The 57,671-nt window shown below is 36.2% G+C and carries 61 protein-coding genes, 3 pseudogenes, 1 riboswitch and 1 other annotated feature (1 of these 66 running past the window's edge); of the genes and pseudogenes, 53 read left to right on the forward strand and 11 right to left on the reverse strand.

The window, feature by feature from the left end; translation table 11 throughout:
- Window positions 1-78: 78 nt before the first annotated feature.
- Window positions 79-822, forward strand: a complete 744-nt coding sequence (locus SFC47_RS06775) for a hypothetical protein (protein ID WP_411253476.1) — start codon at window positions 79-81, stop codon at window positions 820-822.
- A gap of 117 nt (window positions 823-939) precedes the next feature.
- Here SFC47_RS06775 and SFC47_RS06780 read toward each other — a convergent pair whose 3' ends face one another.
- Window positions 940-1,779, reverse strand: a complete 840-nt coding sequence (locus SFC47_RS06780) for a tyrosine-type recombinase/integrase (RefSeq protein ID WP_411253477.1) — start codon at window positions 1,777-1,779, stop codon at window positions 940-942.
- A gap of 170 nt (window positions 1,780-1,949) precedes the next feature.
- Here SFC47_RS06780 and SFC47_RS06785 point away from each other — a divergent pair, with 170 nt between their 5' ends.
- The 6 genes from SFC47_RS06785 to SFC47_RS06810 all read left to right on the forward strand — a co-directional run bounded on the left by SFC47_RS06785 (window position 1,950) and on the right by SFC47_RS06810 (window position 6,068).
- The gene (locus SFC47_RS06785; protein ID WP_411253478.1) at window positions 1,950-2,273 is read left to right on the forward strand and encodes a hypothetical protein; all 324 of its coding nucleotides are present in this window, start codon (window positions 1,950-1,952) and stop codon (window positions 2,271-2,273) included.
- Window positions 2,274-2,375: 102 nt separating this feature from the next.
- Entirely contained in the window at window positions 2,376-2,750 is a 375-nt protein-coding gene (locus SFC47_RS06790) for a hypothetical protein (protein ID WP_411253479.1), read from the forward strand.
- Window positions 2,751-3,056: 306 nt separating this feature from the next.
- Entirely contained in the window at window positions 3,057-3,467 is a 411-nt protein-coding gene (locus SFC47_RS06795; protein WP_411253635.1) for an SMI1/KNR4 family protein, read from the forward strand.
- 185 nt (window positions 3,468-3,652) lie between these two features.
- Window positions 3,653-4,456, forward strand: a complete 804-nt coding sequence (locus SFC47_RS06800) for a hypothetical protein (protein WP_411253480.1) — start codon at window positions 3,653-3,655, stop codon at window positions 4,454-4,456.
- A gap of 187 nt (window positions 4,457-4,643) precedes the next feature.
- Complete coding sequence (locus SFC47_RS06805; protein WP_411253481.1) at window positions 4,644-4,964, forward strand: hypothetical protein; 321 nt, start codon at window positions 4,644-4,646, stop codon at window positions 4,962-4,964.
- Window positions 4,965-5,132: 168 nt separating this feature from the next.
- On the forward strand, window positions 5,133-6,068 hold the full coding sequence (locus SFC47_RS06810) for a tetratricopeptide repeat protein (protein WP_411253482.1): 936 nt from the start codon (window positions 5,133-5,135) through the stop codon (window positions 6,066-6,068).
- 477 nt (window positions 6,069-6,545) lie between these two features.
- On the opposite strand, the gene SFC47_RS06815 is transcribed toward SFC47_RS06810, so the two are convergent.
- The gene (locus tag SFC47_RS06815; protein ID WP_411253483.1) at window positions 6,546-7,091 is read right to left on the reverse strand and encodes a phosphatase PAP2 family protein; all 546 of its coding nucleotides are present in this window, start codon (window positions 7,089-7,091) and stop codon (window positions 6,546-6,548) included.
- 570 nt (window positions 7,092-7,661) lie between these two features.
- Between SFC47_RS06815 and SFC47_RS06820 the strand changes: the two are divergent.
- The 3 genes and pseudogenes from SFC47_RS06820 to SFC47_RS06830 form a co-directional block, all read left to right on the forward strand.
- Window positions 7,662-8,150, forward strand: a pseudogene (locus tag SFC47_RS06820) (phosphatase PAP2 family protein); the annotation flags it as partial.
- A gap of 174 nt (window positions 8,151-8,324) precedes the next feature.
- The gene (locus SFC47_RS06825) at window positions 8,325-8,891 is read left to right on the forward strand and encodes an MOSC domain-containing protein (RefSeq protein WP_411253484.1); all 567 of its coding nucleotides are present in this window, start codon (window positions 8,325-8,327) and stop codon (window positions 8,889-8,891) included.
- 36 nt (window positions 8,892-8,927) lie between these two features.
- On the forward strand, window positions 8,928-9,131 hold the full coding sequence (locus tag SFC47_RS06830; RefSeq protein ID WP_411253485.1) for a hypothetical protein: 204 nt from the start codon (window positions 8,928-8,930) through the stop codon (window positions 9,129-9,131).
- Between the two features lie 59 nt (window positions 9,132-9,190).
- On the opposite strand, the gene SFC47_RS06835 is transcribed toward SFC47_RS06830, so the two are convergent.
- Complete coding sequence (locus SFC47_RS06835) at window positions 9,191-9,670, reverse strand: DUF2975 domain-containing protein (protein ID WP_411253486.1); 480 nt, start codon at window positions 9,668-9,670, stop codon at window positions 9,191-9,193.
- 203 nt (window positions 9,671-9,873) lie between these two features.
- Between SFC47_RS06835 and SFC47_RS06840 the strand changes: the two genes are divergently transcribed.
- The 5 genes from SFC47_RS06840 (at window position 9,874) to metG (ending at window position 14,867) form a co-directional block, all read left to right on the forward strand.
- Window positions 9,874-10,410 (forward strand): GNAT family N-acetyltransferase, encoded by a 537-nt coding sequence (locus tag SFC47_RS06840; protein WP_411253487.1) that lies wholly within the window; start codon window positions 9,874-9,876, stop codon window positions 10,408-10,410.
- A gap of 237 nt (window positions 10,411-10,647) precedes the next feature.
- Entirely contained in the window at window positions 10,648-10,863 is a 216-nt protein-coding gene (locus SFC47_RS06845) for a DUF6366 family protein (RefSeq protein ID WP_411253488.1), read from the forward strand.
- 258 nt (window positions 10,864-11,121) lie between these two features.
- Window positions 11,122-11,352, forward strand: coding sequence for a hypothetical protein (locus SFC47_RS06850; RefSeq protein ID WP_411253489.1), 231 nt, complete (start codon window positions 11,122-11,124; stop codon window positions 11,350-11,352).
- A gap of 126 nt (window positions 11,353-11,478) precedes the next feature.
- A complete protein-coding gene (locus SFC47_RS06855) occupies window positions 11,479-12,810 on the forward strand; it encodes a CoA-disulfide reductase (protein WP_411253490.1) in 1,332 nt (443 codons plus the stop codon).
- Window positions 12,811-12,891: 81 nt separating this feature from the next.
- Window positions 12,892-13,171, forward strand: a binding site (T-box leader).
- A gap of 61 nt (window positions 13,172-13,232) precedes the next feature.
- Window positions 13,233-14,867 (forward strand): methionine--tRNA ligase, encoded by a 1,635-nt coding sequence (gene metG / locus SFC47_RS06860; RefSeq protein ID WP_411253491.1) that lies wholly within the window; start codon window positions 13,233-13,235, stop codon window positions 14,865-14,867.
- 183 nt (window positions 14,868-15,050) lie between these two features.
- On the opposite strand, the gene SFC47_RS06865 is transcribed toward metG, so the two are convergent.
- Both SFC47_RS06865 and SFC47_RS06870 read right to left on the reverse strand, forming a co-directional pair.
- Window positions 15,051-15,437 (reverse strand): GtrA family protein, encoded by a 387-nt coding sequence (locus SFC47_RS06865; RefSeq protein ID WP_411253492.1) that lies wholly within the window; start codon window positions 15,435-15,437, stop codon window positions 15,051-15,053.
- Between the two features lie 18 nt (window positions 15,438-15,455).
- Window positions 15,456-16,556 carry a phosphatidylglycerol lysyltransferase domain-containing protein gene (locus tag SFC47_RS06870; protein ID WP_411253493.1) on the reverse strand — a complete coding sequence of 367 codons (1,101 nt, stop codon included), beginning with the start codon at window positions 16,554-16,556 and terminating at the stop codon, window positions 15,456-15,458.
- Between the two features lie 282 nt (window positions 16,557-16,838).
- Between SFC47_RS06870 and SFC47_RS06875 the strand changes: the two genes are divergently transcribed.
- From SFC47_RS06875 to SFC47_RS06895, 5 genes are all read left to right on the forward strand, one after another.
- A complete protein-coding gene (locus SFC47_RS06875) occupies window positions 16,839-16,973 on the forward strand; it encodes a DUF6933 domain-containing protein (RefSeq protein WP_411253636.1) in 135 nt (44 codons plus the stop codon).
- A 426-nt stretch (window positions 16,974-17,399) separates the two neighbouring features.
- Window positions 17,400-17,705: a hypothetical protein gene (locus tag SFC47_RS06880; RefSeq protein WP_411253494.1), complete on the forward strand. Its 306-nt coding sequence runs from the start codon at window positions 17,400-17,402 to the stop codon at window positions 17,703-17,705.
- A gap of 270 nt (window positions 17,706-17,975) precedes the next feature.
- The gene (locus SFC47_RS06885; RefSeq protein ID WP_411253495.1) at window positions 17,976-18,359 is read left to right on the forward strand and encodes a hypothetical protein; all 384 of its coding nucleotides are present in this window, start codon (window positions 17,976-17,978) and stop codon (window positions 18,357-18,359) included.
- A gap of 141 nt (window positions 18,360-18,500) precedes the next feature.
- Entirely contained in the window at window positions 18,501-19,010 is a 510-nt protein-coding gene (locus SFC47_RS06890) for a DinB family protein (protein ID WP_411253496.1), read from the forward strand.
- Between the two features lie 169 nt (window positions 19,011-19,179).
- Window positions 19,180-19,917, forward strand: coding sequence for an AAC(3) family N-acetyltransferase (locus SFC47_RS06895; RefSeq protein WP_411253497.1), 738 nt, complete (start codon window positions 19,180-19,182; stop codon window positions 19,915-19,917).
- A 168-nt stretch (window positions 19,918-20,085) separates the two neighbouring features.
- Here the strand turns inward: SFC47_RS06895 and SFC47_RS06900 are convergent, their stop codons facing one another.
- Window positions 20,086-20,634 carry a hypothetical protein gene (locus SFC47_RS06900; RefSeq protein WP_411253498.1) on the reverse strand — a complete coding sequence of 183 codons (549 nt, stop codon included), beginning with the start codon at window positions 20,632-20,634 and terminating at the stop codon, window positions 20,086-20,088.
- Between the two features lie 134 nt (window positions 20,635-20,768).
- On the opposite strand from SFC47_RS06900, the gene SFC47_RS06905 reads away from it, so the two are divergent.
- The 5 genes and pseudogenes from SFC47_RS06905 to SFC47_RS06925 all read left to right on the forward strand — a co-directional run.
- Window positions 20,769-21,389 carry an NAD(P)-dependent oxidoreductase gene (locus tag SFC47_RS06905; protein WP_411253499.1) on the forward strand — a complete coding sequence of 207 codons (621 nt, stop codon included), beginning with the start codon at window positions 20,769-20,771 and terminating at the stop codon, window positions 21,387-21,389.
- A gap of 324 nt (window positions 21,390-21,713) precedes the next feature.
- Window positions 21,714-21,878 (forward strand): annotated as a pseudogene (locus SFC47_RS06910) (2-thiouracil desulfurase family protein); the annotation flags it as partial.
- A 676-nt stretch (window positions 21,879-22,554) separates the two neighbouring features.
- Entirely contained in the window at window positions 22,555-22,908 is a 354-nt protein-coding gene (locus tag SFC47_RS06915) for an ion channel (protein WP_411253500.1), read from the forward strand.
- 164 nt (window positions 22,909-23,072) lie between these two features.
- A complete protein-coding gene (locus SFC47_RS06920; protein WP_411253501.1) occupies window positions 23,073-23,591 on the forward strand; it encodes an NUDIX hydrolase in 519 nt (172 codons plus the stop codon).
- A 505-nt stretch (window positions 23,592-24,096) separates the two neighbouring features.
- Window positions 24,097-24,171 (forward strand): annotated as a pseudogene (locus SFC47_RS06925) (YjcZ family sporulation protein); the annotation flags it as partial.
- A 367-nt stretch (window positions 24,172-24,538) separates the two neighbouring features.
- Here SFC47_RS06925 and SFC47_RS06930 read toward each other — a convergent pair.
- The 3 genes from SFC47_RS06930 to SFC47_RS06940 all read right to left on the reverse strand — a co-directional run bounded on the left by SFC47_RS06930 (window position 24,539) and on the right by SFC47_RS06940 (window position 27,473).
- Window positions 24,539-25,222 carry a DUF421 domain-containing protein gene (locus SFC47_RS06930; RefSeq protein WP_411253502.1) on the reverse strand — a complete coding sequence of 228 codons (684 nt, stop codon included), beginning with the start codon at window positions 25,220-25,222 and terminating at the stop codon, window positions 24,539-24,541.
- A 23-nt stretch (window positions 25,223-25,245) separates the two neighbouring features.
- Window positions 25,246-25,824 (reverse strand): CBO0543 family protein, encoded by a 579-nt coding sequence (locus tag SFC47_RS06935; protein WP_411253503.1) that lies wholly within the window; start codon window positions 25,822-25,824, stop codon window positions 25,246-25,248.
- A 131-nt stretch (window positions 25,825-25,955) separates the two neighbouring features.
- Window positions 25,956-27,473, reverse strand: a complete 1,518-nt coding sequence (locus tag SFC47_RS06940) for a phospholipase D-like domain-containing protein (protein WP_411253504.1) — start codon at window positions 27,471-27,473, stop codon at window positions 25,956-25,958.
- A gap of 117 nt (window positions 27,474-27,590) precedes the next feature.
- On the opposite strand from SFC47_RS06940, the gene SFC47_RS06945 reads away from it, so the two are divergent.
- The 16 genes from SFC47_RS06945 to SFC47_RS07020 all read left to right on the forward strand — a co-directional run bounded on the left by SFC47_RS06945 (window position 27,591) and on the right by SFC47_RS07020 (window position 40,064).
- The gene (locus SFC47_RS06945) at window positions 27,591-28,034 is read left to right on the forward strand and encodes a cell wall hydrolase (RefSeq protein WP_411253505.1); all 444 of its coding nucleotides are present in this window, start codon (window positions 27,591-27,593) and stop codon (window positions 28,032-28,034) included.
- A 228-nt stretch (window positions 28,035-28,262) separates the two neighbouring features.
- Window positions 28,263-28,598, forward strand: coding sequence for a PadR family transcriptional regulator (locus tag SFC47_RS06950; protein ID WP_411253506.1), 336 nt, complete (start codon window positions 28,263-28,265; stop codon window positions 28,596-28,598).
- The gene (locus tag SFC47_RS06955) at window positions 28,595-28,942 is read left to right on the forward strand and encodes a DUF1048 domain-containing protein (RefSeq protein WP_411253507.1); all 348 of its coding nucleotides are present in this window, start codon (window positions 28,595-28,597) and stop codon (window positions 28,940-28,942) included. Before SFC47_RS06950 ends, SFC47_RS06955 begins: the two co-directional genes overlap by 4 nt.
- 188 nt (window positions 28,943-29,130) lie before the next feature.
- Window positions 29,131-29,895, forward strand: a complete 765-nt coding sequence (locus SFC47_RS06960) for an ABC transporter ATP-binding protein (protein WP_411253508.1) — start codon at window positions 29,131-29,133, stop codon at window positions 29,893-29,895.
- Window positions 29,892-30,641, forward strand: a complete 750-nt coding sequence (locus SFC47_RS06965) for an ABC transporter permease (protein WP_411253509.1) — start codon at window positions 29,892-29,894, stop codon at window positions 30,639-30,641. Before SFC47_RS06960 ends, SFC47_RS06965 begins: the two co-directional genes overlap by 4 nt.
- A gap of 260 nt (window positions 30,642-30,901) precedes the next feature.
- Window positions 30,902-31,708, forward strand: coding sequence for an aldo/keto reductase (locus tag SFC47_RS06970; protein ID WP_411253510.1), 807 nt, complete (start codon window positions 30,902-30,904; stop codon window positions 31,706-31,708).
- A gap of 220 nt (window positions 31,709-31,928) precedes the next feature.
- Window positions 31,929-32,390 carry a hypothetical protein gene (locus tag SFC47_RS06975; protein ID WP_411253511.1) on the forward strand — a complete coding sequence of 154 codons (462 nt, stop codon included), beginning with the start codon at window positions 31,929-31,931 and terminating at the stop codon, window positions 32,388-32,390.
- Window positions 32,391-32,802: 412 nt separating this feature from the next.
- The gene (locus tag SFC47_RS06980; RefSeq protein WP_411253512.1) at window positions 32,803-33,561 is read left to right on the forward strand and encodes a sugar isomerase domain-containing protein; all 759 of its coding nucleotides are present in this window, start codon (window positions 32,803-32,805) and stop codon (window positions 33,559-33,561) included.
- A 27-nt stretch (window positions 33,562-33,588) separates the two neighbouring features.
- On the forward strand, window positions 33,589-34,323 hold the full coding sequence (locus tag SFC47_RS06985; RefSeq protein WP_411253513.1) for a GntR family transcriptional regulator: 735 nt from the start codon (window positions 33,589-33,591) through the stop codon (window positions 34,321-34,323).
- A gap of 21 nt (window positions 34,324-34,344) precedes the next feature.
- Entirely contained in the window at window positions 34,345-35,682 is a 1,338-nt protein-coding gene (locus tag SFC47_RS06990; RefSeq protein WP_411253514.1) for an ABC transporter substrate-binding protein, read from the forward strand.
- A 60-nt stretch (window positions 35,683-35,742) separates the two neighbouring features.
- Window positions 35,743-36,615, forward strand: coding sequence for a carbohydrate ABC transporter permease (locus tag SFC47_RS06995; RefSeq protein WP_411253515.1), 873 nt, complete (start codon window positions 35,743-35,745; stop codon window positions 36,613-36,615).
- 16 nt (window positions 36,616-36,631) lie between these two features.
- On the forward strand, window positions 36,632-37,534 hold the full coding sequence (locus tag SFC47_RS07000) for a carbohydrate ABC transporter permease (RefSeq protein ID WP_411253516.1): 903 nt from the start codon (window positions 36,632-36,634) through the stop codon (window positions 37,532-37,534).
- A gap of 13 nt (window positions 37,535-37,547) precedes the next feature.
- On the forward strand, window positions 37,548-38,435 hold the full coding sequence (locus SFC47_RS07005; protein WP_411253517.1) for an ROK family protein: 888 nt from the start codon (window positions 37,548-37,550) through the stop codon (window positions 38,433-38,435).
- Window positions 38,436-38,718: 283 nt separating this feature from the next.
- Window positions 38,719-39,093, forward strand: a complete 375-nt coding sequence (locus tag SFC47_RS07010; RefSeq protein ID WP_411253518.1) for a VOC family protein — start codon at window positions 38,719-38,721, stop codon at window positions 39,091-39,093.
- A 49-nt stretch (window positions 39,094-39,142) separates the two neighbouring features.
- Window positions 39,143-39,640 carry a kinase gene (locus tag SFC47_RS07015; protein ID WP_411253519.1) on the forward strand — a complete coding sequence of 166 codons (498 nt, stop codon included), beginning with the start codon at window positions 39,143-39,145 and terminating at the stop codon, window positions 39,638-39,640.
- A 214-nt stretch (window positions 39,641-39,854) separates the two neighbouring features.
- Window positions 39,855-40,064 (forward strand): hypothetical protein, encoded by a 210-nt coding sequence (locus SFC47_RS07020; protein ID WP_411253520.1) that lies wholly within the window; start codon window positions 39,855-39,857, stop codon window positions 40,062-40,064.
- A 46-nt stretch (window positions 40,065-40,110) separates the two neighbouring features.
- Here the strand turns inward: SFC47_RS07020 and SFC47_RS07025 are convergent, their stop codons facing one another.
- Window positions 40,111-40,560, reverse strand: a complete 450-nt coding sequence (locus SFC47_RS07025; RefSeq protein WP_411253521.1) for a hypothetical protein — start codon at window positions 40,558-40,560, stop codon at window positions 40,111-40,113.
- Between the two features lie 373 nt (window positions 40,561-40,933).
- Window positions 40,934-41,042: riboswitch (TPP riboswitch) on the forward strand.
- A 162-nt stretch (window positions 41,043-41,204) separates the two neighbouring features.
- Here SFC47_RS07025 and SFC47_RS07030 point away from each other — a divergent pair.
- From SFC47_RS07030 to SFC47_RS07055, 6 genes are all read left to right on the forward strand, one after another.
- On the forward strand, window positions 41,205-41,777 hold the full coding sequence (locus SFC47_RS07030; protein WP_486348373.1) for a thiamine phosphate synthase: 573 nt from the start codon (window positions 41,205-41,207) through the stop codon (window positions 41,775-41,777).
- 1 nt (window position 41,778) lies between these two features.
- Window positions 41,779-42,924 (forward strand): glycine oxidase ThiO, encoded by a 1,146-nt coding sequence (thiO, locus tag SFC47_RS07035; protein ID WP_411253522.1) that lies wholly within the window; start codon window positions 41,779-41,781, stop codon window positions 42,922-42,924.
- On the forward strand, window positions 42,921-43,124 hold the full coding sequence (thiS, locus tag SFC47_RS07040) for a sulfur carrier protein ThiS (protein ID WP_411253523.1): 204 nt from the start codon (window positions 42,921-42,923) through the stop codon (window positions 43,122-43,124). Before thiO ends, thiS begins: the two co-directional genes overlap by 4 nt.
- A 1-nt stretch (window position 43,125) precedes the next feature.
- The gene (locus tag SFC47_RS07045; RefSeq protein ID WP_411253524.1) at window positions 43,126-43,893 is read left to right on the forward strand and encodes a thiazole synthase; all 768 of its coding nucleotides are present in this window, start codon (window positions 43,126-43,128) and stop codon (window positions 43,891-43,893) included.
- Window positions 43,890-44,909, forward strand: coding sequence for a thiazole biosynthesis adenylyltransferase ThiF (locus SFC47_RS07050; RefSeq protein WP_411253525.1), 1,020 nt, complete (start codon window positions 43,890-43,892; stop codon window positions 44,907-44,909). Before SFC47_RS07045 ends, SFC47_RS07050 begins: the two co-directional genes overlap by 4 nt.
- Before the next feature lie 288 nt (window positions 44,910-45,197).
- On the forward strand, window positions 45,198-46,994 hold the full coding sequence (locus SFC47_RS07055) for a M3 family oligoendopeptidase (protein ID WP_411253526.1): 1,797 nt from the start codon (window positions 45,198-45,200) through the stop codon (window positions 46,992-46,994).
- Between the two features lie 188 nt (window positions 46,995-47,182).
- Here the strand turns inward: SFC47_RS07055 and SFC47_RS07060 are convergent, their stop codons facing one another.
- Window positions 47,183-47,812 (reverse strand): homoserine/threonine efflux transporter, encoded by a 630-nt coding sequence (locus tag SFC47_RS07060; RefSeq protein WP_411253527.1) that lies wholly within the window; start codon window positions 47,810-47,812, stop codon window positions 47,183-47,185.
- A gap of 139 nt (window positions 47,813-47,951) precedes the next feature.
- Here SFC47_RS07060 and SFC47_RS07065 point away from each other — a divergent pair, with 139 nt between their 5' ends.
- From SFC47_RS07065 to SFC47_RS07090, 6 genes are all read left to right on the forward strand, one after another.
- Window positions 47,952-48,779, forward strand: a complete 828-nt coding sequence (locus SFC47_RS07065; protein WP_411253528.1) for a TrmB family transcriptional regulator — start codon at window positions 47,952-47,954, stop codon at window positions 48,777-48,779.
- 728 nt (window positions 48,780-49,507) lie between these two features.
- The gene (locus SFC47_RS07070) at window positions 49,508-50,494 is read left to right on the forward strand and encodes a DnaD domain protein (RefSeq protein WP_411253529.1); all 987 of its coding nucleotides are present in this window, start codon (window positions 49,508-49,510) and stop codon (window positions 50,492-50,494) included.
- Window positions 50,491-51,786, forward strand: a complete 1,296-nt coding sequence (locus SFC47_RS07075) for a replicative DNA helicase (protein WP_411253530.1) — start codon at window positions 50,491-50,493, stop codon at window positions 51,784-51,786. The genes SFC47_RS07070 and SFC47_RS07075 overlap by 4 nt, the downstream gene beginning before the upstream one ends.
- Window positions 51,761-52,180, forward strand: coding sequence for a hypothetical protein (locus SFC47_RS07080; protein WP_411253531.1), 420 nt, complete (start codon window positions 51,761-51,763; stop codon window positions 52,178-52,180). Before SFC47_RS07075 ends, SFC47_RS07080 begins: the two co-directional genes overlap by 26 nt.
- A gap of 616 nt (window positions 52,181-52,796) precedes the next feature.
- Window positions 52,797-56,291, forward strand: a complete 3,495-nt coding sequence (locus tag SFC47_RS07085) for a hypothetical protein (RefSeq protein WP_411253532.1) — start codon at window positions 52,797-52,799, stop codon at window positions 56,289-56,291.
- Window positions 56,282-57,671: the start of a DEAD/DEAH box helicase gene (locus SFC47_RS07090; protein ID WP_411253533.1), read on the forward strand. The gene runs 3,422 nt beyond the window's last position; only the first 1,390 of its 4,812 coding nucleotides appear in the window; the start codon lies at window positions 56,282-56,284; its stop codon lies beyond the right edge, outside the window. Before SFC47_RS07085 ends, SFC47_RS07090 begins: the two co-directional genes overlap by 10 nt.

The following is a 57,671-nucleotide window of genomic DNA, read 5'->3' on the forward strand; positions in this document are numbered from 1 at the left end:
TTATTGTGTTAACGAGGAAGGATAGTTAAAGAAGGGTTTATGATAATAATGATGTAAAATAGTCTAGAGGTGGATTGTGTGGAGAAAATTACATTAGGCTTGATTAATATTTATTTTCCAGATACAACATTATCAAACTTTTATATATCCCAGGATTTTGTTGATCTTTTTGTAGTGGAAACAAATGATGAGGCTGCACGTCTAATAAGGAAAACATTAAGAGAGAAATTAGAACGAAAGTTATATAACCGTATCGATTTTGATGTTGAAGGGGATGCTGTTATAATCTCTATCTCTAAAGCCGAATTAATGTTTGAAGTGGCTAAAATCCTTAACCATATTGCTTCTATTCCTCTATCTCGTGAGGAGGAAGACATAGTAGAACAGCATTTACGGACATATAAAAGACCTAAAAAACAGAAGTGGAAACAAGGCGATATTTTTATTGTCCCTTTGGATGAACAAACATTCGCACTTGCTCAAGTATTAGAGAAGGTTGATAGATATACTGTATTGTGTGCCCTATTTGAAAGTGAGTATACAGTAATTCCTGATTTAGACAAAGAACCTTCAGTTAAACAATTAAAAGTCGTAATATCTATTCTTTCTACTAATTTAGATAACCATTTTTATAAAGTAATTGGACAAAAACAACCGCTTATTTGTGTCCCAGATACAGAAGAGTATGATGAAATTAGATACGGTGCACGTTATAGTTCCGTCCTTGAAGATATAGCCAAAGAAACTAAGACTCCATCCGGTGTAGCTGATGTAGTAAACGAAATCCTAGAGTTACAACAAAAAATTCAAAATTTACTCTAATTTTTATTTATCCTTTTTAAGCCTTTTTGGTGTACACTTTTTAATAATTCTTCTTCAACTAACGGGGGCAAGAGTAGAAAGGCAGCGGAATTTTCCGATGCCTTTTGCCATTCATCACTAAAAATATTTTCTATAAAATTCTCTTCTAAGGCTACCACTTAACTGAGCGTAAATCTTAGTGGTTTCGCTTTTTTCGTGTCCTAGTAAACTTTGAATAACATCAATAGGAGCTCCGTTGTTCAATAGGTGGGTGGCATAGCTGTGGCGTAGTTGGTGTGGATGTATTTCTTTGTTGATTCCTGCACGGCTTGATATTCGCTTTATGATGTACCTCATCTGACCAATACTCATTCGGTGAGGGTGTCGTTCTGTAACAAAAATAGCTGGGTCATTATCTTGGCGAAGATCTAAATATCGCTTTAGCCAGATTTCACACCGTATATTAAAGTAAACCTCCCTTTCCTTATCACCCTTTCCAAGTACAATTGCAGAGCGATTTGACCAATTAACACTGTTTTTATTAAGAGAAACAATTTCACCTATTCTACAACCTGTTGAAAACATAAATTCAAATATTGCTTTTTCCATTGGTGTAAAACACGCTTCCCTCAAATGTTCAATTTCTCTCTCCGTTAAAAATTTCGGAATACGTTTTCCTTGTTTAGGTTCTTTAATTTTTGCAGCTGGATTTTTATGAATATGCCCTTCCTCGTGTGACCAACGAAATAGTGATTTAATAAATCGAATCCGATGAGCTAAACTTGATGGCTTTAAGTGCTCGCTGGATTTTGCTAAGTATTCCTTCAACTGATTGGTTGTTACTGATCCAATACTTACATCATTAAAGTGATGGATGAGTAACTTAGATTGGAGTCTATACGCTTTTAATGTCTGTGGAGAGAATCCTTCAATCCTTTTATCCGACTCATAAAGTTCCCAGGCTTTTGTTAATTGCAATATCAATTCCTCCTTAAAAATAGTGATAGAGGAATTATTGCCTTGAATATAGAAATAAACACGTTAGTATTGAAGCAACGGGTGAGGTAACTGTAAAGAAGGATATGTTTTGATTTTTGTTGAATTAATCAAGAATAGTAATAGGACAACGATAACTCTTGGAGGACATTATGAGCGTTTATTTAATTTTGATAGAGGCAACCCCCCAAATCGATAACCCTGAAAGTAATGAATGTGTAGGTGCGATTGTAAACTGTTGGGTTAAATCGAAGAATATAAAATCAGCGTTAAATACAGCAAAAAAATTTGTCATCAATCAAGGTTGGGAAGTAATAGGCATCGAGGACCAATTTGTAGTCATCCGAGATATGTATTTGGGGGATTCAGAAGAAGATGAGGAATTACTTGAATGCTTTGATGAAGCAATGAGAGAAGGATTTTCAGCAATTTTTTATACATACGGGGATTCTGAAGATGAAGGCTTTATTCATTAAGAGGATTGTACAGCTTGTTGAAAAAAGGCACCCGTTATTGCATTAACGAGGAAGATTAGCTTAATAAGATGCTAAAATAGAAGTTAAAAAGGTGATGTGTAAATGCCGATATTTCCAGATGAAATCGCCCTTCTCTCATTATTTAAAACGGAACCAATATTATTAGATTCAACATCAAATGACTTACCATTTTATTATAATGAAGCAACCTACCGTTTCTCTAATGGAAAAGAGGACTTTATTGTTAATCTGTCTCCATCATATGGTGAAGCTAAGATACAAGTGAATGAGCATACTTCCAAAAGATTGTTGTCACTATTGGATTTAAAGCGGGTTAAGAAGTTTGAAATAACGGCAGATGGAAAGGAACGGGCAAGTGTACAAATTAAGGTAGATAACGAGGACTCACAACAAATGATTGAGATTGATTTTAAACCCCACTTTAAACAGATATTTAAGGAACATCTTACTCGATAAGCTGAGAAGGGGCGATGAATCCTTTAATAAGGTCTTATTGAACAAACGAAGCAGTTTAGTTGAAGAAGGAATATTGGAATGTTGATATAATTAAGATAATCAACCTATCTTTATACAAGACTTTGGCGAGGGAACAAAATGATAATTAACTTTAAAGAAATAATAAAACCACTATTTCAATGGAAACAGGAAGGAGAACGACTTCTAGAAAACGGAACAAAATTAATATGCAAGGTACCACATATAGCACCCGAAGCGTGGTTTCACATTATTTATCCTAAGATCGAAATTACATCATAAAATGAAATAGAAAAGGAACTTTCAATTCATTTACCTGATGATTTCAAAGAATTTTTGTTAACAACAAATGGAATAAATATATTTTCAGACAGTTTAAGTATTTATGGCAAAAGGAACTCTTATGTGAGAAAAGGAGACGATGCAATTCAGCCTTATGACTTATCAATGCACCATAGCGAGGTAGAACGTTTTTTTCCTGACAAATACTTAGTTATAGGCAGTTATAATTGGGACGGTTCTCACATCGTTTATGATTTGGAGACCACTCAAATTCATCGCTGTAAGAGTTATTCTAGTAATGTATTAAATAGTTGGGCTAATCTAAAAACATTTCTTAGCGATGAAATAAAAAGGTTAACCACGTTCTTTGATGAAAACGGTATTGAGTATGATGAGGATTTACCAACAACACCGTAAAAAATTCCTTCCTCAACTAATAGGTGCAAGAGTGAAAGATGGGGTTGCTGCGGCAATTCCCTTTTTGTTATTGAACTATTGAAGTAGGTTAGTTGTAGAAGGAAATCAACAACGGGTTATAGAAAATACAATAGGAAAAGCGAGTTTATAGAAAAATTAGTCGTCAAAATAAGGGTGGTGGACAAATGCCATATTTAAAATGGTTTTCTTTAGATTGTAGTATTAATTCCGTGAAAAATGATGGTAGTAACTCAAACGATAATGAAAAAGAGGCATTTATACCTTTCGATTTTAATAAGGATAGAGATATTATCAATGATTTTCTAAAAGGGGACATTACATCATACGTTCAAAGGTTTACAACAACTGACGCATTTAATCAACCTCCTTCTGAAATTGTACAATTTCGACAAGAGACACGTTGCGTTACAGCCTTGTATGAAGCGTTTTTTAATAAACTAAAAACCGATAGATGCAGTGGAGTAATTGTGCGTTGTGTTGAGAAAATTACCAATAATCATATACCCGTATTTGGCGGGTCGGCGGAAGTACAAGTATTATTTGATTTCAATCAATATTTTCAATCTACTGATAAAGAGAAAAAGAGATTAGCTTTAGAGGCTTTGCACACTGGGGTAGAGCAGGCTGCAAAGGAGTTTGGCTGGGATCTAAAACCTTTCTTTGTTGCCTACGAAGGAGTTAAATCCCGTAATTACAGATTTGCTTATGTTTATCATAAGCCGAAGTACAGTCCAAATCGCAAGCATGTAGCAGAAGTAGTTTGTACGCATGATGTTAGTAGTTTTAAGATTGACATTGTAATCATAGATAAAAGTGGAAATCAAATTAACAAAAAGCACATCATAACCGAAGATCCAATAGAGTTTTTGTATGAACGACATTTAGGAAACTTAAGATGGATTTCAAATGATGAAGTCGAGTTTACAAATCAATTAGGCACTGAAAAATGGAATTTGAAATTATCTTAGTTTTAAGCAACGTAAGTGTAATTTTCTTATTGAACTAACGTGTGCAAGAGCTTAAGATGGGATCGCTGCGGCGGTCTCTTTTTTCTTGTTGAACTAACGAAGCAGATTAGTTGAAGAAGGATTTCGAATTTACTTATTGAATTTAATAATAAAAACAAGACATATATAAATGCTTGGAGGTGGGTTTTTGTCGGAAATTGAATCAGCATTATCTATATGCTTTTACGATGAAAACAATAACGAGGTTTTACTCGCAGAGATAAGTGAGGGACTACATTATCATATATTCGAGGGGAATGTACATCCAGGAAAATGGGGCATCCTCAGTAAGATAAGAGACAGATATGGAAAGGATGTATCTTTTAATAGACCTCAAATTGAAGAGTTTATAAAAAAACTTCACAAAATTAAAGAGTTTATACCTCAAGTTTACGAAAAGGAAATAGATGAAATAATAAAAGTCTTAAACAATGAACAAATTGTGAACATCATTATTTATGGTGATTAAGCTATTCAACTAACGGGGTGCTTATATTGAAGAAGGTCCAGCTTTTATCACAGAGAAAGAAATGTTGGTAGATAAAATCCATGAAAAACTAATTGATTATTATAAAAAATCTTTATTGAACTGACGAGTGTTTCTCCAATATTTATATAGTTTAGGAAGTGAACATTTTTGAATATAAATCAGAGGGCGGTTGAATTACTAGAAGAAAATAAATATGATGAGTCTTTGAAACTGTTTAAAGAAGCTGTGAGATTATCAAGGGATATACAATCTTTAACCAATCTTGCCTGGATATATTGTCATGAAGAAGACGATTATACAAAAGCTCTTGGTTTGTTAGAAGAAGCGATTCAAATGAACCCCTCTTCCCATTTTCCGTATAACTTATTGGGGGAAGTTTATTTACGATTGGAAAAATGGGGAAATGCCAGAGTCATATTACAAAAAGCCATTGCTATTAATCCTACAAAAACTGCTTATAATAATTTGGCTGTCGCAGATTATCATCTTGGCAATAAAGAAGAAGCAGAGCAATATTTTTTGCTTGGAGCAGATTATTCTGATTGGGCGATGTATAGCCATGTAAAATCTTTGATTGAGTTGGGAAGGATAAATGAAGCAAAAAGTCAGCTTAATACATTCTCTGAAGAAGCTGATGAATTTGTCGGTGAGGTGGATTTAGCAGACTTATTTGTAGAGGTGGGACTTTATGAAGAGGCTGTAAAATGGTTCGACAAGGGTTGGGAGATTTATTGGAAACAACCGAACTGGATTAGTCGATATGTATATTCTTTAATTAAATTAAATGAATTAACTCGTGCTACTGAAATTTTGTATGAAGCAATTAATGAAAAAGTAGAGGAAATCCAGGAAGCTTATAAAGAGGATTGTAAAGAGGATTGGTCGGAAAGCGATAAACAAGAACACATTGAAGAGTTACTTGATGAAAAGAAGCAGTATGAGCAGCTATTAGAAAGAATCTCTTCTGGTTATGTTCCAATTATGAAGTTTGAAACTTCAATCAAGACGGAGTGCTACCTATTTGGGTGTAAACGGCATAATCACCCTAAATATCAAGGGAAAAATAATTTTACTGTGGAATAATAATGTCGGTTAATAGATGAATGGAATCTGAAAAAAGCTAAAAGTATTGGATTTTGTAAGCGTCTCGAAACTAACAAGGTCTTGAGTTTGTAATGTATTTAGAATAAAAATATAAATTAGGGCTTTTCTTCAATAAGCAGGGAATAGCCTTTTTTTTCGAAGAAAATCAAGGTTTGTGAAGAAATCTACTTAAAGTAAAGGGTGCAATAGTTAAAGATAATTATTGCTGGTGCGGTCGTTTTTTCTTGTCGAACTAACAAAGCAGTTTAGTTGAACAAGAGTAACGAAAAGTCTTACTTTTTTTATGTCGATGTTTGAACCATATTTCGACAAAAAAAGGAAGCGTCACTTAGACGCTTCTAAAGAAGGAGAGCAACATATGAAAATCTATTGGCCTAGATATATTATCAAAAATTTCAACTAAAACAGGTAATACTTTTAAAAACTAAGGAAAGATTTACATTTATGATTGATTCTTCATCCTTTAGCAGTAGCTTTTATTACCCGTTCAATGATTGGATTCCAAATCCATCCTGTCATCTTAACTACTATGCTTGTTAAACTTCCAAGTATCGAACTGCCTAAAATATCCGAAGGGTAATGTTGTCCCATCCAAATTCGTGAGAAACCTGTTAGAATAGCGGCAAGGTACATCATACTACCTAAGAAACGCTTATAAAAAAAGACAGAAGTTGCCGCTGTAAATGCTAGAGTGGTGTGTTTACTTGGAAATGAAGAGCTCTTTTTTGATGGGAATGGGGGTAATAAATGGACCCGAAGATTCAAAAAAGGGCGAGGTTTAAAATAAAACAGTTTAATCAATTTATTTAAAACCAACGATAATCCAATGGAAATGATAGTATATAAAGTGATTTTTTTTTGTGAGTTATTACGAAACCACATGAAGATTAATATAAATAGAAACAAAAAACGACCTTTTTGAGAGATGTTGATCACCAATGTATCCAAAAGCTGATAACGACCAGCATATTCATTAATCCTTTTAAATATCCTGTAGTCCATATAAATGCCTCCTTTGTCCCCATTTTTATATCAAGTGTAGTTTAGCTGTTTAAAAACGATTAGCTCTTATATAGATTGTGTAATCATAATGTTTTTTAACATATATCCATACAAAAAATTATGTAGTTCATCCATCTGTGTAGCTTTCCTAATAATATTAGAGCCCCGTCTTCAACAGATACAAAAAGAAGGGCCTCAATACTTTACCAGATAAATTTGCTGAAGACTGGATATCTAAAGTTAAAAATTCTATGGTTAATAAGGTCAGTTTCCATTTTGCTATATTTAATGAACAAGACAATTTTATTGGGTGTATATATATTTTCATAAAAAAAAACACTGCTTCTTTAAAAGTAATGGAAAAATTAGGTCTTAAATATGAAGGAACTTTTAAACAAAGTTGCTAATACAGAGGTGTCTATGAAGATACTGTAATATATGGAATCACAAAGTGTGATTATTATAGTTTATAGATTTACTTGTTTGTTCAACTCTAGACTGTAATAGTAGAAGATCAAGGCTATCAAATTGATGGTCTTTTCTTATGCTACTAACTGGCAGGATAGTACAATCATGATTTTGATTGCCGAATATGTTCAATATGCTCTTATTTTATTGATTTTGCTGTTGTGGCTATTAAACAAAAACAATTTTCGTGTTATAGCTTTCCAAGCTATGTTTGCATTTACCTTAGCTTATTCAATAAACAGAATTATTGAGCTATTCATTTATAGGGAGAGACCTTTTGTAACACATGAGATTATTCAACTCGTAAAGCATTCTGCAAATTCTTCTTTTCCAAGTGACCATGCTACATCTGCAATAGTAATTGCTTTTACATTGTGGTTATCATCTCATCGTTATAAGCATATATGGCTTTTTCTAGCAATAGGCATAGCGTTTTCAAGAATATGGGTCGGGGTACACTATCCTTTTGATGTAGTCGCAGGGATTTTACATGGTACAATAATAGCACTATTTACACATTACTTTTTATTTAAGCTAAAACCTATAACCTCACTAATTAAAAGACCAATTTTCCAAGGACAACTAGAATAAGGATTGTAGTGATAAATTATTTATTCATGTTAGCTAATGAAGTTCTGGGCTGTCAATGTGGCAGCTTTTTTCTTGTTTTATTAACGAAGCAGGTTAGTAGAAGAAGGAATAATTGTACCTTAATTGAATATGAACAAACAGGGAGTTTAAAAAAAGGAAGGCTGTGAGGATTGAATGTTTGATGAAAAAAAAGAGAGTTCAATTTTAGGAACAGTCATAGCGGTTAGTATAAGTAAGAAGCATACGTTTAGTAAAGAAAATCAAGAGATTATAAGATTAGTGAAGGGTTTGGGAGTCGAAGGCGATGCACACTTTGGTTCAACGGTTAAACATCGCTCGAGAGTGGCACAAAATCCAAACCAACCGAACCTAAGACAAGTGCATTTAATTCACAATGAGTTATTCGAAGAGTTAGAAGACCGTTTTAAAATTAAACCTGGACAAATGGGTGAAAATATTACAACTGTCGGAATAAATCTTCTAGAATTACCTACTAACACGATATTATCTATAGGTGAGTCTGCAATTATTAAAGTAACAGGCTTACGGAATCCTTGTGCTCAAATTGATAATTTTAAACCGGGTCTTTTAAAGGCTGTTTTGGATAAGGATTCAGACGGAAATCTAATAAGAAAAGCAGGAATAATGGGAGTTATATTGCAGAGTGGAGAAGTGAAACCAGGTGATACTATCCGTGTTGAATTTCCTCAAAGACCATTTAAAAAGCTTGAACGTGTTTAAACTAGCTGGGTCGTATTTGCACCTTAGTTTGATGAAATGGCAAGTGAAGAACTAAAGTCTTATGACGCAGTATTTATCAGGGAAAATAATTTTTCAGAGGCTGCCAAAAGCCAATATGCAGACGTATACATAAATTCAACAATTCCATTTTACTTTATTGGTACGGATAATTATATTCCTTTTATTGAGAAGGATTTAGAGTATAACAAAAATTATAAATGGACTGCTGGTACTAGTTGACTGTGATTTACTGTTTTGCACATCACAAGTAAACCCATTAATATACATCTTGGGTTTCTCTATTTTTTTGGCTGTGAGTCCAAGAAATTCTTTATAGGTTTTTGAAGTACGTCCACAATGGCTGCGATGATACTTGTTGCCAAGATGCCCATTAGACCTAGAGATATTGGGCCTGCTGCATCATCACCTGTGAAGTGAACAAGTACCCTTAAATATACTATTGCTAAAAAAATGAAGAAAATGACAGTAAAAGTGCATTTTTTAATTACCTTTAAAGATTGAAGCGATAACTCAGAAAAAGCATTATTCTTTTCGATATAGGTTAAAAGTATAAATATCTGATATAACGCCACAGAAAACGTAATACATATTCCATATGCACATACCAAAAGTGGATATAACGAATAATCACCTGGTCGTTCTATTGCATCTCTTCTGGCTGATTCAGGCAAAAAATATATGCACATGGCAAGAACTGCAATTCCAGCCAGAATAAAAATGACCTTCAAGAAAGTGGAAGAACCTCGTTTAACATTCATTTATGACACCTCACTTAATTAATAATAATACGAATTTAACATATAATTTATCGTCTTTCAATAAAACATTATTGTTTTGTATATAATATTTTTTAAAAATATTAATTTAATTTTAAACAAACGAAATATAAAATTTATAATTAGCAGTAATGTGATGTTTGGTTATGGGCGCATTTCAAATTTGATTGTGAAGGGGATAAAATATGAAGTTTGATATGGAAAGTAAACGGTTAACGTTTACGAAATTAAATGAAAGAGATTGGGATCTATTTAGATCAATCCATACCAACCCAGGGCTAATGCAGCATATTAGAACCCTGCGGAGTGAAGAGGCAATTCGAAACGCATTCGAAAAGGAACTGGACCCGTGGAGCTTAGAATCTTCACATTGGTTGACCTGGATAATCCGTGAAAAGACATCTAGCAAACAAGTGGGGCTGATTAGCATTTGTTCCTGCAAGAGAGCGAAACGGATTGCTGAAGTGGGCTTTATTCTGCTAGAGGCGTACCAAGGAAAAGGGTACGCAACGGAAGCGGTTAAATGTGTAATTAAGTTCGCGGTTGATGCGTTCTCCTTTGAAAGATTTATTGCTGTCTGCTCGGAAGAACATCTAGCGTCAAGAAGAGTGTTAGAAAAGGTTGGAATGATGTTGGATGAGATTGTGCCTGAGAACACAGAGATTAATGGAAGGTTGGTAAATGACTGCTTTTACTCGTTGGAGATAGCAGTCAAAAATTAAGACAAACAAAGAGATTAAATCCCAAAACACTAAAATAATTTTAAAAAGATTATTCCTGGTAATAAAGCATATGTGAACTAATTATACTTGAATCTAATTCAACAAACGGGTGCGATGCTTGAAGAAGGGCATCGCTTTTCATATTCGACTAACGGAGCAGAATAGTTCATCAAGGTTAATGGTTATTTGTGGTAAAATATGTAAAGAATGATTGTTTAATTCATAGGGGGTCTTTAAGTGCAAGAAAACAATGAAACTCCTGAACAAAAAAGAGAGAGAGTAAGACAACAAGAATTTAAAGGCAATCCAACGGGCAATCTGAACGATGCCTTTAACAGGGCAAACACAGGTAGTCTTGTTGATTTAGTAGGCAGTTTAGGTTGGAAAGGTACAGGTATCCTTATTTTTGTAATCATAATTGGAGTTATAATTGCTTCAATCTTCTTAAAATAAAATAACGGGTCCTATACTTTAGACATAAAGATTGATTGTTGCTATTTACCTATATTGTTTATTTCAGATATAGTAGACGAAAGTTCAATAATCCGTAGTAAGGAGGTAGAGGATGAAAAAATACATAAAATGGATTATTTTAATAGTTGGAGTTTTATTCGGAGCAGTAGCGTGGAATTCCAATAAAAAAGATGAACAAAAATGAAGTAAATTCGTACATTTTTGTATCCATTTTAGTAAATAAGAGGGGGCCAAACTTTGAATGGTTCAGACAATAACAAAAAATTCTTTATTTTATTCTTTATTGTTTCAGTCATTATTCTTATGTTAAATTCAGCAGGTCCGTTTGAAGGTCAGTTTAGAACGGTTGGCTTTATCTTATTCACTTTACTCTGTTTGGCGATTGCCATTATTAGCAGAAAATCGGCATGGAAGGTCATTGGCATTACAGCATATTGGGTTGTATTTGGTCTTGTTCAAATGGTTTAACTATTTATCGACTAGACTAATAGTTTGTAAATCTGCATTTTTCTACCGCTGCCCCTATATGGGGATCAATCTTTCTCATGTTTAAAAATCAGAAATAAATGGAAAATAAAGAAAGGAGGGATGAGTATGAAAGTACTTATTATTGGTGGAGATGCAGCAGGGATGAGTGCTGCAATGCAAATTGTACGAAACAGTTCTGGACATGAAATCACTGTTTTAGAAAAAGGTGGAGTGTTTTCGTACGGACAATGCGGACTGCCTTATGTGATAAGTGGGAAGATTGAGTCAACAGATAAGTTAATAGCACGTACACAATCTACTTTTAAAGAGAAATATGGCATTGATGCACGAGTATATCATGAAGTCCAAAAGGTAGACACGGAAAATAAACTGGTAAGTGGAATAAACCATAGTAATGGTGAAACGTTTAGCCTTTCATATGACCGCCTTCTTATTGCAACTGGCGTTGGCCCGGTCATTCCAAAATGGGAGGGTGTTAAACTTCCAGGTGTTTTCACATTAAAGACAATTCCTGATGCAAAGACAATCATGGATTATCTTCAGAAAGATATTAAAAATGTGACAGTTATTGGTGGCGGATACATTGGACTCGAAATGGCTGAAAGTTTTGCGGAGCTCGGCAAGAAGGTAACGATCATTGAAAGAAATGAGCAATTAGCAAAAATATTTGATAAAGAAATGGCAGAACTTATCCATGAAGAAGCAGTGAAGCAAAACATTGTGCTAAAAATGGGTGAATCTGTTGAAGCATTCCATGGTAGTGAGCAGGTTGAATATGTGAAAACCGATAAAGGGGAGTATGAGACAGATTTAGTATTAGTCGCTATAGGTGTAAAGCCAATTATTACATTTTTAGAAGGGACAGGAATCAAAACAAGTGTTAATGGTGCTATTCAAGTAAATGCGTATATGCAAACAAGTATTAAAGATGTCTATGCTGCCGGAGATTGTGCAACCCAATATCATCGAGTAAAAGAAATGGATGATCATATCCCATTGGGAACACATGCCAATAAGCAAGGTCAAATTGCTGGATTAAACATGGTTAATATACATAAAACATTTAAAGGTGTTGTAGGCACATCAATCATAAAATTTTTTGAATTAACGCTAGGAAGAACAGGAATAACAGAAAGAGAGGCAAAAATGCTGAACATCCCATGTGGTTCTGTAACAATTAAATCAACAGATATCGCTGGATATTATCCTAATAATAAAAAAATGAATTTGAAACTTGTCTATCATAAAGAAACTTATAAAGTACTTGGCGGGCAAATTATTGGGGAACATGGGATCGACAAACGAATCGATGTTCTAGCAACTGCAATATTCCATTCGATGACAACCGATGAGCTGCTTGATTTAGATCTTGCGTACGCACCTCCATATAATGGAGTATGGGATCCTATTCAGCAGGCAGCTAGAAGAGTAAGGTAGTACATGATAATTAAAAATCAGAAAACAAAAATCAAAGTTGACTTCAGGATAAATATTGAATAAACTATTGGTAATTATCAAACAAAAGCAATGAAGAGAAAAAGTAAAATGATATTGTTTTTTCTAAAGAGAGCTTCGGCAGCTGAAAAGAAGCAAAAACATTCATTTGAACAATGGTCTCTGAGCTTCGTACTGAACGTACTTTTTGTATTAGTAGGATACGGCGAGATTTGGCACTCGTTATCAATGTCACAGTATAAGAGTAGCATTTTGTAATACTCCGTACTTGCTCGAGGCGAATAGTGTGAGCTATTTGCAAATTAAGGTGGTACCACGTGGAAATTCAAACCTCGTCCTTAACTATTACAGTTAAGGCGAGGTTTTTTTGTTTTCAAAATTAAAATATTGGGAGGTTTCTATTAATGAGTATTTTTATTGGCGGAGCTTGGGCTTATGCAAACGGCTCATTACATTTAGGACATATTTCAAGTTTGTTACCTGGTGATATTCTTGCGAGATATTACCGTTTAAAGGGAGAAAAAGTTTTATATGTCTCTGGAAGCGATTGTAATGGAACTCCTATTACAATTAGGGCAAAGCAAGAAGGTGTAACTCCAAAAGAGATTGCGGATCGTTATCACCAAGAATTTGAAGATTGTTTTGCAAGATTAGGATTCACATATGATACATATACCAGAACAGACACAACACATCACCATGAAATCGTACAAGAAATTTTTTTAGAGTTGCTTGACAAAGGATACATCTATAAAAAGGAAATTGAACAAACCTATTGTGAATATGATCAGCAATTTTTACCTGATCGTTATGTTGAGGGGATTTGTCCTCATTGCGGTGCAAATGCTCGCGGCGACCAATGTGATGCTTGTTCAAGTGTGTTAGAACCACTTGAATTGCTTGATAGAAGATGTAAAATTTGCGGTAATCCGCCTACAACAAGGTTTACAGAGCATTTTTACTTTTCATTAAGCTCTCTCCAAAATGTCTTGGAAAACTATACTCAAGAAGCAGAAGATAAGAACCTATGGAGGGAAAATGCTGTTTCTCTTACGAAACGCTATTTAAAGGAAGGATTGCAAGATAGAGCCGTTTCGAGGGATTTGCCTATTGGGGTAAGTGTTCCGGTTGCTGGATATGAAGATAAGAAAATCTATGTTTGGATTGAGGCAGTATCTGGATACTATACAGCAAGTAAACTATGGGCAAAGAAAACAAATAATGATGACTCATCGTTTTGGAATACCGCGGCTCGATCTTATTATGTTCACGGGAAAGATAATATCCCTTTCCACTCGATTATATGGCCTGGAATTCTTGCCGGTCTTGGAAAAGAACCATTGCCAACACATATAGTTTCAAACGAGTATTTAACTTTGGAAAAGAAAAAATTATCTACAAGTAAAAATTGGGCTGTATTGGTTCCAGATATTTTAGATAGATATGAACCAGATTCCATTAGATATTTCTTAACCATCAACGCACCAGAGAACCGAGATGCTGATTTTTCTTGGAAAGAGTTCATTTATAGCCATAATAGCGAGTTATTAGGGGCTTATGGAAACTTCGTTAATCGGACTTTGAAGTTTCTTGAAAAGTCATTCGATGGGGGAATTCCTGAAAAAGAAATAAATATAAATATCCAGGATAAAGTAAATACGTTATATAAAGAAGTGGGTTATTGTATTGAAACTACATCATTCAAACAAGGTTTGGAAAAAGTATTTGAGCTTGCTAGATTCTCGAACAAATACTTTGATGAACAACAACCATGGAAACAAATAAAGGATGATCCCGAATCTTGTAAACAGACTTTGGCTGATTGTGTTTATCTAATTGCAAATTTAGCTCATGTCCTTACACCATTCCTTCCTTTTTCAAGCAATAAGGTAAAGGAAATGATAAACACAACCAAAACCGATTGGAATGCGTTTTTTGTTAAACCACAGCAATTGTCAAACGTAGAACCATTGTTTGAACGAATAGACCCAGTAAGAATTGAAGAAGAGCTTGAAAGATTGATCAACCAGACTTTTTAGGATAAGGATAATATTTATTTTACATTGTTGGACACTGAAATAAGTAAAGCCCTTTGATCAAGGCATTGGATGGAAGGGTTAGTTTGAATAGAGCGATTGGAAAAAGTGTCCATAGGTGTCCATAGGGACGGTTCTCATGACACATGGTAGACAAAAGGACCGCTAGAACTGTCCCTGCGGTCACTATTTAAATGTCCAATAGTTATTCAATATGAAGTTGATGACGGGAATGATCAATGTTGTGATTAGTTCACCGATAACATAGTGAAGTGAAAGTATATTTACAACTAGATACATGATACCAAAATTTAAGGTGAAGCCAATGGCAGAAACAACTAGAAAACGCAACAATTGATTGTAGGAGAAGTCGCTGCCAAAGGTATATTTCTTGTTTAATAGAAATGAGATGTAAGTCATGATGATAAAGGAAAGTGTTGATGCGAAAATAGGATCTTTGTCAAAAAGTTCAACCAAGACGAAAACGGAAAGAAAATAAATGAGCACGCTTATGCAGCCCACAACACTGTATTTAATAAATTTAAGAAATAGTTCTTTACTTACGAGCATCATAACAGCCTCTCATTATGGTCATTCAAAACGCCATTTTGTGATAGCATTTTTAATAAATTTATTTTTTCTTTCCTTATTTTCTATTGAACTACGCTTATAGTTGATCAGAAAAAGTAGTTGTAAAAAAGTAACCGGAAGTAAGGTTTTTTTGTAAGCTATATATTTTGGTTCCCAATCGGTAGTAAATTTACTTTTAAATTCTTTTAGACCTTTAAAATTGTATAAGGAATTCCCGTAAAGGTAGGCTAGACGAATTAGTTTTTCACATGTAAAGGAATGTTTGCAGTTTCCTACATTAGATAAGGGTGACATACCTAAACTGCAGCTTTGATATCCATTGTTTTTTGCCCACTGAAATATTTGAATAAATAATACATCCATTGTTCCATGGGGGCAATCTGAATATTTTCTCATCAGGTCAATGGTAACCGTATTTTGAAAATCGCTTGCTAATGTTGCAAAAGCAATAACTTTTCCTGCTGGATTGTGCAATAGTGCGACAGGGAACCGCGAAACATATTCTTTGCTAAAAGAGACGACTGAAAACCCTTTTTCATTCTGACTGCCTAACCAGGAATCGGAAATATGCTTTAGTTCGGAAAGCAGGTGATTTGAATAAGGGGGGTGGACTACGCTAAATGTATAAGAATTTCGCGTAAATTTATTCAATCTTGTTCGTAATTTTGCCCCTTGTTTTCCTTCTAAAGAAAATTGTTGGAGATTCACTAACCCCACTTCGCCTACCTTGAGGAAGCGAAAACCTGAATCATGATAATAGTGCATATAATGTGGGCTTATTTGATAGAAAACAGGTTTAAAGCCTCTGCTTTTGCTATAATCACAGAAATCTTTTATGGCTTCTTGAATTTTTGCTTCTTCTCCAATTGGATCACCTAAGACCATTAATTTATTTGCAATGCGTTTATATAGAATTAGTACATCTCGCTTTTTTGACCAAAAAATCTCTTTATCTTTTAAGAAGATCAAATGAGAAGCATGATTTCCTCCATTTTCCTGTAAAAAAGAAGAAAATTCATCATATTGTAGATCGATGTTACTTTTGGGAGTCTTCATCTTCTCCCCTTGGTTTTTATTAAAGGATGTATTCACATCAAGCATGAAAGGTTTCCTCCTGAAAAAAATCAACTATTAAATAATAACATAGGAAGGGGTAATTGACAGTGTAGAATTTATTGTAAATTTCAAGTTGCTTTTACTTAATGGAGATAGAGAAAGTAAAATGATGGTGATGGTTCAAAAGTAGATTGTGAGGTATATCAAATGAAATTTTTAGAGAAACTTAAACCGCACATAATTTGTAAAGATGTTTTTATTTAGGAAGTAGATCTGCATGGGATTCATGATTATGCACTTGTCCCTGAAGATTGAACGAATGTATTACTGAAGGAATCATTTACGGCATTAAAAATGGAAGGTGTCCGTAAAGAAGTCATCGAAGCATATATGGAAAAAGCGGGTGACTTAACCTTTTCGAAAACGGCAAGTAGAGCTAAGATGAATAATATTGAATTTTAGGTTTTTTCCTAAGACCCTTTAATGTTGGAAAGTCAATTCGCGAATAAGTTACAACTTTTCTAATCAACTTAAGCAATATACAAATTAGTAGAAGGTGTATTATGGCGAAAAATTCTTATCGGTCGTTCACCATCATTACTTTAAGCATGGCAATAATACTAATGTCATCCTGTAGACGGGTACAAAGTAAAGAAATGACACTAAGAATAAAACTCCCCGGGAAGTTTTAAGTTTCTACACAGAAAAGGAAGGAACATTTCCATGGTCACAACCTACATTTGACTCGCAATACAACCATTTAACCATAATTGCACCTTTTTGGTATAAGCTTGATGATAAGAGTCCAGGCATTCTTATAGAATCTGTTTCACCAGATCATAAAAAAACGGTTATTCAGAGTGCCCATGAAAAAAACTGAAGGTATATATGGTTAGGAGGTTTTTATATGATCTATCAATTGGTTTTCCAAAGGACCTGCAAAGTACAAAGGTATTTACACAAACTGAACAATCAAAAGTAATAGTTGAACAAACTGCTGCTAATAACGGAGATGAATACAGAGTTATATCAGTAGAAGAGCAAAATCAAAGAGAAGGTAATGTAGCTAGAGAAAAAAATGTTACCACACTTATATCAATGGAAGAGCAAAATATGGTGGAAAATAGTGCAACTCAACAAGGGTTTGTTCCGCAAGAAAATGGGTCAGGTTTCTTTTTTGCAAGAGTAAAATAAAAATATCATTAACTGGTGCAATAATTAAAGATGAGATCGCCGCGTCGGTCTTATTTCTTGTTGAATTAACGGAGCAGAATAGTTCACCAAGGTTAATGGTTATTTGTGGTAAAATATATAAAGAATGATTGTTTAATTCATAATTGTTTGAACGAATAGACCCAGTAAGAATTGAAAAAGAGCTTGAAAGATTGATCAACCAAACTTATTAAGGAAATTAAGATTTTTACCTATTGGGTGCTTGATTGAAACTATTAAAGGGGTAATTAGATGAAAAAGTTTGGTTTTATAATAGGTACTGTAATAGTTATTATTGGTGTGTTCATATTTGTAAATAAGTTGTACTATCCCTCTCTTCCAATAGAGAATGTATCAGCAAAAGAAGCAATTGATAAACTAAAAGAATCGGATAGTAAAATAGCTGAAATTGCAGTAGTAGGTGATTTTATTTGGTATCTCACTAGTAGTGAGGATAAAGGTAGTTTGATTGCTGACGAAAATATAAAACAAATAGTTGTATCAAATGGATGGGAATTTAAAGAAAAAGATGGTGCTGGTCTGTTCTTTGAAAAAGACGGAAAAAGATTAATTGCTACCACTCAAATGTGGACTAAAAATTATGTTCTCGTTAAAATTCCGAGTAATTTTAAATAATCTTGAGAGGTTCTATATGTAGCTATCGGGAAAACACATACAATGCAGTACAAATTAGGGCAGGATAGGATTCATTTAGGAAGTAAATAAAGAGGAATAGTTAATCAGTAGAATGGCAGTAATGAAAAGGAGGATGAATTATTGGATAAAAAATCATTAGTTGTATCTTCATTATCAGGATATGAGGAAGAAATTGGCCGATGGTTGTGGTGTTTAGAAGATGTTCGTCGTACTCTTATAACTGAATTAACCGGTATTCGGCAAGATTTACTAGACAAGAAATTAGGTGAAAGACATACAATTGGTACACTTTTGTATCACATTGCATTGATCGAGGCAGATTGGTTATATGAGGAGGTGCTTGGAACCGATTGGGATCCTGAAATTAGCTCGTTATTTCCGGTAGAATGTCGAACTGACGGTAAGTTAACTCATTTTGAGGGCGAAAGTTTAGAACAACATTTTTACCGTTTAACAAAAGTACGCGAAGTATTTCTTTCCTATTTTCGTTCAATGGACTTAACCGATTGGCGAAAACCACGGGTACTTGAACAATATGAAGTAACCCCTGAATGGGTTGTTTATCATTTGGTGGAGCACGAATCACATCATAGGGGACAGATATTCCAATTACTAAAGGAATTAAGTTAATTAATAAAGAATACAAAAAATGCCAATGCTGAGGGGCGAATATGGATGCTGCGGCTAACGAGTTTTGTACCTAACTTAAAACATATCACGCAAATCCCAGTGATTCATAGACAAATAATCCTATTATGGTATTCTTTTGGTGTATGTAAAGAGTGAAAGGTTGAATGTAATGTACAAGAAGCAGGATTTAGTAGCGCATCTTAAAGAGTTGGGAATCGACGAAAATGGAACATTGCTTGTTCATTCATCTATGAAAAGTATCGGAGATGTAGAGGGTGGCGGTGATACTGTCCTTGATGCTCTATCTGAATATATGAAAAATGGTCTTTTGGTTTTGCCTACCCATACATGGTCATATATTAAAAGTGAGAATCCACGATTTGATGTTAATGACTCACCATCCTGTGTTGGAGTATTAACGGAATTGTTTCGAAAACGTCCGGGTGTGGTTCGCTCCTGGCATCCAACGCATTCGGTAGCTGCCCTGGGAAGAGGAGCACATGAATTTATTGCGGGAAATGAACAATTCGACACACCTTGTGCACGGAAATCGAGTTGGGGAAAATTACTCGATCAGAAGGCAGCAATTCTTTTAATAGGAGTCGACTTACGTAGATGTACCTATATTCATGGTGTCGAAGAATGGCTTGATATACCAGGTCGATTGACCGAAAATCACGAAATGCTTTACACCATATTACCGGATAAAACGGAAATTTCCACACCGCAAAGAAGACATTATGGTCATACCTCTGAAAAGTACGATCGTGTTGAAGATATTTTTCTGGAAAATAACGTGATGTACAAAGGACAATTTGGCGATGCAACCGTAAGGGTATGTGACACAGTAAAAATGACAGACGTGCTAGAACATTTACTAAAAGAGAAACCTGATTTATTTTCTTGATGAATGGAGGAACAGGCGTGGAAATGTAAAGGACTAACCGAAACGAGGTTAGTCCTTTATACTACCTAGCAGAATTAACGTTTCTTGTTATTGTATCTTATTGAAGTAACGGGGCAGTTTAGTTGAAGAAGAAAAAAGCATCGGCTTTAATAAGCAGTGATGCTTTTTTTAACTTTTCGGTATAGAATCTGCAATTTGAACTAATAATTCGGGCGTAACTTTATCAGAAATTCTTTTATCTACACTCAAAATATACTGGAATTCATTTTTATTGAAGACTAAGAGGTTAAAACCTCTTACGGCTTTCGTGCTGTATAGTGCTTCAGTGCCGTCATTTGTTTTTAGCCTTTGATCGATAAGATCCTCTTTGAATACAAGACGATATTTAACAGGTTGAACAAAAATCTTATAGTGGTTCTGTGGTACATCCTTATTCAAGTAGTCGATTTCTAATTTATCATTCGACTCACCATCAAGATTACTAAATCTGCCGAAACCGTGGGTAAAAGCAATTGGTGGTAATTGAACTGGTAACGCAATATCTTGTTTAAAATGGATATTATTTTCATCTAATGCCTCATGAATACCTTTAAAGCCGATTTCAAAAAACGATTGTTGAAATTCTTCACTTGTATAGTTTGCTTTAGCTGTAAATGAAAAAGAAAAGGTTAGAACAATACATATAACTGATATTTTTATTGTTTTGATAATATCCACGTCCTTAATTGATTTGATATATATTATTTGTAATTATTCGCTTCACTATTAACTGTCTGCCTAAGTTAAAAAAGACAAAATAATATTTTATAGTGTAGTGTATATTTGAATTCGTAAAAGGGAGGATACTACTTTTGAATATTTTAATTTTAGGTGCCACTGGACGTGTTGGAAGTCAAATCGTAACTTATACCCTTCATGATAACCATCATGTTACTGTATTTGTTCGCACTCCAGAGAAGATTCAAATAAATAGTGAGAATTTAACCATTGTTCAAGGGAATGTTTTAAATAAAAATGATATAGTACGCGCAATGCATGGGATTGATGTAGTTATTAGTGCACTAAATACTGATGGCACAACCACTCTATCAGAAAGTATGCCACTAATTATCAAAGCAATGGAAAACGAAGGTATACAACGAATTATCACGATAGGAACTGCAGGGATCTTACAAAGTAGAACTACGCCATCCATACTCCGGTATCAGTCAAGTGAATCAAAACGTAAATCAACCCGTGCAGCAGAAGAACACCATAAAGTTTACGATATGCTTAAACAATCACCACTTGAATGGACCATTGTATGTCCTACGTATTTACCCGATGGAGAAAGTATAGGTGAATATCGTGAGGAACGTGATTTTTTGCCAGAGGGTGGAGAAAAAATACACGTATCGGATACAGCAGAATTTGCATATAAGCAGATTGAGTGTAACCAATATATAAAATCACGTGTAGGTATCGCCTACTAATAATATTCTCTTACATTATTACTTACTGTCACAGGGGAAAATTTATTGTACGTTAAAAATTGTACTAATCAAATGGGGAGCAATACTTTAATATAGAAATTAAAGTAGCAGTTTAGTTTAATCTTTGTACATAAATATACATGTCCAGAGGGACGGTTCTCATGGACACAAGTAGATAAATTAAAGACCGCTAGAACCGTCCCCATGGACACCAATGGACACCGTAAACACATTAACAAAGAGTTTATGTATTAAGCAAACTGGGCAGTTTTGTACAAGAAGGATGACAGCGTATAAATTTATTTGTGAGGTGCAGTGTATTTTATGTTTTTGGTCAGTTCTTGTTTAGCTGGATTAGAAGTAAGGTATAACGGTACACATAGCTTAAATAATAGGTTAAGTAAATTAGTAGAAGAGAATAAAGCTGTTACTATCTGTCCTGAACTGCTTGGTGGATTTTCAACCCCAAGGGAACCTGCTGGAATCATCAATTTCGTCAGGTTTTTTTTGTACTTAATGAGTAAGGAAATGATCAAAATGATAACTAAGTTGTTCTCGGATATCCATGATGCAACTTTTTCTTTAAAGTCCTGGGCTGAACTATCTACGGGGAATTGAAATATTCTCATTGGAGTTGGTTTCTTACTGCTTATTGGCAGTGCGAATTTTGCCGATGTTGAAAATGGGGCATGACGACGAAAGAAGAAATAAAATCTTTTGAAAAGCTCTTACTGTATGTTGTGGGCAATTATTCTATGTGACATAATTTTACCTAAAGACGTCATATTCAGTTTCTCTAAGACCTTAGCAATAGAAGTATTAATGTTAGTGATAACTTTATAAGCATCTTTTATTATTTGAATTCAATTATATATACTTCAAAATAGAAGATGTTGTAAAGGTTTGTACTTTAACTAAAATTTCATGGGAAAACAATGGTGAATGACAAGGATTTAGAGACAAAATCCTAGTATATTATAAAACTGACAAATTAAATGTCTTTGGCTGATTAATAATAATACTTTTAGGTATTTGTATGTTTTTTTAAACAGCAGTCTTTTTCTTATTTGAGTAACGAAGCAGGTTTGTTTAACAAGCCTGATAAGAATATAATTATGATAGAAATTAAGGAACAACTTAAGTGGGTAAAGTGAGGGTATGTAAGATGATCTCGTTTTTTTTAACGTTAAAAAGATTACTGGTAGCTGTTTTTCGAATCTTGAAAGAACGATTATTTAGATCTCTTCTTGCAACTTTAGCACTCATAATACTTTCAGGCACAATGTTTTATAAAGGAGTAGAAGGCTGGACTTTATTTAATTCGTTTTACTTTGCTTTTACTAGTTTGATACCAACTAGTGTAAGCACAGGTTTGATACCGCAAACGGATTTAAGTAAGTGGTTTACTATGATTTATCTAGTTGTTGGAATGGGTGTTATGCTAATGGTGTTAATTAGGGTTGGTCTTGCAGTTGCAGATTTTGAAAGGTTGGAAGAAAAAAGAGGGAATAAAAAGTAAAAGGTGTATATGTAATTTTATCCGAAGATTAGATTTCAGTTATTAATTTGTTTTCCACCGTTGTTGGGAGTATAAGTAAAGATTGATTGTAATCATTATTAAAGATATTGAAGTAAGCAGTTTAGATTAACCTTGTTCCATAAATATACATAAGGAGTTTAGCAATGGAAAAGTGGGATTTATATGATCTGCATCGTAATAAAATAGAGAAACAAATAACACGTGGAGATGAAATGACATCAGACGAGTTTCATTTAGTAGTACATGTATGTATATTTAATTCAAAAGGAGAGATGCTCATACAGCAGCGTCAGCCCTTTAAGCAAGGATGGCCGAACCTTTGGGATATCACTTGTGGCGGCAGTGCGGTTGCAGGTGATACAAGTCAGCAGGCTGCTTCAAGAGAATTATTCGAGGAATTGGGGATTCATTATAACTTTGAAAAGATACGTCCACAATTTACTATTAATTTTGAACGTGGCTTTGATGATTATTATTTAATTGAATATGACATTGATTTGAATGAATTGACGTTACAGACTGAAGAGGTACAAGCAGCCAAATGGGCTTCTAAAGATGAAATCTTAAGTCTAATCGAACGAAATAAATTTATACCTTATTATGAGAGTATCGTTGCGTTTCTATTTGAGGGTCGACATCATTATGGATCTATTCGTCTTTAATGAAACGTGCAAGAAATCAAATATATTCAGGCAGTGTGCTTTATTCTGAGTGAATAAGTTATTATTAAACCGCCAAGCCAATATAACTACCTCACAAGAGGCGTTTGCATTGTATTGCAGACGCTTTTTTTAATTTTTACTCTGTTATTATTCATTGTTGATTTTCGCGTGGGTTGAGTATTCATAAGCGGAGAATTTCCGGTTAAATCCTTTAAATAAGGCCAAATCCAAGGATTTGGGAACAATAAGCGGAAAAACTCCGCTTATTGTAAAGGAAAAATGGGTATTTTCCAAAATAAACGGGAAACTTCCGCTTATTTTCTAAACACATGAAAATCAACATTTGGCTTTAACACAGCCTTATTTTTAGAAATTGTTTTGTTCTAACCATAAAGATAGATGTCCAATCAAACCTTGTCTTTAAAAATATACATAAGGTGAAATAGCTTTTGTACGATTGGTGGTGAAAAATATGAGTTGGTTCGGCGGATACGGTTTCGGCGGTGGCTATGGCGGCAGCAGCTTTGTATTAATCGTTGTGTTGTTCATTCTTCTAATCATTGTAGGGGCTTCATTTTGATAAATTGTAAGATCAAAAGGCTGGACTCTGAAATGAAAGGAGAATCAATACACATGGGATTTTTTCGTAACGATTTTAGAAGAAGAGTGTTTTTCCCCTTTGAATTCTTATTTTTCCCCTTTGTATTTATAAGAGAAAGAAGACGAAGACGGAGATTCTAATGAACAGATGAATTAATCGTATTTTCATGGGCCTACGGGCCTTCTTTTCTTCTATGGGATCTATCACATACATATTAACAAGAATGATAGAAATGTTTGTACATTTGTCACAACCCGAAGGAAGAATAAAGCTCCTATTAATCAAGAATAAACTTTAAGGTTAAAGTTACCAGTTTAACAATATAAGGTAGGTCTTCTAACAATTTTTATTTAGGACTTACATGGATGCCTTCACTCTCTCGCCAATCTGCGTAAAGTATACGCTTTACATTATCATATCCATTAGTAGTTAATTGGTTATCTAACCACTGTTGATTGAATCCGAGTTCATGTAAATTATCCCATAAAATTTCCCCATCTATAATTAACGATGTTGGGAGGTCTACTGGACTTTCTGGAAGATTGAAATCCTGCTTGTCGGGTTTTTGATACTTCGATTGTAATAATATACTTATTTGACCATTAGCTTCCAATATACCGTATTTGACTTCGCGAACAGAAAAAACCTGATTTTGTCGAAGTATACATAAAACTTGATTTACATCCAATTTGTTCTTTTTAAGTAACTTTCTATCCATTACACCATCCCGAATAATGATGTTAGGATCGCCTAATAAGAGTGAACGTATCGCTTTATTTTTTAGAGTCAAGAACTCTATCCCCAACATGAGAAGTGTCCACAATCCGATGGCATATAAAAAGTGAAAAATCCCTACTTTATTTTGATAAATGGTATTTCCTAAAAAATCTCCAAGCACTAATACATAAACTAAGTGAAACGGGGTTAACTGAGAGATAGATGTTCTACCTGTTATGATAATGATAAAAAATAAGGTGACAAAACCAACAATGGTTTTGATCGTCAGTAAACCAATATTAACTTCTTCCAAAATTTTCCCCTCCCGTTTAAATTTTACTTAATTGTAAGATCTTGAGGCTTAGATAAAGAGACTAGCTTTAGTATTAAAGCCCGAGTTACAATTCCAACAATGATGTAATATAAGAATGAATATCTGTATCTCCACTCTAAATAATTAACAAGTTTGACCCACTCGCAAAAGGGTTCACCAATATAGGCATATGTTAGTGCCATAATGATCTGGGCTAAAATAAATGATTTCCATGTTCTAAAATATTGATATAACAACATGTAAGCTACCGGTACCATTGCAAAATCAAAAGGAAAGGCCCGAGGAATAATAGGTAGGAAGGCAATGGGGTAATCCCAAAAACTATATTGTGCACCAACCACATCTATTAAGGTTGTTGTCAAGATAATGATGGTACCAAATAACAAAATTTCTAAAATAATGTCTCGTTTAACAAGTTTAGCCCAGATAACCCAAGGGCCAACTAAAAAAACGACTAGTATCCACCATTCCCAAGTTAAAAATTCATTTTTTAGCCAACCATTTAATTCTAAATGATACAGCTTATCTTCTAATAAACGTATTTCCTTAAGATTTTCAAATTTATTATCTATTGATATCACCCTATAGTTAAATTCAAACTCTTTGATGCCTTTTTAGTATTACCTTTTTTTAGTAATGAATTTCCATCGTAAAAAGAAAAAAACCAATGTTGAAAGTTCTTCTAACACGGGTTTTCGACTTTTTTATCAACTTATAATAATGGAGAGAGAAGGCGAGAACCCTGTTCAACAATACGCTCGGTCAGGGATCGTTGCAACAAGTCTTCAATTCTTAATGGTACAGAATCAGTAAGATCCCTCTCGAACTGCTCTGTGAGTTCCCTTGCCACATTAACACTGTACATGACTTGACAAACTTCATAATTCAGGCGAAAACTTCTCAAATCATAGTTTGCTGCGCCTACTTCTGCAATTTCCTCATCAATGGTCATCAGTTTCGCATGTAAAATTCCTTTATCGTACTGGTAGATTTGAACCCCAGCTTCTATAAGTTCCCCGTAATAGGTACGACTTGCAAATCCAACGATTTTTTGATCAATATGGCGAGGAACAAGTAATCTTACGCGTACACCACGAGCCACAGCTGTCTTTAATGCCATAATAATATCTGTTTCTGGTATAAAGTAGGGCGTTGTGATATCAATGGTTCTGGTCGCTTGTGTTATCAAGATAAAGTAAGTTTGACGAATAACTGGTGTAGGAATTCCAGGGTTTCCCTCCAACGTATGGATGTATGCTTTTTGCAATTCTCCTGTCTTTGTTATGGTATTGTCTGTTTTACCTTCTTTAGGACATAACTCAGATCCTAATTCGGCAGACCATCTTGAAAGATCTATGCTGCCGGTTGGATTGATTTCCTTTGAATGATATTTTGGGATTTTAGTGGGCTTTTTCGTTGCCTTAGAATTTGTTTTTGACTTTATCCGTTCTCGTACAGCAATATTCCAATGAACGTCGAAGATCGTCTGCAAGTCGCCTGTTGCTTCCCAAATAATTTGCAAATGAGTGTCCCTCCAAAATCCAACGTCTGGCTTTAATCCTGTATATTCATACCCAATGTTCATACCGCCAGTAAAGGATTCCTTGCTGTCAATCGTGACAATCTTACAATGATCCCGATAATTCCAATTGGACAAAATCCAGGGAAAGCGTAAAGGAAATATTGTCCGACATTCTATCCCTGCTTCCAGCATCTGAAGAATTTTTTGACGCGGAAATTTTTTACTCCCCCAACCATCTCTAATAAAACGAACCCGCACACCATTTACTGCTTTTTCGATCAGCAGTTCTGTGATGCTATTACCAATTTGGTCGTTCCGATAGATGAAATATTCCAGATCAATAGTTTTTTGGGCTTTTTGTAGGGATCCGATAAGTTGTTCATATTTTGCTATTCCATTGTTAAGTACTTGGACTTTGCCGACTCGAAGCCCGCCTACAGTAAAATATCTTAAAGCATTGGCGATTTTCGATGCTGAATCACTATATGTATCAGGTAACTTAACAGACTCATTATGAGAAGAGGTCAATCTTTTACGTTGAATAAGCTTGGGATTTGATATGCTCAAATATAGTAAGAAACCAATGACAGGCAAAACAATGACGATTACGATCCAATTCAAAGCTTTAGCTGGCCGACGAACTTCCCAAGTTGCTATAAATAACAAAAAGAACGTATTTAACAGGTATAGATAAAAAATCCATTCCAACTAAAATTCCCCCCTTAGTTTTTCACTTAACATTTACAAACTATTTAGTGAGTATACGTTTGGAATACGAAGGAATTGTTTTGGCTTTTTTTCATATTATATTTTTGGGGTGATATAATGCCAAGAGTAAATTATCGAAGTCATGAAGTAGACGAAATGGCAAGGATGATGAGAGCAGAGGCAGAAGGTGAAGGAAAACAAGGTATGTTATATGTTGGAAATGTAATCGTGAATCGTGCAGTAGCAGACTGTTTAGACTTCAAATCAGTAAGATCGATTCATGATGTAATATTTCAAGTTCAAGGAGGAAATTTTTCTTTTGAAGCCGTTCAAAAAGGAAATGTTTTTTATCAAAGAGCAAGAACATCTGAAAGAAGATTAGCAACCCAAAATTTGGATTATTGGAGAGATCACCCAGCGAAATATGCACTATGGTATTTTAATCCAACGGCGCCTGCGTGTCCTCCTACATGGTACGATCAACCTTTTTCTGGTCAATTTAAAGAACATTGTTTTTATGAACCAAAACCTGGAACATGTGATAGTGTTTATAGAGGTTAAGCTTACACTTTGTGTAAGCTTTTTTACATATTTAGAATGTTAAATAAATCTTTGATAGAAAGGTTTATTTTAATTATCGCATTTTTTGACAAAATGTTTTATTGACAAGTGACGCTATTTGGTAATACTATATACTGGTAGTAAGTAATACTGAATATCAGTAACACAAAATACATGTGTTACAGAGTACTGAAAAAAATATAAGTTAAGTATAAATGGAGGTAAAGAATGGAAAACATCACGGAAATGCTGAAAGGGGTGCTTGAAGGTTGTGTGCTTGAAATCATCAGCCGTGGCGAAACGTATGGCTATGAAATCACTCAACAGCTGCGAGAACTTGGCTTCACAGATGTGGTTGAAGGAACCGTTTATACGATTACAATGAGGCTTGAGAAAAACAATCTAGTGGACATCGAGAAAAAGCCCTCCACTATGGGACCGCCGAGAAAATTTTACACACTCAACGCAGCTGGCCAAGAGCAGCTTAAGGTTTTTTGGAAAAAATGGGATTTCATCTCCAGTAAAATGAACGAACTTAAGACTAAAAGGAGAGAAGTAAAATGAATATTTTTGAAAAAATTATTGGAAGTCTGGATGACAAGCGGGAATGGAGGGAGCTGGAGGCACGTGCGAAGGCACTTCCAAGTGAGTACCGTAACGCTTACAAAGCTATCCAAAAATATATGTGGACTGCTGGTGGTGGTCCCACTGACTGGAAGGACAGCAGCCGTATTTTTGTCGGCATTCTCGACCTTTTTGAGGAAGGAGCTGCAGAAGGCAAAAAAGTCACTGATCTAACAGGAAAAGACGTAGCAGCTTTCTGCGACGACTTGGTCAAGGATGAGCAAACTTGGAAGGACAAATATCGCAAGAAGTTAAACGATACGATTGGGCGTGGCGAAAAGTAAACGCCAAGTGTAAGGAAATTCAATAGATCATAATGACTGAATAGTTGGTTACAAAGGAAATGTGTTACCTTCACTATTCAGTTATATTTTTAACTCAGTAGTAAGTAATACAGAATATCAGTCAGACAGAATAGTGGATAACAGCCAATCTAGTGCATCAAAGTGCTTATTATAAGGAGGAAAAAAGTATGAGCAGTGCAGCGATTTCTGTAAAAGGGTTAAAAAAATCCTTTAAAAATAAGGAGGTCTTAAAGGGGGTGGATTTTGAAGTCCAGCGCGGTGAAATTTTCGCTCTGTTGGGTTCAAATGGAGCGGGCAAGACAACGACGGTCAATATCCTCTCGACGCTGATGAAGGCCGATGACGGCGAAGTCGATATTTGCGGCTTTGACGTCCAGAGTCAACCAGATCATGTTCGCCAGAGCATCAGCCTGACAGGACAGTTCGCAGCCTTAGACGGCATGCTCACAGGAAGGGAAAACCTATTGATGATCGCTAAATTGCGAGGAGTTTCCAATCCTGCTCAAGTTGCTGACAATTTGCTCCAAAGATTCAGCCTGATTGATGCGGCCAACCGCCGTGCGGATAAGTATTCCGGCGGGATGAAGCGCCGGCTTGACATCGCCATGAGCCTGATTGGGAGCCCAGATGTCATTTTTCTCGACGAACCGACGACAGGGCTTGACCCCGAAGCGCGGATAGAGGTCTGGGATACCGTCAAGGAGCTTGCCCGCTGTGGAACGACCATCTTGCTGACAACCCAGTATCTGGAGGAAGCAGAACAGCTTGCAGATCAAATTGCTATCCTGCATGGCGGAAAAATCATTTCAACCGGTACCCTTAAAGAACTCAAAGAGATGTTCCCGCCAGCAAAAGTAGAGTATATCGAGAAGCAGCCAACATTGGAGGAAATTTTCCTTGCAATCATCGGCAAAAAGGAGAGATGTAAATGAAAAGCAACACTCTGGTAATTTTAGGACGATTAATGCGAAACATCATGCGCAGCCCGGATACAATTATTACAGTAGCGATAACACCAATTATGATGATGCTCCTATTTGTCTATGTATTTGGTGGCGCAATAGAGACAGGAAGTGAAAACTACGTCAATTATTTATTGCCGGGAATCCTTTTGATGGCTATCGCTTCGGGTGTCGCATACACTTCCTTGCGTCTGTTTAACGATGTAAAGAGCGGACTGATGGCGCGTTTTATTACCATGCCCATCAAGCGCTCATCAATATTGTGGGCTCACGTATTGACTTCGCTAATTTCCAATGCGCTTACTGTCGTGGTGGTTATCCTCATCGCGCTTTTGATAGGTTTCCGTTCCAGTGCTGGAATCCTGGATTGGCTCGCGGTAGTTATGATACTTGGGCTCTTTACTCTTGGGCTGACATGGCTCTCGGTCATTGCCGGATTGACCGCAGGGTCTATGGAAGGGGCGACAGCCTACTCGTATCCACTGATTTTCCTGCCGTTTATAAGTTCGGCCTTTGTCCCTACCGAAACCATGCCTAAATTTGTCCGTGCGTTCGCTGAGAACCAGCCGGTGACATCAATCGTGAATGGTATTCGAGCCCTCTTGTATGAAGGGTCTGTTGGCAACGATATCTGGATCGCGCTTGCCTGGTGCGTTGGAATCATGGTTATTGCTTACTTCTTCGCCAGTAAAGCATTTAAACGGCAGTTAGGGTAATTACACCATTAAAAAATTTGTACCTATCAATTCTGAACGATTTCAATAATCTTCAACTAACACGGAGGCGATTCTTCATCAACGAAGGATCGCTTTTCTTATTAAATCATTTTAAACATCACACATCAATCCCTTGAATAGGAAGGTTTCAGTTTTGACTGTGGCATTGGTCTAATATTACTTTTTGAAAATTCTATAATTTGTTATTATGTACTTTGTAAGTAAAGTAATTAGATTAGACAGAGGGAGTGCATAAGAATATGGAATACATAACACTTAATAATGGCTTGAAAATGCCAATTGTAGGTACAGGTACAAATACTTATGGAAAAGTAAATAACGAATATAACGGGGCGGTAACAAATGAAGTTCCGGAACTGCTATCAGCACTTGAGTTGGGTTACCGTTCAATCGACGCAGCCATCATGTATCGAAACGAAGAACTTGTCGGAAGAGTTTTAGCAGAAAGCACAGTGCCTCGAGAAGAGTTATTCATTACGACAAAAGTTCCAGCCAACGAAGAATATACTTCTTCAAAGGAAGCTACTCGAGCAGCTATTGATAACAGTCTAAAAAACTTCCAAACAGACTATCTCGACCTGCTGCTTATTCATTTCCCTATCGAAGACAAAGTACAGCTTAAAAACACTTGGGAAGTCTTTGAAGAATATTACGAAAACGGCAAATTAAAAGCAATCGGCGTTTCAAACTTTGGAAAAAATCATCTTGATGAATTGAAAGAATTCGCTAAAGTGAAGCCAGCTGTTAATCAAATACAAATTAACTTAAAAGAATCTAACAAAGATCTCCTTGACGTGTTAAAAGACGAAGGCATTACACCTGTTGCTTGGGGGCCTATGAAAGCTGAAGTCCATCAAAAAGAAGTTTTGGATGAAATTGGTATAGCCTATAAAAAATCTGGTGCACAAATCTTATTAAAATACCAAATCCAACGCGGTGTGATCGTTATTCCTAAATCACACAACCGTGAAAATCAAGCATCTAATATAGATCTTTTCGATTTTGTATTATCTGCAGAAGATATAGAAAAAATTGAAAACTTATAATTAGTTAGTCCATCACCCTAGTGATATGAATAATATCGCTAGGATTTTGATTTTTTAAAAAACAATGAGATTTGAGTACTACCTTTCTTTATTGAACTAACGAAGCAGGGGTGTTTAATATGCTATGGGGACTTTTCCCTTTTGAATACATTATGCATCGAATATTTTTCCTATAATTGGGAAGGTTATTTTTAATGGTCACAGCAGGGGGAACTCTTAAATGAAGTATTCAAAATTCTTATTAATAATAATGTTTATTATTCCGTGGTTAACACTTCCCTTGTTAGGAAGGAAATCTTTGAAAAGATTTTTGCCAGCAGGTATCTTTATTTCTTTAGTAGTTACTTTTGAAAGTATCTTGGCTAAGAGAAGAAAATGGTGGTGGTGGTATGAAAGAATTCACCCAAAATTACAAGGGGGGTTTCCTTTAACTTGGGGACCATTTTTTATTGGTTCAATGTGGATATTAAAATTAACTTATGGTAAGTTTTTTATCTATTTAATTACAAACTTGATTGTTGATACTATATTTACTTATCCCTTCGTTTTATTCTTAAAAAAACAAGGTATAGCATCTCTAGTTCGATTGAAGAAGTATCAATTATCAGTATTATCCTTTTTCAAATCATTACTTTTGTATGGGTTTCAGTACATAAAAGAAAGATTAAATTTAAGGAATTAACGAGTGCAATCGTTCCATAAGGATCTAAGCTTATTAGCCGATAATATGCTAGGTTTTATTACTTGTATAAGAATGTTATTGAAAAAATCAAAGAAAAGATTTAATAGACTTAATCTTCAGATGCGATAGCTGTACAAGGCTATCGCTTTTTCCATTACATTTTGAGACAAATAGGTTAAGGAGTTAAACTTACTTGTATCAAGGGGAGCACCTTTTAATTTATCGAATATTAAGTGTCGAGAACACCAGAAAAATGCTGTAATAACACTAGTTTTGTAACAATTAAGAATATTCTAATAATTAATTGACAGTCAATATTTGAGGGTGTTATGATGGCATTAAATTTGATATGTCAACATGTCGTAATTGATATATCGAATGAATCAACTACATATTCTAGGGGGAGTTTAGGATGGCTGATGTGCGATTTTTAAATGAAGTACAGGCTTTAGCTGAGAATCTTCAACGAAACAATGAATCTATTTTGCTGGCAGCAAAGAAGGCTGCGGAAACCATTAAAGCAGGAAATTGGGTTCAGCTTTTTGGCAGCGGACATTCCGTCATTCCAACCATGGACTGCTTCCCGCGATACGGAGGCTTCGTTGGATTCCATCCCATCATGGATCCACGATTAATGTGGACAACAGTGAGCGGCCCTGGAGGTGCGGAAGAGGTCATTTGGCTGGAAAGACAAGAAGGATATATAGAATTATTCCTAAGGCATCATACGTGGAATAAAAATGATATTTTCATCGTGATTTCTCATGGCGGACAGAATGCTGCTCCCGTTGAGATTGCACTGGCAGCGAAGAAAGCTGGGTTATATGTCATTGCGATTACTTCAGAAGAAAATCATCTAAATAAACCAGCCACCCATTCGAGTGGTAAGAAAATCGGTGATATTGCCGACCTTGTGATTTATAACGGTGTCTCTCCAGAAGATGCAGTCGTGGATGTACCGGGTGTCAGCGGAAAAGTCGGAGGCTTGTCTACCTTATCAGCGATTACAATTATTCAATCATTGGTATCTGAGACAGCGTTAGAATTAGCTAGACTTGGCTACAAGGTAAAACCATTTGCTTCCCCAAATGTGGAGGGAATTACGAAAACTCATAATGATGAAGTATATGTGGAATATCGAAATCGATTAAAAGAGACGGTAAAAATCTAATACCGTGATCAGGCAGGAGTGTGGACCATGAAAGTGACCAAAAAAGGCAATCAACCGCTCTATAAACAAATAGCAGATTATATACGTCAAAAGGTTGATGATGGTGAATGGTCAGTAGGTTATCAAATTCCTCCAGAGATTCGACTTTGTGAGCAATTTAATGTTAGTAGAATTACAATTGTAAAGGCTTTGGAAAGATTAGTAGAGGAAGGGCTGCTTGTCAGGGAGCAAGGAAAAGGCACTTTTGTTGCCTTGCCGGCGCTATCAACAGAATCGGTGGAACTTATGAGCTTCACCGAAGAAATGAAGCGAAAGGGAAAAAATCCCGGCTCCAAAGTTTTGTCGAAGAGCTGGTCGAAGCCGAATATTGGGATTCGAGAGAGGCTGAAGCTGGGTCCAAGCGAGAGGGTATTGTCCATAAAGCGCTTAATGATGGCGGATGATCTTCCACTTGGCATCCAAACAAGCTATCTTCCAGAGAAGCATTTTCCTGAATTAATGAATCATGTGACCGATAATGTCTCCCTGTATTCTGTTTTGCAGGAGCATTACGGAACGATTATTACCCAAGCGATTGAAACCTACCGTGCCGTTCAATTAGATGAGGAAGAAAAGGAGTTATTAGAGGTTGAACATACTGAAACCGGATTTAAGGTTGAACGTCTATCATTTGTTGGAGACATGCCAGTGGAATTTGTACATTCCATCATGAGGGCCGATCACACCTATTATTCTGTGAAACTAGTTCGTAAAGGATTTTAATCTAAAATAGGGGAGATTACTATGATAAAAAAGGGTTCATTAATTCTTTTCGTTTTGCTTTTGGTTTTCTCTATGGCAGCTTGTAACTCCAACAGTTCCAGCAGTTCCTCCACAAAGGATGGAAAAGTGAAGATTTCCTACCTGACTCACTGGGCGGCCCCACAAGTAGAACAGTTGAAAAGTGCGATTAAGGAATACAATAAAATCGAACCAAATGTGGAAATTGAAGTCAGAGCAGTACCGTTTGGAAATCTGCTTACAACATTGACGACTCAATCCTCAGGCTCAGGTGCCCCAACCATTACAAGCATCTATGAACTTTGGCTTCCGCAGCTTGTGAAAGATAAAATTGCAGCCCCAGCCCCAGCCGATTTTGAAAGTGAAATTAAAGCCAATTATCCAGAAGGTCTTGTTAGCGCTATCACAGACGGAGGCAAGGTTTATGGATTTCCGAATGAAGTCAATCTCTATGCCCTTAACTATAACGAAAAGCTTTTCAAAGAGGCTGGCATTGCCGCTCCACCTAAAACATGGGCTGAACTGATCGATGCAGCGAAAAAGCTGACAAAGAAGGATTCTTCTGGGAAAATCACCCAGCAAGGCTTTGGAATCATTACAAGCTGGAATAGTGGTGTCGTCCATCCTTGGCTGTCATTGCTTTACTCTAATGGCGGCGAATTGTTAGGCGAGGATCATATGCCTTTATTAGATTCAAAAGAAGCCAAAGAAACAACAGATCTATACAAACAGTTGATTTTTGACGAAAAAACGACAGATCCAGCCATGAGTATTGCCAATGCCAGTACAACTGGTCCTTACTTAGACAACTTTGCAAACGGTAAAACGGCGATGATTATTATGGCCAACTGGTGGCAAAGTGCCCTAAAGGACAGCATGGGTGATCGATTCAGCGATATTAAAACAGCCCCAATTCCTGTTGGTCCAAGCGGTTCAGGGTCACACAGCGTTTCGTATTCTTGGCTGACTTCGGTGAATGCGAAAGCAGATGAGGCTCAGCAAGAAGCAGCATGGAAATTTTTACAATGGCTGAATGGCAATGAAAGCGGCAAAAATGGGTCCTCTGCGATGGGCGATATGTTAATGGGTATGGGGATTGTGCCAAGCCGCAACTCTGATATCGAGGCTCATCAAGCAGAATTAGCTTCACCTTTCTTAAAGCCTTACGTGGATGAGTTGAAAAATGCCAAGTCCTTCCCGATTGTTTTAGGAGGAAATGAACTAACGACTACGCTCCAGCAGCAGCTTGAGCAAATGGAATTTGGCCAATCTTCTTCGAAAGAAACATTAGAAAATGCTCAAAAGAGCCTTAGTGATTTAATGTCTCAATTCTACAAGTAAGAAAGATTTTGGGGGACTGTGCTTTCGTACAGTTCCCTCTTATTAAAAGGGGATGTTTCCATGAATAAACCTCGTACGCTGACTACCCTCGGCTTCCTGTCTCCAGGTGTCGGTCTCTTAGCTGTTTTTATTATTTTTCCCATTCTTCTTACGGCATGGGTAAGTCTCAACCACTGGTCCATGATGACACCCTTATCGGAAATGAATTATGTCGGATTTGAAAATTATGCAAGAATTTTCGACCAGGAGACGTTTAAAAAGGCCTTGCTGAATACATTTAGTTATTCCATCGCTAATTTAATTGTGATGATTCCTCTTTCTCTGATGATCGGTCTTTTATTATACCAAGCCGCGTTGAAAGGCAAAGCTTTGGTAAGGACGCTATTATTTTTACCTTATATTATTCCATCAGTTGCCGTGGCCATTGTTTGGGGCTATTTATATTCCCCGATGTACGGTCCGTTTAATGAGATTTTGTCCTTTTTCCATCTTCCCACGCAAGAGTGGCTGGGTTCGCTAGATCAGGCAATGATGTCACTGGTCATCTTAAACGTTTGGCAGACATTGGGCTATTATGTGGTCATTGTCATCGCTGGGTTGACGGAAATCTCCCAGGATTATTATGAAGCTGCATCAATTGATGGTGCAAATGCCTTCCAAAAATTGTTTCATATCACAATCCCATTATTAAAAAGGTCGATGTCTTTTATTGTGATTATTATGACGATCAATACCTTGCAGGTGTTTGATCCAATCTATGTGTTGACCCAAGGCGGTCCGGCAAATAGTACAAATGTTGTTTCGTTTCATATGTACGACACGGCGTTTAACTTTGGAAATGCAGGTCAGGCGAGTGCGATGGCCTTTATCTTATATTTAGTTGTTTTATTTTTTACAATCCTGCAGCTGCGATTATTTAAAACAGATTATTAAGGGGGGGTGAAAGGGTATGGAGAAACAAGGGAATTTAGGAAGTCCACAATCTGTGCAAGTGATCTTGTCATCCAAGGTGGAAAGGAAGCCAAAAAGGGGAAATCTAGGTAGTTTGGTCAAATACCTGATTATGCTGGTGATCTCCTTAGTTATGGTATTTCCATTTTATTGGATGGCGGTTTCTAGTTTGAAAACACCGGAAGAGTTAGCGAGCCTTCCGCCGGTTTGGTGGCCTGCTAATGTATCGTTTGATTCGTTTGTAAATATCTTTGAAGTGATTCCGTTTGGCAGCTCCTTGGTGAATTCAATTATCGTCACAACGGCGGCGACAGCCAGTATCCTCCTCACAAGCATATTGGCCGGTTATGTATTTGCGAAATATCATTTTAAGGGGAAAAATGTTCTTTTTGTAATTGTTTTATCCACCATGATGGTGCCGCAATTTGTATTGATTGTTCCTCTCTATCATATGATGAATGGACTTCATCTTGTAAACACCTTTTTTGGTCTTATTTTACCGAATATGGCCAATGCCTTTGGAATTTTTTTAATGAAGCAGTTTATCGAAGGAATTCCCGATGACCTCATCGAAGCCGCACGATTGGATGGGGCATCTGAATGGAAAATTATCTGGAAGGTCATTGTTCCATTACTGAAACCAGCGGCATCCGCTTTGATTCTTTTTGCGTTTGTTTACCAATGGAATAATTTCCTATGGCCGTTAACAATCGTCCAGACACCTGAGATGAATACGGTTGTACTCGCCTTGAACAGTTTGCGTTCCTATACCACAAGCGTGGAGTATACGAATGTCGTCATGGCTGGAGCAATCATTGGGATCCTCCCAAGTGTCGTGTTATTCCTCTGGCTTCAAAAGTTCTTTATTGAAGGAATTGCGATGACAGGAATCAAGGGATAAGGAGTGGATGTTCATGTTTTTTGGCATCGATATTGGCGGAACCAAACTGCAATTTGCACTTGGCGTCAATGAGGAAGTTTTTGTATTAGATAAGGTGCCGACTCCTGGCAGCTACTGTGATCTGTTGAAGGTAGTGGAGGAAACCTATTTTGCAGCAGAGAGGAAATTTGGCGGAAAAATTGAAGGGATTGGAATCGGTCTTCCCGGAACCTTTACGAAGGAAAAAGTCGTTTGGGTTCCGAATATTCCATACATAGAGGGTCAAGACCTGGCCGGGGATTTGCGGGACAGGCTTGAAGTAGATGTCTTTATTGGAAATGATGCCCAGCTTGCCTTGGTTGGGGAAGTGTGGAAGGGTTCTGGATGCGGTTATGGAAATGCTGTCTTGATGAGCATTGGAACGGGGATTGGCGGTGCGATCATGATTGGCGGGAAGGTGGTCAAAGGCCGCCGGGGTGCTGCCGGCGCATTAGGCTGGCTCAATTTAGATGCCAGTGTTCCTGGAGATAAAAACCATGGGTATCTGGAAAATCATGCATCAGGCAGTGCGATCGCAAGGGCAGGTGAGGCTCAGAATCCTCCGATGACACCCTACGAAATCGTTGAAAAAGCAAAAAAGGGAGATGCCTTGGGCGTGAAGATCATGACTCAGGCCGGGCATTTAATCGGTGCCGGTTTAGCCTCGATTGCCAGTGTACTAGATACAGAGATCATCATCCTCAGCGGTGGTCTTAGTGAGGAAATGGATTCGTTCAGGGAATCTATGGATGCTAGTTTCCTAGAGTATGCAGCACCAGGCGTGGACCAGGTGCCGATTGTCAAAAGCAGTCTTGGGAATTTGTCCGGTGCCTACGGGGCGGTAAGGCTTGCCATGGTTCGAGGAGATCTGTGGATTGGGTAATAGAAATTCTAATACAAGGATCGGGATTGGGACTGCTGCCTCAATCCTTTTCTTTTTGTCTATCGGCAAGGTTAGTGGAAGAAGGAATTTAGTGAAAACGTATAGAAATAAGAGTTATAGAGGAAAGGAATGAAGTTAATGGAAACGGTTGGTGCTATTTTTCCCATTATTTTTTGGGTCGTAATTCTCGGGGGAATTGGTTTTGGGGTATATCGACTTTTAAAACCGAAACAAAAATAACAATCAGTTTAGTAATGCAAAATAAATCAAGGAAAGGTAGATTATGACTAAATCATTTATTGAACAAGTACATTATATTAGAATCCCAGTAAAGAATTTAGAAGAGTCTGCACGATGGTATAGAGATGTATTAGGGCTTCAATTATTAACTATTACTGAGGATCCATTTGCGATTATTAAAATGAATGAGGGACCTTTTTTACTTATCTTAGTTCCTACTGAAGATGATACATTTGCACATTTTACCATAGGTAATGTTCCAGCCTTTAGCATTGGTTTTTCAAGTCCTGAATTATCTAAATTTCATCAACACCTTATTGAAAATGGTGTTAAGGTTGAGGATATAAAAGAAGATAATGGACACGCCTATTTTCACTTTTTTGATCCAAATGGTAATAAACTTCAAGTGCATTGGTAAGAAATATACAAAATGTAAGAAATAAAAAAGACAACAGGCAGGGCAGTCTATGGAATCCAAGCTAATTATCATACGGGGCAATTCAGGAAGTGGAAAAACGACGACCGCAAAAAGTCTTCAAAATCATTTAGGTCACGGAACACTTCTAGTTTCTCAGGATGTCGTTCGTCGAGATATGTTGAAGGTTCACGATAGAGATGGAAATCCTTCCATTGATCTGATTCGCCAAATTGCGGAATATGGTAAAGATAAGTGTGAATTTGTTATTGTAGAAGGAATCTTGTATAAAAATCGTTATGGAGTAATGTTGAATAATCTTATCCAGTTCTACAATCAAAAGGTATATACATATTATTTTGATTTATCATTTGAGGAAACAGTCAAACGTCACAACTCTCGTTCAAAAAAGATGGAGTTTGGAGAAGAATCTTTACGTCGCTGGTGGATTCCAAATGATTATCTTGGAATAGATGGAGAAACATTATTTACTAATGATATGGCTCACAATAATGTGTTGAAACTGATTTTGAATCAACTACAAAAGTAATTATAAACCTATAGTTTAACTAACTGGGGCTTGTGTTGGAGAAAAAGGTCGCAGTTGCTGATATTTTCTTGTTAGAAAATATTATCCTCGCCATTATCGAACATCGTTGGATAGAGATGACTATTTTGTTTAATAGAAATAAGTATGAGATTTACAATGTTAAAATTTGAAGAACTTCAATCGGAGTTCATTTGTATAGAGGGTGGTTAAAAAGATGAAATGTAATCAATGTCAATATGAAATGACAAAAGATTGTAAGGTTAATGTTGAATATGATACGCCCGGAATTAGAATAAGTAAAAAATGGAAAGGAAGCTCCAACAAAGTATCTGCAAAAACGAAAGCAGCCGTTTGTTCAAATTGTGGCTATGTAGCTTTATACATTGATGAATATAAAGAGTTTAGTGAGAAGGATCATATATAAAAATGCTTGGAGTCATGATAGGCTCCAAGCATTTTTTCCTTGAGAATCACTTAATATTTTGCCTGCTGATTGTAGAAGTCCGCTCGTCTGCACCAATCGGTAAAGCATAGACATTAATAAATAATATGTAGACCGGAAACAGCAAGGCAGACCCAAAAATTAAGAGATTAAATCTAGGGAAAAGGGTCACTCCTGTATTAAGAGGAACGAAGACTGTGAAAAAGTAGAATAACACAATAAAATAAGGGACCCACAGAATAAGTGTCCAAAGATGGTGTTTTCTGCCGGACATCCATTTTTTAGTTAAGCTAAAAAAGAGAAGGGTTGAAAGAAGAAGTCCAATCACATTAATAACAGCAATGACAATGTAAACATGATCCCATTCATAGCCATATACTTCACTTATATGAGAAACATTTATAATGAGTTCGATGGCAATAAACAACGCTAACGCGTATAAGGCACTAAGTGTATTTAACTTCATAAAAAACTTCATTAATATCCTCCGTCAAACAGTAATCTCGTATTCCATTATACATCAACAATAAAAGAAATGGGTCTGAATACGCATTTTGAACCTCTTCAATGGCGGGCATATTAGAGTAAGGCAATTGTAAAACTGTCAGTGTAAATGTCTATGAACATGGGAAAGTTTCAAATATTTTAGCACTCCTTTTTTGTTATTTTACTAATAAACAAAAATTAGCAACGGTTTTACAAGGAATGTGCTAGGGGTATCCCTTTGAGAGTCCCTTGCGCCTTTTTTCTATTGTTATTCCCACGAATAAACAAAATCAGAAAATTGACATTTATAATCAACGTGCTAATATTATCCATGTAGGGTAATTATTTCAAATGAATAGATGAATCAAATCCGCTAGAGGTGCCTTTTTAAAAGGCTGAGATTGAAGTGTTACTTCGGGACTCTATGAACCTGATCTGGGTAATACCAGCGTAGGGAAGTGGGAAATAGGTTATTTGGAGAGCAAATGCTTTTATTTCAAATTTTCCGGCCACTTTCTTACTATAGGAAGTGGTTTTTTGTTGTTCATTTGATTTCATAGATAAATAGAAATAGGAGGTAATGGTATTTTAACGAGTGTACAAGGCAAAGAGTTACATATTATTTCCAATGGTAAAATGGCAATCGAACTGTTAGTGGAAATTGTAAGTGATATTCATCCCTATATAACGGCCATTCATATACGAGAAAAACAAAAACGTGCTAGGGAACTATTTCAAACTGTCGAACTTTTAACAAAAAATAACATACCACTGTCAAAGATCATGATTAATGATCGGGCAGATGTTGCACTCGTAACAGGGGCCAGAGGCGTTCAATTAGCCTTTCATAGTTTAGATGCAGCAAGTGTAAAAGAAAAATTTCCCAAGCTTAGGATAGGGAGTTCTATCCATTCCTATCTTGAAGGTCGAAAAGCAAAAGAGAAGGGTGCAGATTACGTTCTTTACGGACATGTTTTCCATTCTCAATCAAAACCAGGTAAGAGCCCAAATGGCCTTGAGGAATTAAAAAAGCTATCAAACCTAGATATGGATGTGATTGCTATTGGAGGAATCACACCTGTTAATACGGAGCAGGTTCTAAAGGCAGGGGCAAAAGGGATTGCTGTCATGTCAGGTGTTTTAGAAGCGCGTGACCCATTATTGGCAGTAAAGGCTTATCGAAACGCATTACATAATGGAGGTGAATAAATTGGAAAATTCTTTTGATGTTGCTGTAATCGGAGGGGGAATTAACGGAGCCTCGATTGCCTATCAGCTATCAAAAATAGGAAGAAAAGTAATCATGATTGAGAAGAATCAATTGGCTTGCCAAGCTTCAAGTGCAGCGGCGGGAATGCTGGCAGCACAAGCGGAGCTGGAACAAGACGGTCCCTTATTCCAGATGGCTTTAAAAAGTCAGAAGATGTTTTCTGATCTTTCAAGTGAGTTATTTGAATACAGCGGTATTGATATTGAGTATGTGAATAAAGGAATGTTAAAAATCGCAGAAACCGAAGAAATCGCATTAGATGTAAAAAAACAGGTCACCTTTCAAAGAAAATGGGATCCAGCAATAAAATGGCTGGATACAAAGGCATTAAGAGAAATGGAGCCGTCCCTGTCACCGAGTATAGCTGGTGGGATGTATCTCCCCAATGATGGTCATGTGCAGCCAGCAAAGTTAACACAAGCTTTTGCAAAAGCAGCTGTTCATTTTGGGGCGGAAATACACCAAAATACGGAGGTCCTTTCTTTTAAATTTGAAAACAGTAAGGTGAGAGGCGTTATAACCAACAATGGCATTGTAAGCTGTGATCAAGTTGTCGTTGCCACTGGAGCTTGGTCTGCAAAATTAATGCGTGAATCAGGAATAGATATAAATGTATATCCCGTGAAAGGCGAATGCTTCTCCGTTAGGACGGAAAAGTCGATCATCAACACAACGATTTTTTCAGATAAACGATGTTATCTCGTACCAAAAAGGAATGGGGAAATTTATATCGGTGCGACCATGATTGAAGGTACATATGAAAACTCTGTTACACCTAAGGGTATCGCAAGTTTAATAGAAAGAGCCACGCAACTGGTTCCGCAGATTAAGGATGCTGCATGGGAGCGAGTATGGTCTGGAATACGACCACAGACAGGCGATGGGCTTCCTTATATTGGTGAGCATCTAAGATGGAAAGGGTTATTTGTTGCGGCTGGGCATTTTAGAAATGGGATTTTATTAAGCCCTATTACTGGGAAACTAGTAGCTGATTTAGTAACAGGCAGTTTACTAAATGATGATCTACTCGCAGCTTTTCATTTAGAAAGACACAAAGAAAAAGTAGAATTGGAGGTAAATACATGAGGGTAGTATTAAATGGGGAGATAATCCAATTACCAGAACATGTAGTATTTATATCCGATGTTCTGGAACATTATGAAATCCATAATAAGGTTGTGATTGTGGAAGTAAACGGTGAAATCGTAAACAAGGTAGATCACCAAAGTACAAGATTATCAGATAAAGATCGAATTGAAATAGTCCATTTTGTAGGAGGCGGTTGATATGTTAAAAATCGGTTCATTATCCTTTCAATCTCGTTTGTTACTTGGAACGGGAAAGTATCCAAGCTTTGATATCCAAAAGGAAGCGGTAGAAGTTTCCGAAGCAGAAATTCTCACGTTTGCGGTTAGACGAATGAATATTTTTGAAGCAAGCCAGCCGAATTTTTTAGAACAGCTCGATACCAATAAATATAGGCTGCTGCCCAATACGGCAGGAGCGAAAACAGCGGCAGAGGCTGTCCGGATTGCCAAACTAGCGAAAGCTTCAGGTCTATGCGATATGATTAAAGTAGAAGTGATCGGCTGTGATAAAACCTTACTTCCAGACCCAATTGAAACTCTAAAGGCAACGGAAGAATTGGTGAAAGAAGGCTTTATTGTCCTTCCCTATACCTCCGACGATGTAGTATTAGCTAGGAAACTTCAAGAAGCAGGCTGTCATGCAATCATGCCAGGAGCTTCGCCGATAGGTTCTGGTCAAGGTATCATCAATCCTGTCAACCTTAGCTTTATTATCGAGCAAGCGGTTGTTCCCGTTATCGTGGATGCTGGTATTGGCTCACCAGCTGATGCTGCATTGGCTATGGAAATAGGAGCTGATGCTGTGTTATTGAATACGGCTGTATCGCAAGCCAAGGATCCTGTGAAAATGGCAAAAGCCATGAGATTAGCGATAGAAGCTGGACGATTAGGCTTTGAAGCCGGTCGAATCGAGAAAAAGAGATATGCGGCAGCAAGCAGTCCAAAGGAAGGAATGAGTATCGGGTGAATAATCGGTTTTCACGACAAGAACTATTTTCACCGATTGGAAAAGAGGGACAACAACGAATTTTCAATAAGCACGTACTCATAATTGGAGCGGGGGCACTTGGAACAGCAAGTGCCGAAGCACTCGTCCGTGCTGGAATTGGTAAACTAACCATTGTTGATCGTGATTATGTAGAATGGTCTAATTTACAGCGGCAGCAATTATATACAGAGGATGATGCTCATAATCGAATTCCCAAAGTAATCGCTGCGAAAAATCGTTTAACAGACATTAACTCTACTGTGGACATTGAGGCAATCATTGCGGATGCCTCTGTCGTAGAGCTTGAAACTTGGGCTGAAAATGTGAATCTTATCATTGATGCCACTGATAATTTCGAAACAAGAATGATCATAAACGATGTTTCACAAAAGGTTGGAGTCCCGTGGATTTACGGTGCTTGCGTTGGAAGCTACGGAATATCCTACACCATTATTCCAGAAAAAACACCGTGCCTTTCTTGTATACTAGAAACCGTTCCGCTAGGAGGATTAACATGTGATACAGCTGGAATTATTAATCCGGCGGTTAACATGGTTGTTTCTCATCAAATAAGTGAAGCATTAAAAATTTTGGTCGGTGATTGGGATTCATTAAGAAACAAACTAGTTTCTTTTGACTTATGGAAGAACCAGTACACTTCCATCAATGTAGATAAACTGAAAAATGAGGATTGCCCTACATGTGGAATAAAACGCTTCTTTCCATATTTATCTTTTGAAAATCAAACAAAGTCAGCTGTACTTTGTGGAAGAGATTCTGTCCAGATCCGTCCTTCCGTTCCTGTTGTACGTAATTTTGAAGCATTAGAAAAACTACTCATGAACCAAGGGGGAACGATACAGCGAAATCCTTACCTATTATCTTATACAATGGATACTCACCGACTAGTCATTTTTAATGACGGAAGGGTTTTAGTGCACGGAACAAAGGATATTACGGAAGCAAAGTCGCTATACCATAAATACTTGGGGTAATTGGAAGTAACAACCGCTGCCTTTGGAGCGTAGTCATTTTTCTATATATTGATAGATACAGCGATTACCGGTAACCCCCAAATATAAATTAATCTGAATAGATAGGCAAAAAGAGGGATTTCATTGCATCCCTCTTTTTGCCGATAAAAGTGCGTTGCACCTTCAAGAGACAATGATTTAAAAAAATCAAAGTCTCTTTTTATTAAAGGAATTATTAACCTCTAAATATGATATGATAGGAATGCATGTTCGCATTATGTGTAGTATACATATTAGAGGAGGTAAGGAATGAGGAAAATTAGCTATCCGAAAGTGTGGGATTTAGATAAGATTTTTATGGGGGGAGGAAAATCAAGTCAATTTTCAGATCATATTAAACGGTTAGAAGATCTTGTACATGCATTAGAAGGTAGTGTTATTTCATTAATTACCCCACTTTCAACAACTGAAGTAATCAAAGTGGTGCATTTAATTGAAAACATCGGAAACATTCGTTTGTACCTATCGCAAGCTACTTCATTTATCACTTGTCTCCTTGCACAAAATCCAAAGGACCAAGATGCTGCTAATTTACGAGGCAAGATTGCTAAAATAGAATCTCATTTTGAAAAAGAATTATCGAAAGTAAAGAAAATATTTATATATACAAAGGAAGATGTTTGGGAAAGTTTACTAGAGACCGAAGAATTAAAAGAATATAGATTTATTCTATACGAGTGGCGTGAAAATGCAGATAAGAATTTGTCTGAAGAGGCGCTAAATTTAATCTCTGATTTAATGGTTGATGGGTACCATGCTTGGGGACAATTCTATAATGATCTAGTAAGTAGGATTAACGTAAAGATTCTTATTAATGGAAAAGAAGAAAATCTATCAGTTGGACAAGCCATTAACTTGCGTTCGCACCCTAATGAAGAAGTCCGTAGGGAAGCTCATTATGCATTAGAATCTATCTGGAAAGAGAAAGAAGAAGTATTCAGTAAAATAATCAATCATATTGCTGGCTTTCGTATACAGGTAAATAACCAGCGTGGGATAAAAAGTGCACTAGAAGATCCTTTGAAAAAGAACAGAATGCAGGAAGAAACGCTGCATACGATGTGGAAAGTGATCAGTAAATATAAACAACCTTTCTCAAATTACTTGAAGCGAAAAGCCGGAATGATAGGCGGTTCTAGTATGAAGGCTTATAATTTTTGGGCTACCGTTACAACAAGTAAGCAAGAGATAAAATTCGAGGAAGCTGCTACATTTATTACAGAACATTTTAGTAAGTTTGGAACCGAAATAGAAGGCTTCGTTAAGAAAGCTTTTAATGAAGGCTGGATTGAAGCAGAAGATCGTCCAAATAAGTCCGCAATTCCGTTTTGTGCTGGTTTTCCACTCACAGGAGAATCAAGAGTTTTTATGACATTCAGCGGTACTTTCACAAATGTATTAACGCTTGTTCATGAGTTAGGGCATGCTTTTCATAATCATGCTATGAAGTCTGTTAATGGGTTGAATAAGCGTTATCCATTAAGTATTGCTGAAACGGCTTCCACTTTCTCTGAGATGATAATTTTTGATGCAGCTATGAAAAAAGCAAATTCAAAAGAAGAAAAATTATTTATACTGGATGAAAAATTAAAACGCAGTGTAATGAACTTTATGAATATGCATTCGAGGTTCTTATTCGAGCAAAGATTTTACAAGGAACGTAATGTAGGTTTTGTTTCAGCTCATCGAATAAACCAGTTAATGGAAGAAGCAATCAATGAGGCGTATGCTGGATCCTTAGAACAACCTTCCATTTATTCTTGGGTTTGGACGCCACACTACTATATTACTCAATCGCCTTTTTATAATTTCCCATATACTTTTGGGTATTTATTTGCATTGGGCATTTACGCAAAGGCAAAGGAGAAAGGAAAAGACTTTGAGAAAGATTATTTAGCCTTACTTCGAGATTCAGGAAGTATGACTGTAGAAAATTTGGTTATGAAACATTTAGGTGAAGATATTACGACAGAGGCGTTCTGGGAAAAAGGAATGGCATTATGCGTACAAGATGCAGAAGAATTCATTAAATTAACATCTTCTTAAAATGGTGGATGAAAAAAGTAGTAAAGAAGATGATCGCTGCGGCGGTCATTTTTTCTTCTTCAAACAACGAAGCAGGTTAGGTGAACAATGTTGTTAGTTGCACTTTTGAAGCAAAGGAGGACAAAAAAGAAAAACCGTTCAGTTGTCTGAACGGAGAAAATTGAATGAGGAGTGTAAATAGATGAAAGTTAAATCCCTGTTTTAACACCAAAACCTAATAAAAGTAAGCCAGTTGATTTCTGAAATACTTTCTGGAACCTGGGATTATTCAACCATTTTTTTGCGTAATCAATTACGTTAACAAGGGTTAGAAACCACAATACAGCAAGTAAAGTAAGGATGGATGCTAACAGTATTAATTGCTGATTTACATTTCCGTTCAAATCAATAAATTGAGGCATGACAGTTATATAAACCAATACCGTTTTTGGATTAAGAACATTACTCAGTAATGCTTGCATAAAGGACTCTTTGTTATGCCGGCTTGAAGACTTGGCAGATGCATTTGCTTGTGCTTGGATCTCCTCTAAAGAGAATACACTTTTAGCAAAAAAACTTTTTATCCCCAAATAAATTAAGTAAGCCGCTCCCAAATATTTGATTGTACTAAAAAGAATGACAGACTTTGCAATGACCACAGATAATCCAAGAATAGCAATAAGCGTCCAAAAAGAAAGTCCGGTTGCCATTCCAAGGACCGTATAACGTCCAGCTTTTGGACCATAGCTAAGGGTATTTTTCACGAGAAGCATCGTATCTGCCCCAGGTATAACAACCATCATCGCAGCAATTGATATGTATGTTAGTAAGCTATCCATGTTGTTTCTCCCTTCTTATCATAATAGTGACTACCAAGGTAACTACTTATATGAGTATATCAGAAGCATTTGGAAATAATCAACAATTTTGATAGAATATTAGTTACTAAGGTAGCGACTACAATAGGGTGGAGGCTTTATGAAAGAAACCATTTTTGAAACTTTAAAGAATCTAAATTTTACCGAATATGAAGCGAAAGCGTATCTGAGCCTTTTGGAGGAATCCCCCTTAACTGGATATGCAGTAGCGAAGAATTCTGGTGTACCACGTTCAAAAATATATGAAGTTCTAGATAGTCTCGCCATACGAGGAGATATTCTGGTTAGTCCAGGAAACACGCCGCAGTATACTCCTGTGCCTGCAAAGGAGCTCATTAAAAACCGTCGGCGCGAAGCAGAACAAAATTTTGAACAAGCAGAAAAGTCACTAGCAGAGTTCGAACAATCTGCAAATGACCGGGAAAATATTTGGAATATCATGGGACGCATTGAAATACTACAGAAGGTTAAAGATTGTATCGCATCTTCAAAAACAAGGATTCTCTTAGAGGTTTGGAAAGAGGAATACGAAGAATTGGAGTTTGAACTAAGGCAGGCAGCAAAAAGAGGAGTCAACGTAACGATTATTGCTTATGGGGAAATTCGATCTGATTTTGCAAACCTTTACCTCCATTACATGGGGCATGAAATTACAGAAGAGTATGGTGGACGCTGGATTGTAATTAGTTCAGATGATTCAGAAGTAGTAGCAGGGATTGTCTCGCTGGGGAAAGATAGCCGTGCAGCGTGGACAAGGCATGTAGGTTTAGTTATGCCAATTACAGAAGTCATGATTCATGATTTATATCTCATGGAAATTATGGAGAAACATAGAGAACTCTTAGAGGAAAGCTTTGGGAAAAACCTCGTGAATTTACGCCATAAATTTTCTATACACTCCGATTTTAAAAAACATTATGTAAAATAAATTTGTACTATGCTGTCTCGCTTTTTAAATATTGATCCACTAAAAAAGGTGGGAAATCCGAATGGAATTCAGAATTGGTGACGGTGCAATTGTACTACCCCCTTTACACATCACGATCATCGCAATCATCATTATTTTCTTATTGGTAAGGTGGAGCAGGCAATTAGAAACACGACGGTTTACAGTTATATTTTATTTTCTAATTAGCACCTATATTGCCCCAATTTATTCTCAGATTACAAAGGAGGGTGTCTTTCAGTTATGGATACCCTTAGGATTTATAGTAGTTTTCTTTTACTTGTTTCGTAGCACAAGATACCATCCCTCTAAAATCAAAGCAAGTATATTAGGACTCTGCATAGCATTATATCGGTTAATTCTTCAATATGGGTGGACATTGTAAAGAAAACGACATGAACTATCGGGGCAATAGTGAAAAGGCAGCGGAATTATCCGTTGCCTTTAACCAACTCAGTCATATAAATATTTTCTATGAAGTTCACTTCTAAGTCTACCACTTAACGAGCATTTCCTAACGGTAAAAACTCACAACTGTTGTTAAATCAACAATTGTGAGTTTTTTTATTTAGGGAAAGCTGTACAGGAGGCAGCCAAAAACCCGTTTGTCATAAAACATTCACAAATTTTTGAAAGTACCATGTCCTTTTTCTTCCTGTTTCCTTATATAAAGGGTGAAAGTATTTGGCAGAAGAAGGGTAGTGTTGTGAATGGCTAGGTTTAGAAAAGTGAGAACGGATTTTTGGGTGACCCCGATTCATTCAGAGGAGATGACTCCAGATGACAGGCACTTTTATTTATATCTTTTAACCAATCAACGGACGAAACAAATTGGAATCTATAAAACTACGATCAAGCAAATTGCTTTTGATATGGGCTACACAACCGAATTTATTCAAACATTAATGGAACGATTCATCCAACTTCACCGGCTGGTTCGTTATAATCCTGAAACGAGAGAGCTCGCGATCAAAAACTGGGCGGAATATAACTTTGACCGAGCTGGGAAACCGATGATGGATTGTATTTTTTCCGAATTAAAAGAAGTCCAAGATATCTCACTGATTCAATATGTTGCGGAGTCCATTCATAAACCAGAATTCCGCTTACTTTATGATTCGTTTTGTAACAAAGAAGTGAGTCTTCATGTAGAAAATAATACATATCTAGCGCCCGTATGGGAAGAGTCAAACGAGACTTTTACGACTCGTCATACGATACGTGGACAAGAAGAAGAAAAAGAAGAAGAGAAAGAAAAAGAACAACAACAAGAAGTCTTTCAGCCCTTACAAGAAGACCATCTAAATAATGTGCATCATTTGCAGGGTAAGCAAAAAATGAAAGATGTGAAGGACATTATTGCCTTTTGGGATAATAATGGATTTGGTTTTAGCAATGTGAATGCAAAAGAGCAGCTATTATCCTGGTTAGATGATTGTCGCTTCCTGCAGCCGAAAGACGTAATTTTAAAGGCATTGAAGATTGCATGTACAAATAACAAGCGAAGGCTGAGTTATGTGCTGGGGATTCTAAAAAATTGGGAAAACGAATCATTACTGACGGTAGAAGAAATTGATTTCTACCAAGAGAACCAAAAGCCTGCAGCGAATAATTGGAAAACAACGAAACCGGTTCCGAGCGGAAGATATATTCCAAGTGGATTTAACCCAGATATATCGGAAGGTGAAGATTGGTGAATATAGCGGAGAAAGCATATTTAGGAAGCCTGATTAAGGCCGAGTACTTACTCAAGGATACCGTGATTCAGCCTAATCAGCTGGAAAGTGTGCGGCATCAAGAATTAATGCGAAAAATGCTGGAGTTAACCCGGGCAGGCAAGAATATTGATTTAATCTCCTTGGCAACGTTGCTTGACCTTGAGTTTTTTGGTGGAATGTCCTATCTATCTGAACTGTTATCATACGCAGATCTTGATAAATTCGAGAATACGGAGGAGCTCATTCTTTCTGCGTGGAAGGAACGAGAAAAAAGGAATATCTTAACGGTGGCTGCAGTGAGTGATTGGGAAATTTCGAGGATTACCACTGAACTGGATAAAATCAATCAATGTAAAATGAAGGATCATACCTCCTTAACAGAAGCATTGGCAGATATTTATGAGGCACCATGGGAAGACTCAATCGTTCTGAATACAGCCACAACAGGAATCCAAGAGCTCGATGTAATGACCGGAGGCGGCTTTCAGAATGGGGAAGTAACGATTGTGGCAGCAAGACCCTCCATGGGGAAAAGCGATATAATGCTTCATTTCGCCAAAATGTCGGGCTGGGCCGGGTTCCTGCCGCTGCTATTTTCATTGGAAATGCCTGAAAAGCTGATTACCTCTCGACTCGTTGCTTCAGCGGGGAACCTTAACCGAAGAAAAATGCGAGATTTGAAAAGGATGCTGAATCAAGACCAAAAGAATTCCTGGTTCGATGTTCTCGGGCAGCTGGCTGAGACCAATATTCAAATTTTTGATGGAGCTGGGCAAAGTATTGCCGAAATAAGAGCGAAAACGAGAAAAATGATCCACCAATTTCCATCCAAAAAACCAATCATTTTTATTGATTACCTTACATTGATTTCTTCAAGTCAAGTGTACAGAGGGAATTCCCATCAACAAGTAACGGAAATATCCAAATCACTTAAAACAATGGCAAAAGACTTTAATTGTCCAGTAATTTGTTTGGCACAGCTTAATCGATCAGTAGAGTCGAGAGAAGTTAAAAAGCCAATGATGTCTGATATTCGGGAATCAGGCAGTGTGGAACAGGATGCCGATGTCATTTTGTTCCTGTATCGTGAATCCTATTATGACAAGAAAATAAAGAATTCTCCTCTTGAAATCATTATATCGAAAAATCGAAATGGTCCAGTGGGGTCAGTGTTTGTTGATTACAACGAGTGTACAGGAAGAATCGAGGAATCAAAGGAAAAAACAGAGAATTGGGTGGTAGAGGGTGTTAATAAAAGACGCTTACTTTGATTGTTTTCTATATGAAGATTCTTCATTGGCCCATTATATTCACCATTTACTAGAAGAGAAGAAAGTTTCTTTAAAGGATGACATTTCCAAACTGAATTTTGATCTAGCCAACCATCAGCAAGTGGCAGAAATGATTACAACCAATGTATTAGGAATTAAAAAGCTTCGAGTTTACTCATTAAAGATGAACCAGAGGGATTTTGTCTTTATCTTTGCCCTTAGTGAAGAAGAAGCCATTCAGTTGTATGAAAAAACATTTCATCAAAAGCCGTTAAACTGTCATGAATCTTTACTAGATTTCGAGTTTTATAGAGGAAAGGAGGTGATTTCGTTTCGGGATATGAGGAAGGGATATGGGGGGTTCCCAGCGATAGTGGGATATTTTTCGCGATAGAGGTGAATGTATACCTAGAAGAACCTTCCCCAAGGTCCACGTTATAAGAATTAATTTGAGCAGATAGGGAAGGAGAGATTACCTAGAATAACAAAGAACTTTTTAAGAATCCTATTTTAAGAAGATTTTATTGGAGTGAACCAAAAGCAGAAAAGCATAACCCTAATTATTTAAATAATGTGCCTGTTGCTTGTCGAATGTTACATATTCTGACTAGTGACAGGCATATTTTTTTATTAAGTAACGAGAGTACACGCGAAGCTCTTATGATTGATTAATTTTTTTGTTTTTGTGTTTTCTAATATATCACAAAGGTATAGAACGTATTTTCTTGGAAATACGTTTCCTTACTAATGTTCACTTGAATTCACTATCAAACTTTTCTTTAATTACTATTATCTTACAAAATTCGTATAGGAGATAGATTTTTACCAAATTGCATTAAATATAACAATTAGCTTATTTTTATCCCATAGAAAAATTTGTTGAATATAGTAATTACTACTTATTTGAAAGAGGATAAATGACCTACCATCTCGAATAATGTAAGTATGTTTCCAAAATAGAACCCTTTACATAGTATATTGAGCACACATTTAATCGGGAGAGGTTGATCATGAGATTATTGACAGAAGATAGTACGTTAAAATCAATGAACGAAACATTCGTTGCACAGATACCTAATTACAGTTTAATCGGAGACTTACCAGTATCAAAAGAAGATTTCAAGCTTCTTGCATCCGTGATTACGGTATTATATGAGAATAATGTAAGCCAACAGATATTTGATAGATACAGGGAATCTCTTGCAGTATTCCTTGTTTTTTGCGCGGTGTATGAATATGATAATAGAAAATTCTGGGAGCCTATTGAAAAATATACTGGGTTTTTATCCTACAACAAAAGAATGGACCTTTACTATGCATTTTCAAGTGTAGTGGATAAATACAAATTAAATAATTTTGAAAATGAAAGTGATGAAGGCTTTACCTATGTTACACCAATATTGTGCCATGCAGGAATTCCGATAAATGCGTATGATAGTTATTTTGCAGCCATTAGTAATACAGTGAATGATACATTTTATGATGATTTTGACGTGGATGATTTCCTTTACTATTTGAGAAATAAAACGGAAATGCCAGTTAAACGATATATTAAGTTATCTAATAAAAGGGATTCATACCATTTTATCCAGAATACTAGAAAACTTATCCTTAGTGATTTTGTTGATAGCGATGAGGAGTTGGAGAACGGTAATTACCTACGAATGTTAGAGAATGTGTCGTTTTGGAAAGAAAAACCTAAGAATAAAAAAAGTATCCAAGCTAGAAGTAATGTTCAACTAACTGGTCCGAAAATAAAAATAGACTTGGACGGTGTTGGTATATATTGTGAATTACCAAGAATAATAGCTAAGGATTGTTATGATCCTTTTATTATGTGGGAAATCTCATGTGATGAAAATACCAATTCAGTGAAAGCTGATTTTTTTAAGAGAAGCGGTGTGTTGGTTTCTGAGGAAAAAATAGTGACGATTAGACCAGCAAATACATACACCATTTCTCTTAAAGTGGATGACAATCAAATATCTAAATGGGAGTTTAATGGGGTTATCGATAACTATATGGCCTTTTCTCATAATGGCAATGTTATCAAGACAGATGCTTTACCTAATGAGTCAGTCATTCTTTTATTGGACAGCAACATTCGGATAAATGGAATAGAAGCTTTACCAATGATTGAACTTCCAAGGATCCCCACTTGGCCGTCTTATAACATTTATCGAGTTGATTTATCAAATGTGAAAGTACTTGAGTGCACTGGACTTACCATTCGAGTTAATACGGAAAATAAGCCGATTATTTCCGGTGGCGAAACTTTATTTAATCAAGAAAACACTAGAGCTTATATTAAGCTGCCATATATTAAAGTACCGATGCTTGCTGAAGGAGGATGGCATCTAGAGATCAAGCATAAATCATCTACCAGTGTTATTAGTAAATCCAATCATTTAATACCACTTAAGGATGATGTCATTTTACTTAGCTCCTATATATCTAATGATGGCTATGGAGAATATGATATTAAACTATCAAGCCGATCAGGAATGAATGGGAGGTTTATTATAGAATATGTTCCGTACGGAAGTTATCAAGTAGATAAGTATGAGTATTGGCCGTCCCAATACAAGGGTTATGAAAATACGATTCAAACATTAAGGACCAGTAAAAATGTGGAACTGGAGATCTACAACGCAGAAAAAATATCGGAAATCATGCATGAAAAATACATAGAACATAGATTTAAGGTTACCGACAAAGATCGTTTCCTAATTGGTGAATATAGATATACTTTCAATGAACATATCTTTTCAACATCCATTAAAAAGAGCATTTACCCAGTTTCTTGGGGGATCATTGGGTTAGAGAACGAAATAATCCAATTTTCAAGTAAAGTTTATAACCTGACGCCTCTAGATTTAAGGATTTCAACCGATCCTTATTTATTGATCGCCTTTGATTTTGGAGGCTATTATGATATTCCAAATTTAAAAGTAGATTTGATTGGACCGGATAAGGAAGTTTTTCTTAGTAATACACTATCAATCAAAAACAAGGATAGAATGAGGATCCCTTTAAATTCTCATCTATTTGAAATTCAACAATCATCTTCAGAGATAGATTATCAAATTCAATTAACATTAATTGGTTCAAATGATGAAATCGTGTCAAACTTCATGGTAGCTCGATTTCAAGATGAAGTGGTGATAAAGAATTCTCTCCACACACAGGATGACAATGGTATTTATATCAAATGGGATGAAAAGGGAACACGTTATGGCCGTGAAATCGTTTTGTTTAACTTTTTAAAGCCTTGGATGAATCCTTATCACATCATTATAGAAGATAAAACCAATGAAAAGCATATTGATACAACCGGGATGGAAGATGGCGTTTATAAATATCTAATCCAGAAAGAATCAGATGATTTATTTTCAGGAGAAGATCAGGCAGAAGTTTGTTCTTTAAGGGATTTTCAGAAAAGGAAGATTGAGATCAAAGGAGAGCGCAAATTCACAAGTGATATGGAGCGGATATTGTATCAAATTTTGAGAAGTAGATTTATGAAAAAAGAGTTAATCCCTAAAAGATTATCTAAAATTGACTCTGAGATTAGAAGTATTCAAAAAAGAGTACCTGAAGATATCAATTATTTGGCACATGCATATATCTTACATGACAGATTCTTTTCAGAGGAAGAAGATGCCTCTAGAATAAACGAATTGTTTACTTCCCTATTTGAATCGTTCTCAGGTGATGGAAAAGAAACAATGAAATATATTCTAGAAAGCAAGTTTACCAAAAAATATAAGAAAGAATTACTTCATAAATTTCACTGTAATAATTTAACATCCACGACAAGATTAAATGAACATCTATTAATGCTGCTTGCGGACATTGATGAGGATATGGCTGGTTTCATTCATTTGGTCGAATCTGATAACAAATCATGGGGATTTAATTGGGCAGGTATTTCAGGTATTGAAGTCTTGAAGGAAGAAGATCTTTTTGGTGATGATAATTCAGATACTACAATTTTATCTGATAAAAATCTAGGAAAGAGTACTTATATTGCGGATTATTTTCAGTATGTATCTAACTGTTTACAACGGCCCAAAAATATGATGAAGAACTCTGCTGATTTTCTAAGAGAGTTTCAACGTGAACATACTGTTCAGGAGACTAAAATATTTGGCAAAACCAGGCTCCAATTGCTAGCAGAGTGGAGGGATCATTCAAGAGTATCCATGCAAATTCAAGAAAAATTAGCATTTGTAATCGATATACCTTGTGATAGAGGATTAAAAGAACAATTTAGTGATGCATTCCTGGCCATAGCTAAACGAAGGAACGATGATGAATTAGGTTACTATATTGGATTAATTGCCTTGTATTCTTCTTTTATTAGAAACGGTTTAATGCGCGATAGAAAAGAGTTCAGCCGTTTATTACATTACACAATTAAAAAATGCGGGAAATTATACTATAGGGATGCAATCATCATTGAGTTATATATGAGAATAGAAAGGGGATTCACATGGGTTTAAATCCTATCACTACAACGAAGAAAATTAAACAAGAGTATGTGGAATATTTAAGTTCAATGTTTTTCTTTCAAGATAAAGAGTTAATGAATCAAGCGAGGAATGAACTCTCGGATGAAGGTAAGTTTGTAAAAGGACCATTTATTGAGATAACACAGCCTTTTATTAATGGAAAAAGCATGAAAGGTTTAATGGACGAAGGGATCGTGTCAAAAGAGTTCCATGCATTGAAAAAGCACTTTCCGCTCAATCGAACTTTATATATTCATCAGGAAACCGCAATAAAAAAGGTCGTTAATGGAAAAAATATTATAGTGGCTACAGGGACGGGGAGTGGTAAAACAGAGTGTTTTTTACTACCAATCATTAATGAGTTAATGAGAGAAAAAGAGTCTGGAAAACTAAATAATGGCATAAGGGCGTTATTATTATATCCAATGAATGCCCTTGCGAATGATCAGATTGCTAGATTAAGAGGGATTCTAAAAGATTATCCAGACATTACATTTGGAAGATATACAGGTGAAACGGAAGAGACACAAAAGAAAGCGGAGGAGTTATTTGCCAAAACCAATCCCGATATTGAACCGATTCCAAATGAATTGATTTCTCGGGAAAAAATGAGAGAAACTCCACCACATATCTTGCTGACCAACTATGCTATGTTAGAGTATTTACTTTTACGTCCAAATGACAATGTGTTTTTTGACCAAAGCTATGCAGAAAATTGGAAGTTTATCGTGTTAGATGAGGCCCACACATATAACGGAGCAAAAGGTACAGAAATATCTATGCTCTTACAAAAATTGAAAGAAAGAATCTCTAAAAATCAAAAACAAAAATTAACCTGTATTGCTACAAGTGCTACCTTAGGTGGTGGTAAAGATGCATTAAAAGAAGTTGCCAAATTTGCATCAGATTTATTTCACGAACCATTTTATCCTGAAGATATTATTGAATCTATGAGAATCAATCTAACACATCGGAAAATTCATGGTGTAAAAAGAAAAAGCTATGAATACCTTAACTTAGGAAAAAACAAAAGCAATACAGAATTATTTTACCTGCTAAAAGATGATATCAATGTCATGCAACTGCAAGAAATTCTTCAAAAAAAGCCGCAACTGCTAAGCAATTTAACCAATTCATTTTTTCAGGATGAGAATCTATCAAAATCAGAAAAGCTAGCGGCAATTGTAGAAATTGTAAACCTTTGTGCGATGGCAAAAGAAGATGATGATTCCATGCCATTATTACCAGCAAGATATCATGTGTTTGCGAAAGCGTTGGAAGGTGCCTATGTATCGCTTTACAAGAAAAGAAGACTGTTCTTGGACAGGAAGAAAACACATCGATTAAATGACGGTCACATAGTGGCAACCT

Origin of the sequence: Neobacillus niacini, from assembly GCF_046591715.1 — a bacterium.
GTDB classification, from domain to species: Bacteria; Bacillota; Bacilli; order Bacillales; family Cytobacillaceae; genus Neobacillus; species Neobacillus niacini_L.

Excerpts from the sequence above, each read along its gene's own strand:
- SFC47_RS06975 (WP_411253511.1), top strand. The coding sequence starts at position 31,929 with ATGAAGTATTCAAAATTCTTATTAATAATAATGTTTATTATTCCGTGG.
- SFC47_RS07005 (WP_411253517.1), top strand. The coding sequence starts at position 37,548 with ATGTTTTTTGGCATCGATATTGGCGGAACCAAACTGCAATTTGCACTT.
- SFC47_RS06830 (WP_411253485.1), top strand. The coding sequence starts at position 8,928 with ATGGCAAGTGAAGAACTAAAGTCTTATGACGCAGTATTTATCAGGGAA.
- SFC47_RS06915 (WP_411253500.1), top strand. The coding sequence starts at position 22,555 with ATGATCTCGTTTTTTTTAACGTTAAAAAGATTACTGGTAGCTGTTTTT.
- SFC47_RS06880 (WP_411253494.1), top strand. The coding sequence starts at position 17,400 with ATGGTTAGGAGGTTTTTATATGATCTATCAATTGGTTTTCCAAAGGAC.
- SFC47_RS06895 (WP_411253497.1), top strand. The coding sequence starts at position 19,180 with ATGTACAAGAAGCAGGATTTAGTAGCGCATCTTAAAGAGTTGGGAATC.
- metG (WP_411253491.1), top strand. The coding sequence starts at position 13,233 with ATGAGTATTTTTATTGGCGGAGCTTGGGCTTATGCAAACGGCTCATTA.
- SFC47_RS07060 (WP_411253527.1), bottom strand. The coding sequence starts at position 47,812 with ATGGATAGCTTACTAACATACATATCAATTGCTGCGATGATGGTTGTT.
- SFC47_RS07015 (WP_411253519.1), top strand. The coding sequence starts at position 39,143 with ATGGAATCCAAGCTAATTATCATACGGGGCAATTCAGGAAGTGGAAAA.
- SFC47_RS06990 (WP_411253514.1), top strand. The coding sequence starts at position 34,345 with ATGATAAAAAAGGGTTCATTAATTCTTTTCGTTTTGCTTTTGGTTTTC.
- SFC47_RS07010 (WP_411253518.1), top strand. The coding sequence starts at position 38,719 with ATGACTAAATCATTTATTGAACAAGTACATTATATTAGAATCCCAGTA.
- SFC47_RS07020 (WP_411253520.1), top strand. The coding sequence starts at position 39,855 with ATGAAATGTAATCAATGTCAATATGAAATGACAAAAGATTGTAAGGTT.
- SFC47_RS06800 (WP_411253480.1), top strand. The coding sequence starts at position 3,653 with ATGCCATATTTAAAATGGTTTTCTTTAGATTGTAGTATTAATTCCGTG.
- SFC47_RS07000 (WP_411253516.1), top strand. The coding sequence starts at position 36,632 with ATGGAGAAACAAGGGAATTTAGGAAGTCCACAATCTGTGCAAGTGATC.
- SFC47_RS07030 (WP_486348373.1), top strand. The coding sequence starts at position 41,205 with ATGGCAATCGAACTGTTAGTGGAAATTGTAAGTGATATTCATCCCTAT.
- SFC47_RS07065 (WP_411253528.1), top strand. The coding sequence starts at position 47,952 with ATGAAAGAAACCATTTTTGAAACTTTAAAGAATCTAAATTTTACCGAA.
- SFC47_RS07055 (WP_411253526.1), top strand. The coding sequence starts at position 45,198 with ATGAGGAAAATTAGCTATCCGAAAGTGTGGGATTTAGATAAGATTTTT.
- SFC47_RS07085 (WP_411253532.1), top strand. The coding sequence starts at position 52,797 with ATGAGATTATTGACAGAAGATAGTACGTTAAAATCAATGAACGAAACA.
- SFC47_RS06840 (WP_411253487.1), top strand. The coding sequence starts at position 9,874 with ATGAAGTTTGATATGGAAAGTAAACGGTTAACGTTTACGAAATTAAAT.
- SFC47_RS06865 (WP_411253492.1), bottom strand. The coding sequence starts at position 15,437 with ATGATGCTCGTAAGTAAAGAACTATTTCTTAAATTTATTAAATACAGT.
- SFC47_RS06825 (WP_411253484.1), top strand. The coding sequence starts at position 8,325 with ATGTTTGATGAAAAAAAAGAGAGTTCAATTTTAGGAACAGTCATAGCG.
- SFC47_RS06920 (WP_411253501.1), top strand. The coding sequence starts at position 23,073 with ATGGAAAAGTGGGATTTATATGATCTGCATCGTAATAAAATAGAGAAA.
- SFC47_RS06785 (WP_411253478.1), top strand. The coding sequence starts at position 1,950 with ATGAGCGTTTATTTAATTTTGATAGAGGCAACCCCCCAAATCGATAAC.
- SFC47_RS06870 (WP_411253493.1), bottom strand. The coding sequence starts at position 16,556 with ATGCTTGATGTGAATACATCCTTTAATAAAAACCAAGGGGAGAAGATG.
- SFC47_RS06790 (WP_411253479.1), top strand. The coding sequence starts at position 2,376 with ATGCCGATATTTCCAGATGAAATCGCCCTTCTCTCATTATTTAAAACG.
- SFC47_RS06835 (WP_411253486.1), bottom strand. The coding sequence starts at position 9,670 with ATGAATGTTAAACGAGGTTCTTCCACTTTCTTGAAGGTCATTTTTATT.
- SFC47_RS06985 (WP_411253513.1), top strand. The coding sequence starts at position 33,589 with ATGAAAGTGACCAAAAAAGGCAATCAACCGCTCTATAAACAAATAGCA.
- SFC47_RS06980 (WP_411253512.1), top strand. The coding sequence starts at position 32,803 with ATGGCTGATGTGCGATTTTTAAATGAAGTACAGGCTTTAGCTGAGAAT.
- SFC47_RS06995 (WP_411253515.1), top strand. The coding sequence starts at position 35,743 with ATGAATAAACCTCGTACGCTGACTACCCTCGGCTTCCTGTCTCCAGGT.
- SFC47_RS06815 (WP_411253483.1), bottom strand. The coding sequence starts at position 7,091 with ATGGACTACAGGATATTTAAAAGGATTAATGAATATGCTGGTCGTTAT.
- SFC47_RS07045 (WP_411253524.1), top strand. The coding sequence starts at position 43,126 with ATGTTAAAAATCGGTTCATTATCCTTTCAATCTCGTTTGTTACTTGGA.
- SFC47_RS06945 (WP_411253505.1), top strand. The coding sequence starts at position 27,591 with ATGCCAAGAGTAAATTATCGAAGTCATGAAGTAGACGAAATGGCAAGG.
- SFC47_RS07070 (WP_411253529.1), top strand. The coding sequence starts at position 49,508 with ATGGCTAGGTTTAGAAAAGTGAGAACGGATTTTTGGGTGACCCCGATT.
- SFC47_RS07025 (WP_411253521.1), bottom strand. The coding sequence starts at position 40,560 with ATGAAGTTTTTTATGAAGTTAAATACACTTAGTGCCTTATACGCGTTA.
- SFC47_RS06950 (WP_411253506.1), top strand. The coding sequence starts at position 28,263 with ATGGAAAACATCACGGAAATGCTGAAAGGGGTGCTTGAAGGTTGTGTG.
- SFC47_RS06855 (WP_411253490.1), top strand. The coding sequence starts at position 11,479 with ATGAAAGTACTTATTATTGGTGGAGATGCAGCAGGGATGAGTGCTGCA.
- SFC47_RS06960 (WP_411253508.1), top strand. The coding sequence starts at position 29,131 with ATGAGCAGTGCAGCGATTTCTGTAAAAGGGTTAAAAAAATCCTTTAAA.
- SFC47_RS06965 (WP_411253509.1), top strand. The coding sequence starts at position 29,892 with ATGAAAAGCAACACTCTGGTAATTTTAGGACGATTAATGCGAAACATC.
- SFC47_RS06970 (WP_411253510.1), top strand. The coding sequence starts at position 30,902 with ATGGAATACATAACACTTAATAATGGCTTGAAAATGCCAATTGTAGGT.
- SFC47_RS06955 (WP_411253507.1), top strand. The coding sequence starts at position 28,595 with ATGAATATTTTTGAAAAAATTATTGGAAGTCTGGATGACAAGCGGGAA.
- thiS (WP_411253523.1), top strand. The coding sequence starts at position 42,921 with ATGAGGGTAGTATTAAATGGGGAGATAATCCAATTACCAGAACATGTA.
- SFC47_RS06885 (WP_411253495.1), top strand. The coding sequence starts at position 17,976 with ATGAAAAAGTTTGGTTTTATAATAGGTACTGTAATAGTTATTATTGGT.